Annotated in this window: 52 protein-coding genes and 1 pseudogene (2 of these 53 running past the window's edge); 18 read left to right on the top strand and 35 right to left on the bottom strand. The window is 72.2% G+C overall.

From position 1 onward, the window contains the following. From A6A25_RS11080 to A6A25_RS11055, 6 genes are all read right to left on the bottom strand, one after another. Positions 1 to 1016, bottom strand: the 5' portion of a protein-coding gene (locus tag A6A25_RS11080) for an ABC transporter substrate-binding protein (RefSeq protein ID WP_073888194.1). 292 nt of this gene lie to the left of the window's left edge; 1016 of the gene's 1308 nt are visible here — the first part of the coding sequence; the start codon lies at positions 1014 to 1016; its stop codon lies beyond the left edge, outside the window. Between the two features lie 13 nt (positions 1017 to 1029). Next, the gene (locus A6A25_RS11075; protein ID WP_073888193.1) at positions 1030 to 3144 is read right to left on the bottom strand and encodes a glycoside hydrolase family 36 protein; all 2115 of its coding nucleotides are present in this window, start codon (positions 3142 to 3144) and stop codon (positions 1030 to 1032) included. A 34-nt stretch (positions 3145 to 3178) separates the two neighbouring features. Then, positions 3179 to 5356, bottom strand: a complete 2178-nt coding sequence (locus A6A25_RS11070) for a carbohydrate-binding protein (RefSeq protein WP_073888230.1) — start codon at positions 5354 to 5356, stop codon at positions 3179 to 3181. Positions 5357 to 5486: 130 nt separating this feature from the next. After that, positions 5487 to 6536 carry a LacI family DNA-binding transcriptional regulator gene (locus A6A25_RS11065; protein ID WP_083668245.1) on the bottom strand — a complete coding sequence of 350 codons (1050 nt, stop codon included), beginning with the start codon at positions 6534 to 6536 and terminating at the stop codon, positions 5487 to 5489. A gap of 74 nt (positions 6537 to 6610) precedes the next feature. Then, positions 6611 to 7120, bottom strand: a complete 510-nt coding sequence (locus A6A25_RS46270; RefSeq protein WP_274534304.1) for a TetR/AcrR family transcriptional regulator — start codon at positions 7118 to 7120, stop codon at positions 6611 to 6613. Positions 7121 to 7182: 62 nt separating this feature from the next. Further along, entirely contained in the window at positions 7183 to 7593 is a 411-nt protein-coding gene (locus A6A25_RS11055) for a hypothetical protein (protein WP_073888192.1), read from the bottom strand. Positions 7594 to 7873: 280 nt separating this feature from the next. Here A6A25_RS11055 and A6A25_RS11050 point away from each other — a divergent pair, with 280 nt between their 5' ends. Continuing rightward, positions 7874 to 8242, top strand: a complete 369-nt coding sequence (locus A6A25_RS11050; protein WP_143193074.1) for a hypothetical protein — start codon at positions 7874 to 7876, stop codon at positions 8240 to 8242. A gap of 58 nt (positions 8243 to 8300) precedes the next feature. Here A6A25_RS11050 and A6A25_RS11045 read toward each other — a convergent pair whose 3' ends face one another. Genes A6A25_RS11045 through A6A25_RS11035 form a run of 3 tightly spaced genes read right to left on the bottom strand, consistent with a single transcriptional unit; the run spans position 8301 to position 9540 of the window. Further along, complete coding sequence (locus A6A25_RS11045) at positions 8301 to 8555, bottom strand: hypothetical protein (RefSeq protein ID WP_241828590.1); 255 nt, start codon at positions 8553 to 8555, stop codon at positions 8301 to 8303. Continuing rightward, positions 8552 to 9130, bottom strand: coding sequence for a hypothetical protein (locus tag A6A25_RS11040; protein WP_241828589.1), 579 nt, complete (start codon positions 9128 to 9130; stop codon positions 8552 to 8554). The genes A6A25_RS11045 and A6A25_RS11040 overlap by 4 nt, the downstream gene beginning before the upstream one ends. Positions 9131 to 9162: 32 nt before the next feature. After that, complete coding sequence (locus A6A25_RS11035; RefSeq protein ID WP_073888189.1) at positions 9163 to 9540, bottom strand: winged helix-turn-helix transcriptional regulator; 378 nt, start codon at positions 9538 to 9540, stop codon at positions 9163 to 9165. 158 nt (positions 9541 to 9698) lie between these two features. Here A6A25_RS11035 and A6A25_RS11030 point away from each other — a divergent pair, with 158 nt between their 5' ends. After that, positions 9699 to 10652 carry an NADP-dependent oxidoreductase gene (locus A6A25_RS11030; RefSeq protein WP_198932660.1) on the top strand — a complete coding sequence of 318 codons (954 nt, stop codon included), beginning with the start codon at positions 9699 to 9701 and terminating at the stop codon, positions 10650 to 10652. A gap of 87 nt (positions 10653 to 10739) precedes the next feature. Here the strand turns inward: A6A25_RS11030 and A6A25_RS11025 are convergent, their stop codons facing one another. The 4 genes from A6A25_RS11025 to sigK all read right to left on the bottom strand — a co-directional run bounded on the left by A6A25_RS11025 (position 10740) and on the right by sigK (position 14499). Next, the gene (locus A6A25_RS11025; protein ID WP_073888183.1) at positions 10740 to 11390 is read right to left on the bottom strand and encodes a fasciclin domain-containing protein; all 651 of its coding nucleotides are present in this window, start codon (positions 11388 to 11390) and stop codon (positions 10740 to 10742) included. Positions 11391 to 11520: 130 nt separating this feature from the next. Continuing rightward, complete coding sequence (locus A6A25_RS11020) at positions 11521 to 13098, bottom strand: molybdopterin-dependent oxidoreductase (RefSeq protein WP_073888181.1); 1578 nt, start codon at positions 13096 to 13098, stop codon at positions 11521 to 11523. A 43-nt stretch (positions 13099 to 13141) separates the two neighbouring features. Next, positions 13142 to 13900 carry an anti-sigma factor gene (locus tag A6A25_RS11015; protein ID WP_073888179.1) on the bottom strand — a complete coding sequence of 253 codons (759 nt, stop codon included), beginning with the start codon at positions 13898 to 13900 and terminating at the stop codon, positions 13142 to 13144. Continuing rightward, complete coding sequence (gene sigK, locus A6A25_RS11010) at positions 13897 to 14499, bottom strand: ECF RNA polymerase sigma factor SigK (RefSeq protein WP_083668235.1); 603 nt, start codon at positions 14497 to 14499, stop codon at positions 13897 to 13899. The genes A6A25_RS11015 and sigK overlap by 4 nt, the downstream gene beginning before the upstream one ends. Positions 14500 to 14902: 403 nt before the next feature. Here sigK and A6A25_RS11005 point away from each other — a divergent pair, with 403 nt between their 5' ends. Further along, the gene (locus tag A6A25_RS11005; RefSeq protein WP_073888177.1) at positions 14903 to 15409 is read left to right on the top strand and encodes a (2Fe-2S)-binding protein; all 507 of its coding nucleotides are present in this window, start codon (positions 14903 to 14905) and stop codon (positions 15407 to 15409) included. On the opposite strand, the gene A6A25_RS11000 is transcribed toward A6A25_RS11005, so the two are convergent. Continuing rightward, entirely contained in the window at positions 15400 to 15756 is a 357-nt protein-coding gene (locus tag A6A25_RS11000; RefSeq protein WP_073888175.1) for an ArsR/SmtB family transcription factor, read from the bottom strand. The genes A6A25_RS11005 and A6A25_RS11000 overlap by 10 nt on opposite strands. 57 nt (positions 15757 to 15813) lie before the next feature. On the opposite strand from A6A25_RS11000, the gene A6A25_RS10995 reads away from it, so the two are divergent. Together A6A25_RS10995 and A6A25_RS10990 are read left to right on the top strand one after the other, a co-directional pair. Next, positions 15814 to 17157 carry an MFS transporter gene (locus A6A25_RS10995; RefSeq protein WP_073888173.1) on the top strand — a complete coding sequence of 448 codons (1344 nt, stop codon included), beginning with the start codon at positions 15814 to 15816 and terminating at the stop codon, positions 17155 to 17157. Between the two features lie 96 nt (positions 17158 to 17253). Then, on the top strand, positions 17254 to 17991 hold the full coding sequence (locus A6A25_RS10990; protein WP_073888171.1) for a class I SAM-dependent methyltransferase: 738 nt from the start codon (positions 17254 to 17256) through the stop codon (positions 17989 to 17991). 39 nt (positions 17992 to 18030) lie between these two features. On the opposite strand, the gene A6A25_RS10985 is transcribed toward A6A25_RS10990, so the two are convergent. From A6A25_RS10985 to A6A25_RS10975, 3 genes and pseudogenes are all read right to left on the bottom strand, one after another. After that, positions 18031 to 19248: an ABC transporter substrate-binding protein gene (locus A6A25_RS10985; RefSeq protein WP_073888169.1), complete on the bottom strand. Its 1218-nt coding sequence runs from the start codon at positions 19246 to 19248 to the stop codon at positions 18031 to 18033. 42 nt (positions 19249 to 19290) lie between these two features. Beyond that, a pseudogene (locus A6A25_RS10980) lies at positions 19291 to 20283 on the bottom strand (ABC transporter ATP-binding protein); the annotation flags it as partial. A 71-nt stretch (positions 20284 to 20354) separates the two neighbouring features. Beyond that, positions 20355 to 21464 carry a FecCD family ABC transporter permease gene (locus tag A6A25_RS10975; RefSeq protein WP_206745042.1) on the bottom strand — a complete coding sequence of 370 codons (1110 nt, stop codon included), beginning with the start codon at positions 21462 to 21464 and terminating at the stop codon, positions 20355 to 20357. 294 nt (positions 21465 to 21758) lie between these two features. On the opposite strand from A6A25_RS10975, the gene A6A25_RS10970 reads away from it, so the two are divergent. Together A6A25_RS10970 and A6A25_RS10965 are read left to right on the top strand one after the other, a co-directional pair. Continuing rightward, positions 21759 to 22838, top strand: coding sequence for a cysteine synthase family protein (locus A6A25_RS10970; protein ID WP_073888165.1), 1080 nt, complete (start codon positions 21759 to 21761; stop codon positions 22836 to 22838). Further along, the gene (locus A6A25_RS10965; RefSeq protein ID WP_073888163.1) at positions 22835 to 24040 is read left to right on the top strand and encodes an ATP-grasp domain-containing protein; all 1206 of its coding nucleotides are present in this window, start codon (positions 22835 to 22837) and stop codon (positions 24038 to 24040) included. The genes A6A25_RS10970 and A6A25_RS10965 overlap by 4 nt, the downstream gene beginning before the upstream one ends. A gap of 209 nt (positions 24041 to 24249) precedes the next feature. On the opposite strand, the gene A6A25_RS10960 is transcribed toward A6A25_RS10965, so the two are convergent. Then, complete coding sequence (locus A6A25_RS10960; protein ID WP_073888161.1) at positions 24250 to 24972, bottom strand: zf-HC2 domain-containing protein; 723 nt, start codon at positions 24970 to 24972, stop codon at positions 24250 to 24252. 62 nt (positions 24973 to 25034) lie between these two features. Between A6A25_RS10960 and A6A25_RS10955 the strand changes: the two genes are divergently transcribed. Next, the gene (locus tag A6A25_RS10955) at positions 25035 to 25589 is read left to right on the top strand and encodes a sigma-70 family RNA polymerase sigma factor (protein ID WP_380734986.1); all 555 of its coding nucleotides are present in this window, start codon (positions 25035 to 25037) and stop codon (positions 25587 to 25589) included. Between the two features lie 37 nt (positions 25590 to 25626). Here the strand turns inward: A6A25_RS10955 and A6A25_RS10950 are convergent, their stop codons facing one another. The 3 genes from A6A25_RS10950 to A6A25_RS10940 all read right to left on the bottom strand — a co-directional run bounded on the left by A6A25_RS10950 (position 25627) and on the right by A6A25_RS10940 (position 27664). Then, complete coding sequence (locus A6A25_RS10950; RefSeq protein WP_073888159.1) at positions 25627 to 25878, bottom strand: hypothetical protein; 252 nt, start codon at positions 25876 to 25878, stop codon at positions 25627 to 25629. Between the two features lie 72 nt (positions 25879 to 25950). Continuing rightward, entirely contained in the window at positions 25951 to 26781 is an 831-nt protein-coding gene (locus A6A25_RS10945) for an SAM-dependent methyltransferase (RefSeq protein ID WP_073888157.1), read from the bottom strand. A gap of 58 nt (positions 26782 to 26839) precedes the next feature. Beyond that, positions 26840 to 27664, bottom strand: a complete 825-nt coding sequence (locus A6A25_RS10940; protein ID WP_083668233.1) for a methyltransferase domain-containing protein — start codon at positions 27662 to 27664, stop codon at positions 26840 to 26842. 261 nt (positions 27665 to 27925) lie between these two features. Here A6A25_RS10940 and A6A25_RS10935 point away from each other — a divergent pair, with 261 nt between their 5' ends. From A6A25_RS10935 to A6A25_RS10915, 5 genes are all read left to right on the top strand, one after another. Next, the gene (locus tag A6A25_RS10935) at positions 27926 to 28765 is read left to right on the top strand and encodes a methyltransferase domain-containing protein (protein ID WP_073888155.1); all 840 of its coding nucleotides are present in this window, start codon (positions 27926 to 27928) and stop codon (positions 28763 to 28765) included. Continuing rightward, a complete protein-coding gene (locus tag A6A25_RS10930; protein ID WP_241828588.1) occupies positions 28762 to 29232 on the top strand; it encodes a PPOX class F420-dependent oxidoreductase in 471 nt (156 codons plus the stop codon). Before A6A25_RS10935 ends, A6A25_RS10930 begins: the two co-directional genes overlap by 4 nt. A gap of 150 nt (positions 29233 to 29382) precedes the next feature. Continuing rightward, positions 29383 to 29916 carry an EF-hand domain-containing protein gene (locus A6A25_RS10925; RefSeq protein WP_073888153.1) on the top strand — a complete coding sequence of 178 codons (534 nt, stop codon included), beginning with the start codon at positions 29383 to 29385 and terminating at the stop codon, positions 29914 to 29916. 9 nt (positions 29917 to 29925) lie between these two features. Continuing rightward, positions 29926 to 31446, top strand: a complete 1521-nt coding sequence (locus tag A6A25_RS10920; RefSeq protein ID WP_083668232.1) for a TldD/PmbA family protein — start codon at positions 29926 to 29928, stop codon at positions 31444 to 31446. Beyond that, positions 31446 to 32810, top strand: a complete 1365-nt coding sequence (locus A6A25_RS10915) for a metallopeptidase TldD-related protein (RefSeq protein WP_073888151.1) — start codon at positions 31446 to 31448, stop codon at positions 32808 to 32810. Before A6A25_RS10920 ends, A6A25_RS10915 begins: the two co-directional genes overlap by 1 nt. Here the strand turns inward: A6A25_RS10915 and A6A25_RS10910 are convergent. From A6A25_RS10910 to A6A25_RS10890, 5 genes are read right to left on the bottom strand one after another with little or no spacing between them, the layout of a single operon-like run. Next, positions 32715 to 33683: a homocysteine S-methyltransferase family protein gene (locus A6A25_RS10910; protein ID WP_083668231.1), complete on the bottom strand. Its 969-nt coding sequence runs from the start codon at positions 33681 to 33683 to the stop codon at positions 32715 to 32717. The two genes, A6A25_RS10915 and A6A25_RS10910, sit on opposite strands and share 96 nt — an antisense overlap. Beyond that, on the bottom strand, positions 33680 to 34834 hold the full coding sequence (locus tag A6A25_RS10905) for a trans-sulfuration enzyme family protein (RefSeq protein ID WP_073888222.1): 1155 nt from the start codon (positions 34832 to 34834) through the stop codon (positions 33680 to 33682). Before A6A25_RS10905 ends, A6A25_RS10910 begins: the two co-directional genes overlap by 4 nt. 8 nt (positions 34835 to 34842) lie before the next feature. After that, positions 34843 to 35709, bottom strand: a complete 867-nt coding sequence (locus A6A25_RS10900) for a class I SAM-dependent methyltransferase (protein ID WP_073888147.1) — start codon at positions 35707 to 35709, stop codon at positions 34843 to 34845. Between the two features lie 26 nt (positions 35710 to 35735). Next, positions 35736 to 36998 carry an aminotransferase class V-fold PLP-dependent enzyme gene (locus A6A25_RS10895; RefSeq protein ID WP_073888145.1) on the bottom strand — a complete coding sequence of 421 codons (1263 nt, stop codon included), beginning with the start codon at positions 36996 to 36998 and terminating at the stop codon, positions 35736 to 35738. Then, a complete protein-coding gene (locus A6A25_RS10890; RefSeq protein WP_198932646.1) occupies positions 36995 to 37711 on the bottom strand; it encodes a crotonobetainyl-CoA--carnitine CoA-transferase in 717 nt (238 codons plus the stop codon). The genes A6A25_RS10895 and A6A25_RS10890 overlap by 4 nt, the downstream gene beginning before the upstream one ends. Positions 37712 to 37894: 183 nt before the next feature. On the opposite strand from A6A25_RS10890, the gene A6A25_RS10885 reads away from it, so the two are divergent. Genes A6A25_RS10885 through A6A25_RS10865 form a run of 5 tightly spaced genes read left to right on the top strand, consistent with a single transcriptional unit; the run spans position 37895 to position 43681 of the window. After that, positions 37895 to 39232: a DUF885 family protein gene (locus A6A25_RS10885; RefSeq protein ID WP_073888142.1), complete on the top strand. Its 1338-nt coding sequence runs from the start codon at positions 37895 to 37897 to the stop codon at positions 39230 to 39232. Positions 39233 to 39242: 10 nt separating this feature from the next. Next, on the top strand, positions 39243 to 39965 hold the full coding sequence (locus A6A25_RS10880; protein WP_073888141.1) for a DUF899 family protein: 723 nt from the start codon (positions 39243 to 39245) through the stop codon (positions 39963 to 39965). Positions 39966 to 40017: 52 nt separating this feature from the next. Then, positions 40018 to 41313 (top strand): aminotransferase class V-fold PLP-dependent enzyme, encoded by a 1296-nt coding sequence (locus A6A25_RS10875; RefSeq protein WP_073888140.1) that lies wholly within the window; start codon positions 40018 to 40020, stop codon positions 41311 to 41313. Positions 41314 to 41330: 17 nt separating this feature from the next. Beyond that, entirely contained in the window at positions 41331 to 43043 is a 1713-nt protein-coding gene (locus tag A6A25_RS10870) for an ABC transporter substrate-binding protein (RefSeq protein WP_073888139.1), read from the top strand. Further along, on the top strand, positions 43040 to 43681 hold the full coding sequence (locus A6A25_RS10865; protein WP_073888138.1) for a PQQ-binding-like beta-propeller repeat protein: 642 nt from the start codon (positions 43040 to 43042) through the stop codon (positions 43679 to 43681). Before A6A25_RS10870 ends, A6A25_RS10865 begins: the two co-directional genes overlap by 4 nt. A gap of 24 nt (positions 43682 to 43705) precedes the next feature. Here A6A25_RS10865 and A6A25_RS10860 read toward each other — a convergent pair whose 3' ends face one another. From A6A25_RS10860 to A6A25_RS10820, 9 genes are all read right to left on the bottom strand, one after another. Next, complete coding sequence (locus tag A6A25_RS10860; protein ID WP_241828587.1) at positions 43706 to 45016, bottom strand: ABC1 kinase family protein; 1311 nt, start codon at positions 45014 to 45016, stop codon at positions 43706 to 43708. Then, positions 45000 to 45638, bottom strand: a complete 639-nt coding sequence (locus A6A25_RS10855) for a hypothetical protein (RefSeq protein WP_083668243.1) — start codon at positions 45636 to 45638, stop codon at positions 45000 to 45002. Before A6A25_RS10855 ends, A6A25_RS10860 begins: the two co-directional genes overlap by 17 nt. Continuing rightward, a complete protein-coding gene (locus A6A25_RS10850; protein WP_073888136.1) occupies positions 45638 to 46537 on the bottom strand; it encodes a methyltransferase domain-containing protein in 900 nt (299 codons plus the stop codon). The genes A6A25_RS10855 and A6A25_RS10850 overlap by 1 nt, the downstream gene beginning before the upstream one ends. 83 nt (positions 46538 to 46620) lie before the next feature. After that, positions 46621 to 47823, bottom strand: a complete 1203-nt coding sequence (locus A6A25_RS10845; protein ID WP_073888135.1) for a DUF6004 family protein — start codon at positions 47821 to 47823, stop codon at positions 46621 to 46623. A gap of 389 nt (positions 47824 to 48212) precedes the next feature. Further along, complete coding sequence (locus A6A25_RS10840; RefSeq protein ID WP_073888220.1) at positions 48213 to 48641, bottom strand: acyl-CoA thioesterase; 429 nt, start codon at positions 48639 to 48641, stop codon at positions 48213 to 48215. Further along, positions 48634 to 53979, bottom strand: coding sequence for a type I polyketide synthase (locus A6A25_RS10835; RefSeq protein ID WP_073888134.1), 5346 nt, complete (start codon positions 53977 to 53979; stop codon positions 48634 to 48636). Before A6A25_RS10835 ends, A6A25_RS10840 begins: the two co-directional genes overlap by 8 nt. Beyond that, positions 53976 to 54923 (bottom strand): enediyne biosynthesis protein UnbU, encoded by a 948-nt coding sequence (locus A6A25_RS43950; RefSeq protein WP_158073711.1) that lies wholly within the window; start codon positions 54921 to 54923, stop codon positions 53976 to 53978. The genes A6A25_RS10835 and A6A25_RS43950 overlap by 4 nt, the downstream gene beginning before the upstream one ends. Next, entirely contained in the window at positions 54920 to 56812 is a 1893-nt protein-coding gene (locus A6A25_RS10825; RefSeq protein ID WP_143193073.1) for a CRTAC1 family protein, read from the bottom strand. The genes A6A25_RS43950 and A6A25_RS10825 overlap by 4 nt, the downstream gene beginning before the upstream one ends. Positions 56813 to 56832: 20 nt before the next feature. Then, on the bottom strand, positions 56833 to 57078 hold the end of the coding sequence (locus A6A25_RS10820) for a DUF1702 family protein (protein WP_073888133.1). The gene runs 636 nt beyond the window's last position; 246 of the gene's 882 nt are visible here — the last part of the coding sequence; its start codon lies beyond the right edge, outside the window — the gene reads right to left on this strand; it ends in the stop codon at positions 56833 to 56835.

Genomic DNA, 57078 nt, shown 5'->3' with positions numbered 1-57078 from the left:
AGCTGGCGAGCCGCGCCTTCCCGCTTCGCGTCACCGGTCTTGAACGCGACCAGCGCGTTGGACTGGTCGGGAATGAACGTCCCGACGTTGCCGGACGGCGAGATCGGGAAGAAGCCGATCTTCCGGTCCAGCGTCGCGGTGTCGGCCTTCGCCTGGAGCTGGCCGAAGAAAGAGTTGACCTGCACGACCATCGCGGCGTCGCCGTCGAGCAGGGCGGTGCCTTGGTCGGTGAACTTCGCGGTCTTGATGTCGGCGTTGAACAGGCCCTCGTCGATCAGGGACTTGTACTTCGTGATCGCGTCCAGCACCGGCTTGCCGGAGAACGTCTCACCGCCGGTGTTGATCTTCTCCCAGAGACCGTCCTTCGCCGCGTCGGCGAGCTGGACCTGCACCCACCACTGGGTGGCCCAGCGATCGCCTGCCATCTCGTGGAACGGGGTGACGCCCTTGGCCTTGAGGGTGCGTGCCAGGGCCACCATCTCCTCGAAGTTCTTCGGCGTCGAGGTGATGCCGTTGGCGGCGAAGACTTCCTTGTTGTAGTAGACGCCCTCGACGGCCGGGCTGGTCACCAGCGCGGCATAGCGGGTGTGGTCGAGGATGCCGGTGATGTCGCGCAGCGCGGGTGTGAGCCGGGACAGCCAGGGAGCGCCGTCGAGGGACTGGAGGTTGGCCTTGGCGTTGATGGCGGTGAGCATGGACGCGGTCGGCTGCCAGAACGCGAGGTCCGGCTTGTCGCCGGTGGCGACCTTGGTCTGCACGCCCTGCTCGTACGGGTCGGGGATGGTCACGACGTCGACCGACGCGCCGGTCGCCCGCTCGAAGCCCGCGACGACCGACTCGGGCACGGTGTTGCTGTTCTGCGCGGCCCAGATGGTCAGCTCGACGCCGTCGAGCTTCGCGGTGGGGTCGGCCCAGGTGACGGGGGTGTCGGCGGACGTGTCCGCGCCGGGGTCGCTGCACGCCGTCAGCGCCAGTGCGAGCGCCGCTACGACGACGCCGATGCCGAATTGCTTCATGGTGGTCGGTCCTCTAGGGGAGTAGATCGGTGGCGGTGATGCGGAACAGCCGTGCGGCGGCCGGTTCGCGGTCGGTCGGGGTCACGGTCAGCGCCCCGGTGTCGGCCGACCACGCGCGGGTCCAAGCGGGCAGTCGCCGGGGGTACAGCACCTCGACCTCGACCTGCCGGCCGCGCAGGTGGGAGAGGGGGAGCGTGACGGGCGTCGTCGTGCCGGTCCGGCGCCAGACCGCGAGGTAGGTGACGTCACCCGTCCGCAGGCCCAGGCTGAGCCACGGGTCGTCCCAGCCGGGCAGGCCGAGCGGCCACACCGGCACGGCCCTGGCGAGGTCCGCGCGGATGTCCTGGTGGACCTGGACGGCGTCGCGCACGGCATCGAGTTGTCCGGCGTCCATGCGGTCCAGGTGCCCGGACAGGTAGAGCCGCCCGAGCATCCCGGTGACCAGCGTGAACGCGCCCTCCTCGGCCGACATGCCGGGCTGCGGGTAGGCCCAGCTCGCCGACTGCTCCGGCAGCACCGACAGCGGGGCCGCCACCGCGATCGGCGGGTAGCGCAACGGGTCCTGCTGGTCGCTGGTGGACTGCAGCTGCATCCGGGACAGCAGCGCGTAGTCCATCCGCATGGCCCCGGACGCGCAGTTCTCCAGCACCAGGTCCGGGTGGCGGTCCAGCAGCCGGTCCAGCCACGCCTGGTGGGCACGGTTGTGGCCGAGCAGGCCGTCGCCCGCGCTGTCGGCATCGACGTCGGTACCCACGCCGGGGTCGATGTTGTAGTCCAGCTTGAAGTAGCCGACGCCGAGCTGCTCGACCAGCCGGTCGACCACCTCGTCCAGGTGCGCGACCGCCGCCGGATGGCGCAGGTCCAGGTGGTAGCGGTCGTGCTCGACCACCCGCACCCCGCCGCGCCGCAGGAACGCCTCCTCCGGCAGCTTGTCGGCCATCGGGCTGCGGACCCCGACGACCTCCGGCTCCAACCACAGGCCGGGCACCATGCCGTGGTCACGGATGCGGATGAGTACCTCTTCGATGCCGCGCGGGAAGCGGGTCTGCGACGGCTGCCACTCCCCCACGCTGTCCCACCAGCTCGCGTCGTCGTCGTACCAACCGGCGTCGATGCAGAACACCTCGGCGCCGACAGCCGCGGCGGCGTCGACCAGCGGCAGCAGCCTGGCGGTGGTCGGGTCGCCCATCAGGGTGTTCATGTAGTCGTTGAACACCACAGGGAGCGCGGTGTGGTCGCCGTGCGGTCGCACCAGTGCGCGCCGGTGCCGGGTCAGCTCCGCCGTGGCGCCGTCCAGGCCGTCGTGGGACACCGCCACCGAGACTGGCACGGTGGTGAAGCTCTCCCCCGGTGCCAGCGGCCGCCGCCACTGGTGGTCGACGTCGGTCGGGCCGAGCAGGGCCACGTACGCACCGTCGAGCCGTTCGCCCACCTCCCAGCGCCACGGCCCGTTGTGCTCCACCTGCCACAGCCAGGTCTGCCCGCCGACGCGGTCGACGAGCCCACCGGTCGGCAGGTGCGTGCCGGTGGACCAGGCGCCCGTGCTGACGACCGCCACCCGGCCGCGACCGTGCTGGCCGTGCGAACGCAGGTCGAGGTCGGGCACGCGGTCCCGCAACGGGCGCCGGGTCCACCGGCCTTCGCCGAGCCACTCACTGTCGGCGGCCACCAGGTCGAGGTCGTCCACGAGGTGGCCGCCGAAGCCGGCGGCGAAGGACGTCACGCCGAGCAGCAGCACCGGCTCGGTGCCCCCATTGGTCACCCGCGTGATGACCTGGCAGGCGCCGACGCCGTCGGCCGACCGGAACGTGGTCTCCGCGGTCAGCCCGATGCGTTCGTCGCGCTGGTCGACCCGCAGCTCGTGCCACGGCCCGAACCGGCTGCGCGCGTCGCCGGTGTGGACGAGCCGCCGGCCGAGCGAGGTGTCCGAGAACCGGTGGGACGCGCGGGCCCGTCCCGCACCGGCCACCAGCAACTCCACCAACGGCTGCGCGGCGCGGCCCGGGTGGCGGGTGCCCCGGCCGGACAAGGTGCGCACGGCCACCGGACCGTCCGCTGGCACGTCCAGCACCAGTTCCAGTGCCGAGTGGCCCCAGACCAGGCCCGTGCCGGTTTCCGACGAAGTCAACGCTGCTCCTGTCGTGCGCGTGGGGACGGAACCGCTAGCCGAGGGGTGCGGCGATCCGGATCAGGTCGATGTTCGGGACGTAACCGCTCGACGCGTTGCCGAACGTGATCGTGTTCGCCCCGGCCGCGAGGTCCACGTCGACCACCGTCGTGTGGTAGTTCGACCAGCCGAACGTGTTGCGGAAGTACACCCGCTTCGACGGGCCGCCGTTGACCCTGATGTCCGCGCCCCGGTCCACGATGTTGTTGTTGTAGCTGTGGTCGCCTTGGACTTCGGCGTTGGCGTAGGCGACCACCATCCGGTAGCGCCCGGCGGACGGCACCGTGACACCGGTGAAGCCCAGGGTGTTCGCCGCGCCGGCGCCGATCCAGCCGACGTACCGGCCACCGGAGGCCGCCGCGTCGTCCACCCGCACCGCCGTGCCGCCCAGCGCGTTGCCCGCGGCCTCGGCCTCGTAGGTCGTCACCGTGCCGGTGGTGGGCGTGACGTCGAGGTAGTCGAGGTTGACCGCGTCGCGGTCGTCGCCCGCGTAGGCGTTCACCTCGACCTGGCTGATCCCGGCCGGCAGGAACACCTTGGTGGTGGCGGTGTTCCAGGTGTTCCAGTCGGGGGTGCCCGGCAACGCCCGGTCGGTGAGGTCGGCGCCGTTGAGCCGCAGCCGCACCGAGCGGTCCGCCGGGGCACCGCTGTACGGGCCGGCCGAGTAGCGCAGGCCCAGGTTGTAGTAGCCGTCGGTGGGCACGGTCACCACGAACTTGGTGCTCGCGGTCGTGCTGGCGCCGTAACCCTCGACGAAGTAGGTGCCCGAGTAGCCGGTGTTGCCGCCGTGGGTGATGCGGGCGGAACCGTCGATTCGCGCGTACTCCGCCTGGTACCGCGACGAGGGACCGGCGGCGGTGCGGTCCCTGTTCGGCGTGATGATCACGTGGTAGGCGGAGGTGCCCTTCAGACCGGTCAACGGGATGGTGACCTGCCCGCCGCTGCTCGTGAAGTCGCCCTCGGCCACCACGTACGGCCCGGTCGAAGGGTTGAGGCCCGAGCTGTCCACGCCCCACACCGTCGCGTGCACGGTGGAACCCAGGTAGGGTGCCGATCCCAGGCCCCGCACGACGACGTTCGTGCCGTAGGTGCCCGACGCCGGGTTGTTGCCGCCGAACACCACGCGGGCCTGCTGCTTGGCCGCGTCCAGCGCCGCGACGCCCTGCAGCGAACCGCTCGGCGACGGTGGCGTGACCGCGACGGTATGACCGGTCAGCTCGCCGTACCACTTGTAGAGCCACCACGCGCCGGTCGCCTGGTTGTTGCGGGTGACGAGGTCGTTGAGCCCGCCCGCGGTGCTCCAGTACGCCAGGCAGCCGTCCACCTTGCTCGCCTCGAACTTCGCGACGAACTGCACCAGGTTGCCGGGCACCCCGAGGTCGCCCGAGAACCGCCCGTACTCGTTGATCGAGATCTGCCGGGGGCTGATGCCCAGGCCGCGCTCGATGGCGCGGTAGTCGTCGAAGTGCTGTTGCCAGGACGTGAAGAAGTCGTCGCCCAGCTCGTGCCACGCAGTCACGTCCGGCAGCACACCGTTGTCCCGGGCGAAGGTGAGGAACGCGCGCAGGTCGGCCGACCGGTAGGACGCGAAGTTGGGCCCCGCGATCCGGGCGCCGGGGTCGATGGACCGGATGCGCTGGAACACGGTCTTCCAGTCGGCCAGGAACCGGCCGCGCAGCTCGGTGGAGTACCAGATCGCGTCGGGTTCGTTGAACGGCACGTACACGTAGGACGAGCGGTGCGGGTCCGCGACCACCTTGCGCACCATCACGTCCACTTTGGACAGGTAGTCGGCGAGCCCGAGGTTCTCGTACGGCCAGTTCCGGTAGATGTCCTGCATGTAGACCTGGATCTCGCGGCCACCGGCGCGCTTGAACATCGGCGCGATCTTCAGCGCGTCCCCGTTGGGGTGTTGCAGGCCGTCGGGCGCCTTCTGCGCGGTGACCTGCGGGCGCAGCGCGGCGAGCATCGTCTGGTTGGGGATGCCCTCGTCGCCGAGCCCGTACAGGAACCCGGTCGCGCCGTACCGCAACGCGCCGGTGTTCGCGGCCAGGTCGACCAGGAGTTGGGGCGGTGCGGCGGCGGCCCGTGTCGGCACCGCCGTGACCATCGCCGCGGTCACCGCCAGGACCACGCCCAGGACCCTGCTGCGACCCGCTGTCTTCGGATTCATCTCCGCCATGACCTCCACGTCGAGGTTCGAGCCCGGATCACTGTCATGTGACCGGTCACATCACCGGCCCGAGGGAAGTGTGAGCGCTAACACGTGCCAAGGAGAAGGGGCCGTTACCTTGTTGTTACCGTCACACGTCCGCGCGGGCGGGTGGCGGCGCTGTCGACTCGCGCACCACCAGGCACGGCGGGTCGAGCTGCGCCGGGCGGGCGTCGTCAGCAGACAGCAGAGCCGCCAGGCACGCGCGTCCGAGGGCGGCGAAGTCCATCCGCACGGTGGTGAGCGCGGGCGTCCAGAACTCCGCGCCCGGCACGTCGTCGAAGCCCACGACGCTCACCTCACCCGGGACGTCGCGCCCCGCGTCGTACAGCGCCCGGCGCACCGCGATTGCCGTCGTGTCGTTGCCGCACAGCACGGCCGTGACCAGCGGATCCGCCGCCAGGACACGTCCCGCCTGGTAGGCGGAGCGCGGTTCCCAGCCTCCCGGCACGACGGCGGGCACCGGCGCGCCCGCCTGTTCGAGGGCGTCGCGCCAACCCGCCTGACGCGCGCTGGCGCCCGTCTCCGAGGGGATCGCCACGTGGTGCACGGTGCGGTGCCCCAGCGACAGCAGGTGACGGGTGGCGTCGGTGGCGGCCTGGCGTTCGTCGAGGAAGATCATTTCGCGGGTGACGTCCGGCAGGCCGCCCGCCTCCGTGGCGGCGACGGCGGGCACGTCCACCGGCAGCGCACGCAGCACCGCCGCACCGGCCGCGTCGAACGCGATCACGACCACCCCGCCCGCGCTGGGATCGGTGACGTACTCGACGGCGTGCCGCACGTCGTCGGGCCGTTCCGACTCGACCACCCGGATGCCCACCGACAACCCCAGGGGGCGGGCGGCTTCCTCGATGCCGCGCAGGGTGGACGCGTACCCGTACAACGTCGTGTCCGCGGTCACGACCGTGACCCCGTGCGCACGCCCGAGCCCGAGTGCGCGGGCCGCCCGGTTCGGCCGGTACCCGAGCCGGTCGATGGCTTCCAACACCTGCCGGCGGGTGTCCGGGCGGACCCGGGGCGAGTCGTTGAGCACCCGTGACACGGTCTGGTACGACACCCCGGCCGCGGCCGCGACATCGCGAATGCTCGGCGCGCCCGCCGAGCGCCGCCGTGCTGCTCCGCCGGGAGAAGATCGCGCCACCGGGCCATCTTCGGCCGTCAACGCGTTCAAGGCAAAACGCGGGACTCCACCGGGATTCGCGACGTCCGGGCGGTTCAGGCCGGAGTGCGGTCGGCCAGGGCGGCGACCGCGCGCGTGACACCGTCCTCGGCGCGGACGAGGGCGCCGATCTCGGCGGCTCGACGGCGGAACGCCGGGTCGTGCACAGCTGTGGTGAGGGCGTCGGCAAGGGTGTCGGCGGTGAGCCGTTGTTGTCGTAGTGGTGGTGGGGCGACGCCGATCGCATGCGCACGCTGGGCCCAGTGCGGTTGATCGGCGACGAACGGGCACACGACCTGGGGCACGCCGGCGGCCAGCGCCGCGCCGGTGGTGCCGGCGAGGTCGAGGTCGTCACCGGCACCCATGGCGGCCAGCACGTACTCGTCACACGCCTGCCGCAGCCCTTCCTTCGAGCCGAAGTGGTGCACCACCAGCGCGGGCGACACCCCGGCGTCGGCGGCGATGGCCCGCATGGAGGCACCCGCGACACCGTCGGCACCGAATCGGGCCAGTGCCGCGTCACGGATGCGCGCGCGGGCGGTCAGGTCGGAGGTTGCTGAACGCATGTACAGAGCATTGAACTCCGTTCAGCCCGGTCCAGCCTGAGCCGCCGGTCCTGACGCGATCTTTACGCGGCGGTCGGCCGCACCGCGGTGATCAGCACGGTGTGCTTGCCGACCTGGTAACGGCCGTCGGCGTCGATCTTCGCCTGGAGGAAGTCCCGGGCGGCCGATCGCTGCTCGGGGGTGAGTGGTTCGTGGGCGATGCTGTCCAGGTGGGCGAGGACCGGCTCGGCGGCGGGGATGTCGAGATCGCACGGGTAGCGTTCGACCACGACATCGGAGAAGTAGCGGGCCACGCGCGCGGACGCGGTCTCGGCCGTGAAGTCGTTCTGGTTGCCGGCCAGCGCCACGTCGGGACGGCCGATCGCCGTCCCGATGGCGTCGAGTTCGGCGAGGTGGTCGGTCCCGTTGACGGCGATCACCACCCGACCGCCCGCGCACAGCACCCTGGTGAACTCGCGCATCACCGCGCGCATCGCGCTGCACGCCTACGGCACCAATTCGCAGGACTGGTGAAACCACGTCGACCACGTCGCATGTGGGCTCGCCTTGACGTTGACCGACTTCTCGCCCGCCATGTGCGAACAACTAGATCAGCCGCGTCGCACTGCTGGACATCGGCACCGACGACGACGCGCAGATTGCCGGTCGTGGTCGCGTACTGGGTGATGGCATGGGCTGACGGCGTCGAGGTCACCACCAGATCGTAGAAACGCAGTGCCCCGCTCACACCGAAGCGGCTGGTATGAAGTGACCATGGACGTGAGGCGGCTCGTGGTGCCCGTGGCAGCAGGTGTTGTCGCCGCGGTCGCGTTCGGGGTTTGGTCGTTCACCACGCGGCACAGCGCGACGCCCGATGTGGTCGAGGGTTGGGCGATGCCCAACACGACGGGGACCGCGATCTCGTTGCACGACAGCAACGACACGCGGGAGGGCAACGGCTACGAGATCGCGGGCGCGTGGTGGGCCGACGGCGACAACGCCTGGCATGCCGGAGGCGGTCCCACCTGCGTCGGAACCGACACCGCCGTGAAGACCCGCGTGCGACTGGGCATCGTGGACGTGCAAGCCGGTGGGGAAGGCGTCGACGGGCCGCGCGTGGTGTGGTTGCGTTGCCTCGATTAGCCGGACCGGCGGTCGTCCAAGTGGTCGAGGACGGTGGGGGCGAGACCGAAGGCGGTGGTCATGCCGATGCCCGAGGTGACTGAGACGACGCGGGTGGTCGGGTGTTGTAGAAAGCAGCCTTCGGACCGAAGTAGCGCAGCATGGTCAGGGTGCCGGCACCGACACCCAGCACGTACACCCAGAAGGCGAGGTTGTGCGGCTGGAACAGCCGGAACGGCCGGCCCCAGCCCGACTCCCGGATCGCGGCCAGCTGCGCCGCCTTGCCCGTCGACGGCTCGGCCGTCGTGTTCCCGGGCAGGATCGCGTCGGTCATCGCCGCACCGCCGGTGTGATGCTGCGCAGCAGCGTCGCGACTTCGTCGTGGACGTGCTCGAACTGTCCCGGCGCGGTGCGCACCCGGACGAGCAGTGCGGGTGCCGAGTCGACCGCCTCCGTGCCGACCGCCATCTTGAACGCCACGTCCAGCCCGTCACCGCCGGGCCCCGAGCTGGTCTCCGCCACCCCCACCAGTCCGGAATCGGTGGTCACCGTGGCGCGCGGCCCGCTGAGCGCGGGCGCGTCGTCGCCCTCGGCCCGGCGCACCTGGTCCAGGAATCCCCACGCGCTCCCCCGGTACGAGGTGCCGCGCAGTTCGATCTGCGCGCCGCCCGCGACCAGCAGGACGAACGCGCTGGTCGGCGACGTCCCGGCACCGCCGACCAGGGTGCCGTCCTCCAGTTGCCGGCCCACCGGCGGCACCGCCGTCGCCCCGTCACCCAGGTCCAGCACGTCACCCGCCCGGACCTCGTTGTGCCACGGCATCGCCGCGTTCAGCGCGGGCAATCCGTAGATCAACAGCAGGACGACCGCCAAGACTACCAGCGCGGGCCCGAACGTCCGCCGGTCCAACCCGACGAAGGTGTCGCGGCGCGTCGCCGGTGTCAGGCCCCGGTCGTCGCCTTCGGGTGGATGCGGTCGAGGTTGTCCTCGACCCAGTCGCGCAGCTGCGCCAGTGGTTTGGCCACGCTGTAACCGAGGTCGGTCAGTGCGTACTCGACGTGCAGGGGGACGGCCGGGTAGACGGTCCGGGTGATGAAGCCGGCGTCCTCAAGGCGGCGCAGGGTGGTGGTCAGCACCTTCGGGCTCACGCCCTCCAGGCGCCGTTGGAGCGCGCCGAAGCGTTGCGGGCCGTCTTCGAGCGCGCCGATCGCGAGCGCGGACCACTTGTTGGCCAGCAGGTCGAGCACGTCGCGGCACGGGCACATCGCCGCGTAGACGTCGTGGTGGTCGTGCCGGTCCGTGGTGCAGCTCGTCGCCATCGTGGGCCGATCCCCCTCTGACCTGTGTCGCTTCCCAATGGATAGTAGCTCCCCTTGCGGGTTACCAGTACCTCGTGGGTAGCTTCGGCGGCGTCGACGCGGGCCGCCGGAACCGGGGCCGGACACGATCGAGGAGGAGCACGATGTCCACACCGACCATGAGGGCGATCAGCCAGGACCGATTCGGCGGCCCGGAAGTCCTGCGCCCGGTCACCGTCGAGCGGCCCGTGCCGCTGCCCACCGAGGTCCTGGTGCGGGTCCGCGCCGCGGGGATCAACCCGGTCGACTGGAAGACCCGAGCGGGCAGCGGGGTGGCGGGTTCGCTCGGCGAGCCGCCGTTCGTGCTGGGGTGGGACGTCTCCGGTGTCGTGGAAGAGGTCGGCTTCGGGGTGCACACCCTAGAGGTGGGCGACGAGGTGTACGGGATGCCGTGGTTCCCCCGCCAGGCCGGCGCCTACGCCGAGTACGTCACCGCCCCCGCGCGCCAGTTCACCCGCAAGCCCCGGGCTCTGAGCCACCACGAGGCCGCCGCCGTGCCGCTGGCCGGGCTGACCGCGTGGCAGATGGTGGCCGACGTCGCGCACGTGACCGCCGGCCACCGGGTGCTCGTGCACGCCGCGGCGGGCGGGGTCGGCCACCTCGCCGTGCAGTTCGCCAAGCACCTCGGCGCCCACGTCATCGGCACGGCCCGCGCGGAGAAGCACGACTGGCTCTCCGCGCTCGGTGCCGACGAACTGGTCGACTACACCAAGGCCCGGTTCGAGGACGTGGTCCACGACGTGGACGTGGTCATCGACCTCGTCGGCGACGGCCACGACCACACCAGCACCCGCTCGCTCGACGTCCTGCGGCCCGGTGGCCTGCTCATCGAGGTGCCTTCCGGCGCCTCGCCCGAACTGGTGGCGCGGGCACAGGAACGCGGCGTGCGGGCCGGCTCCTACCTCGTGGAGCCCGACGGCCACTCGCTCACCCGCATCGCGCAGCTCATCGACAGCGGCGCGGTCACCGTCGAGGTCGAAGACGTGTTCGACCTGGAGAAGGCCGCCGAGGCCCACCGCCGCGGCCAGGAAGGACGCACCCGCGGCAAGTTGGTCCTCCACGTCGCGCCCTGACCTGATCACGACGCACGGGGATCATCCCGTCGGGATCGCGGCCGGCTGGAGGTCGGCCGCGATCCCGCGAGGCTGTCGGCGATGAGGTCAGGAGGTGGGCATCATGACCTCGTCGATGACGAAGACGGTGGCGTTGGCGGTGGGGATGTTGCCGCACAGGACCTTGGCGCCGTTGACGGTCACGTTGTCGCCGGAGCCTTCGACCTTGAGCGTGCCGCCCTGGACGGTGGGCAGGGTGGCGGAGGACAGGATGCCGTCCTTGTCCAAGCGCTGCGGCACGACGTGGTAGGTCAGGATGCCGGTCAGCTTGGTCTTGTCGGCGAGCACGGCGTTGAGCGTTTCCGCGCCGAGGGCGTCGAAGGCGGGGTCGTAGGGCGCGAAGACGGTGTATCCGGCGTCGGTCTTGTTCAGGGTGTCGACCAGGCCGGCGGCCTTGACCGCGGTCACCAGTTTGGTGAGCAGCGGGTTGTTGCTCGCGGCGGTGGCGACCGGGTCGTCCACCATGCCGTCGAGCGAGCCCTCGGTGTCCTTGGGCAGGCCGGCACAGGCGGCGCCGAACACGTCGCCGGTCTTGGTGACGCCGTCGCTCATCGCCGCGCTGCTGGTCGTGGTGGTCGTCGTGGCGGCGGCCGAGGTGGTGGTGTCCGAGGCGGCCTGGTCGCCGCTGCCGCACGCGGCGACGGAGAGCAGGGCGGCGGTGAGGACGCCGATCGCGGACGCGAGCCGGGTGCTGCGCATGGGAGTCGCTCCTTTGAGGACGGTGGCCGGAACTGTGTTCCCGGCTTGTCATGAGTGATTCGGTGCCGCTGCGGCTTCGGATTGGTCGAAGCCGGGGGAAAGTCGGGCCGTTTCCACCGCCGCGGGCCGGTCAGGGCCGGGCGGTGAACACGATCGTGTGCCGGCCGGTGGCACCGTCCGGGATCGGTTCGGCGCGTTCGCCGGTCTGGGTGTGGCCGGTTCGGTCGGTGGCCCGGACTTCGAGGGTGTGCGAGCCGGCGGGGAGGTCGAGTTCGGCACGCCACATGCGCCAGGTGTCGACGTTCACCTCGGTGCTGAGCTCCGTGGTCTGCCAGGGGCCGCCGTCAATGCGGACCTCGACCCGGTCGATGCCTTTGTGCTGGGCCCAGGCGACGCCGGCGGCGACGAACGTCCCGGCGGGCACCTGCTCGAAGGGTTTGGGCCGGTCGATGCGGGACATGGTCTTGATCGGGGCGCGTCGTGCCCAGTTCCGCTTGACCCAGTAGGCGTCGAAATCGGCGAACGTGGTGAGTTCGGCGTCGACCAGCCACTTGGTCGCCGACACGAACCCGTACAAGCCGGGGACGACCATCCGCACGGGGAAGCCGTGTTCGGCGGGCAGCGGTTCGCCGTTCATGCCGATGGCCAGCAAGGCGCCGCTGTCGGGTTTCATGATGTCCTCGACGGGCGTGCCACAGGTCCAGCCGTCCGCGCTGCGCGTGGCGAGCTGGTCGGAGCCTGGTCGCACGCCCGCTTCGGTGAGGATGTCGCGGAGGGACACGCCGATGAAGTTCGTGGTGGAGATGTAGGGCCCGCCGACTTCGTTGGACACGCAGCAGAGGCTGGTGCTCCTCTCCACCAGCGGGCGGTCGAGCAGGTCGTCGTAGGTGAGCACGAGTTCGCGGTCGACCAGGCCGTGCACGCGCATCCGCCAGTCCTGGGCACGCAGTCGGGGCACGGACAACGCGGTGTCCACCCGGTAGAAGTCGGCGTTGGACGTGATGAAGGTCGGTGTGCCGTCGCCGGTGAAGTCCGCGCCCGCCGGGATCGGCGGCGCGGCCACGTCGGGCGAGAGCCGGATGAAACGGCGCGAGGCCTCCACGTCGACCCGGCCGCCGATGAGCTGCCCCGCCGCGGCGGTCGTGGCGACGACGGTGGAGGCGATCAGGAAGCGGCGCCGCCCGAGACCGGGCACCGACCAGTCCAGCGAGCGCACCGGTCGCCCGGCACCGTCCACCGTGCCTTCGGGCCGAGCGCCCTTGTGCAGCCACCGGAAGACCAGCACACCCACGACCAGGCTGCTCAACGGTGCCAGCACCGCGATCCGGTCCAGCGTGGGGCGGGCGAGCACCGCCGCGATCCCGATCACGCCCAGTGCCACGGCCGACAGCGTGCCCGGCAGTGGACCGCGGCGGGACAGCAGTCCGGCCAGGACCGCCGCGGCGGCGATCACGAAGGCCATGCCCGCCAGCAGGACGACCTTGTCGTGCTCGCCGAACGTGCGGATCGCGAAGTCCTTCACCGGGTGCGGTGTCAGGTCGATCGCGGTGTTGCCCACGGCCAGGAACGGTGACGCGAACGGGTCGATCAGCGCGGCCACGAGGTGACCTGTGGCCAACCCCGCCGCCACCGCGATCAAGCCCACCGCGACCGCTGCCCACCGCGGCACCTCGGGATCGGACGACTGGCTGGGCTCCGGTGCGTTCATACCCGGTCTTCGCAGCCGCCGACCTCGCGGATTGGCGTGCTCCTCAGACCAGCGGGAGGACCACCACGGTGGGGGTCGTGGGTCGCGGGGACCCGCCTCGCGGCTCCACGGTCAGCCCGACCGCTTCCCGGCCGGTGAAACCGCTCGCCAGCAAGGGACGCGGTTGTTCGTCGGAGGACGTGAGCAGACCGGCCGGACGCGGCCCATCGGCGCCGATCAGCCACAGCTGGTACGTGCGGTCCTCCGGCAACGGCGCCAGCCCGTGGGCGAGGAACACCACCTGTCCCTTGGCCGACGACGCCACGACGGTGCCCGTGCCACCGCCGGCCACGTCAGCCCGCACGAGCTTGGCGTCCGGTGCGGCCAGCAGCTCGGCGACCTGGCTGTTGCGGGTGTTGACCTGCTCCAGGGCACGCAGGTCGCGTTCGAGCCGGTTGTTCGTGTCGACGGCCTGGATGCCCAGCGTCACGGCGACCGCGATGCCCGCCGCGGCCGCCAGTGCCGCCGTCCTGCGCGACCGCCCCGATCGGGTTCCCGTTCGGACGGTCGCGGTCCGCGGTGGCAGCTGTCGGGTGTGGACGACGGCGGCCAGCACCCGGTCGCGCAGGTGGGCGGGCGGCTCGGCGGTGGCCTCGCCGGCCAACCGGACGGTGGTCTCGCGCAGTTCGGCGGTCTCCTGGGCACAGCCCGCGCAGCCCGCGAGGTGCTCCTCGAAGAGGCGCCGCTCGGCGTCGGAGAGGGCGTCGAGCACGTAAGCGCCGATCAGCGTGTGCGCTTCGATGCGCGCGGTGTCGTCGGTCATCGGGTCACCCCCAGGCAGTCTCGGAGTCTGATCAAACCGTCGCGCATCCTGGTCTTGACCGTGCCCAGCGGGATGCCGAGCACCGAAGCCGTCTCCGGATAGGTGTAGCCCTGGAAGTAGCCGAGCAGGATCGACTCCCGCTGCAACTCGGTCAGCATCGACAGGCACCGCCGCACCTGCCGCCGCTCGACGCGTGCCGCGACCTGCTCGCTGACCGCGTCGAACGGCGTCTCCACGTCGAGGCGGGCGGCGAGGTCCTCCCGGCGGGTCGCGGCCTGAGCGGAACGGACCCGGTCCACGGCCCGGCGGTGCGCCATCGTCATCACCCACGCCAGCGCGCTGCCCCGTCCCGGGTCATAACGGCCGGCGGTCCGCCACACCTCCACCAGCACTTCCTGCGTGACCTCCTCCGACTGCGCGTGATCACGCACCACGCGACGAACCAGGCTGAACACCCGGCCCGCCACCACGTCGTACAGCCGCGCGAACGCCTTGTCGTCACCGCGCGCGACGAGGGCCAGCAGCTCGTCGGCCGTGGCGTCGTCCCCCTCTCGGGTGTCGGCGGACACGGCCTGGAGCTTGCGCTCACGCCCTGCCATCGCGCCCCTTGCCGACCAGCCGGTTGACCGACCCGAACATGAACCCCTCCTCGACTGAGCACACCGCCATCCCTTGTTCGTCGCCGGAGGCGGATCGGATTGGTTCGCGTGGCCGGTGTCACCCGGTCGTCTCGGTCCGGGAACCGATCCCAGGTCTTGAACGACCACCTGTACACCCGCCGGTCCACGCCACCACCCACTTCCGGAGGCAATCTGTGAGGCCGTATCCGCACGAACGGGAGGTCGACCAGGCGGCCGTCGACAGCGCCGCGGGAGCCTTGCCCGACACCACGACCTGCCGGATCCCCAGCCCTGTGCTCGGTCCGGTCCTGACCCGCGCCGGGCTGGCCATCGCCGGCCCGGGACCGGCGGACGTCGAGGTCAGGTCGGCGCGAAGTTCGGGATGGCGGAAGCTCGCGCCGCGGCCTCGACCTTGCAGTTCCTCGTCGCGGCGGGGCTGTGGTCGGCGGCCCTCGGCGCGCTGGCCCTCCACGGAGTCGTACCCGACCTGGACCGACTGCGGTACCGCCTCGACGAGCACGCCTCCGTGCGGCTGGCCCTACCCGAGCCCGGCGGCTGGACCACCACCGACGATCCCGCGCCACTGCTGCTGCGCGCCGTGGTCGAGGAACAGTTGAAGCCGTTCCACGCGAGGTTGCGCACCGTCGCCAAGGTCGCGGAGGGTCTGCTGTGGGGCAACGCCGCCGCGGCCCTGCGCAGCGCCCTGCGACCACTGCCCGACCTGCGCAACCTCGGCGACCGCCTGCTGACCACAGCGGAGCTGCGCGGCACCCTGTTCCCCGACGGCATCCGCCGCAGCTGCTGCCTCTTCTACCGCACACCCACCGGCCACACGTGCCGCACCTGCCCGCTGGTCGGCGCCGCGGTCACCCGGCAACGTCAGTCGTGATCCGGGCGACCGGTGAGGTGGTGGTCGGCGGTCTCGACCGCTTCGGCCAGTAGCCGTCGCACGTGGCCGCCTCGCACCCGGTAGACGGCGCGGCGGCCCTCGCGGCGCACGGAGACCAGGCCGGCCAGCTTGAGCTTGGCCAGGTGCTGGGACACCGCGGGCCGGGCGATCCCCACCGCGGCGGCCAGCGTGGTGACGTCGTACTCCGCACCGCACAGCAGCCACATCATCCGCAGCCGGGTCGCGTCGGCCAGCATCCGGAACCCGTCGACGGCCGCCTCGACGTGCGCGCCAGTAGGTAGCTGTTGCCAGTCATGCGTTGTTGCAACGTCGTCGCGTGCGTACATGAGCACGTATGGTGTCACCCGGTTCCGCGGAAGGCCAGCCGTCCGGAGGTGCGCGCCATGCTCGGGGTGTTGTCGAATCGCACGTACCGACGCCTGTTCACCGCCCAGGTCGTCGCCCTGGCCGGCACCGGACTGGCCACCGTCGCCCTGGGCCTGCTGGCCTACGACCTGGCCGGACCGGACGCGGGCGCGGTGCTCGGGACGGCCTTCGCGATCAAGATGGTGGCCTACGTCGGCATCGGCCCCCTCGCGGCGGTCCTGGCCGCCCGCTTCCCGCGCAAGCCCTTGCTGGTGGGCCTGGACCTCGTGCGCGTGGCGGTCGCGGCCGCCCTGCCGTGGGTGGACGAGGTGTGGCAGGTGTACCTGCTGATCTTCCTGCTCCAAGCGGCCTCGGCGGCGTTCACCCCGACCTTCCAGGCCACCATCCCCGACGTCCTCACCGAGGAACGCGACTACACCCGCGCCCTGAGCCTCTCCCGCCTGGCCTACGACCTGGAAAGCCTGCTCAGCCCGCTGCTCGCCGCCGCCGTCCTCCTGGTGGTCAGCCACGATTCGCTGTTCGTCGGCACCGCGACCGGGTTCGCCGCCTCGGCGCTGCTGGTGTCGACGGCGGCACTGCCCCGGTCGCACCGCCCGGCGGCGGGCCGCTCGATCACCGCCACCGCGCGTGGCCTCCGCGTCTACCTGGGCACCCCGCGCCTGCGCGGCCTGCTCGCCGCACACCTGGCCGTCGCCGCCGCCGGGTCCGTGGTCCTGGTCAACACCGTCGTCTACGTCCGCGACCTGCTCGGGCGCGGCGAGACCGCCGTCGCGATCGCCCTGGCCGCCTACGGCTCGGGTTCGCTGGTCGCGGCGCTGGCGCTGCCCCGCGTCCTGGACCGCCGGCCCGACCGCCCGGTCGTGCTGCGCGCGACGGTGACGCTCGCCGCACTGCTGGTCGTCGCCGTCCCGGCCACCGCCTTCCTCGGCGACCTGCGGTGGTACGCCCTCCTGGCGCTGTGGGCCGCACTCGGTGCCGCCGGATCGTTCGTGCTGACCCCCGGCGGACGGCTCCTGCGCCGGTCGGCGCACCGACCCGACCTCTCCGCCGTCTTCGCCGCCGACTTCGCCCTCTCCCACGCCTGCTGGCTGGTCTGCTACCCCCTGGCCGGGTGGCTGGCCACCACCACGTCGATGACCGCGACCCTGCTGGTTCTCGGCCTCGTCGCCACCGTCGCCGCCGCGGCCGCGATCCGCCTGTGGCCGGCCCACGACCCGGAAGTGGTCGAGCACGAGCACCACGGCCTCGACTCCGACCACGACCACCTCCACGGCGCGGTGCCCGTCGGCGCGTGGCACCGACATGCGCACCCCTACCGGATCGACGACCTCCACGCCCGCTGGCCGGCCGTCGTCCGGTAACGGCTTCGGGCCACCGCGGGAACCGAAGGGCACTCACCGACGACCAGTGGGACGGAGCGGTGCCATTCCGCGCGATCACGACCCGGATGGAGCGGCATGGGCTGGTACGAGGACGACGACCTGTGGGTGGGTTTCGCCGAGGTGATGTTCCCGCCGCGCCGTGCGGCGGAGGCGGAGCGGGTGGTGGCCACCTCGCCGCTGTTCAAGGTCGCGCCGGGCGATCGGGTGCTGGACCTGGCGTGCGGCCCGGCGACGCACCTGGTGCCGTTGGCCCGGCGCGGGGCGGTGGTCACGGGGGTGGACCTGAGCGAGGCGATGCTGGCACGAGCCCGTGAGGCGTGCGAGGCGGCGGGAGTCCAGGCGCGGTTGGTGCGTGCGGACATGCGCGAGCACGTCGAGCCCGGCGCCTACGACCTGGTGATCAACATGTACACGTCGTTCGGCTACTTCACCGACCCCGGCGAGAACCTGGCCGTGCTGCGCAACGCCCACGCCGGCCTGGCACCCGGCGGTCGGCTGCTGGTCGACGTGATGGGCAAGGAGGTGTTCGCCGGGTGGGTCGGCCGTCCGCAGGCGGTGGACGTCGCCGGTGGCACGGTGTTCATGCGCGACACCGTGCTGGACGACTGGACGCGCGTGCGCAGCGACTGGACCTGGGTGCGCGGTGACGAGGTGCGGCGCACGTCGCTGTTCTCCACGCTCTACAGCGCCGCCGAGCTGCGCGGGTTGTTCGAGGCGGCGGGGTTCGGCGAAGTCGAGTGCTTCGGCGACTTCGACTGCTCCCCCTACGACAACCGCGCCCGGCGGCTGATCGTGCGGGGTACCCGCGCCTGACGGTCCGCCGGGTGCGCACCCGGCGGACCGGACGGTCGATCAGGACGAGCGGGCGAAGCAGGTGCCCTTGGCGCCCGGGAACAGGTCGGGTGCCAGACCGATGGCGAAGTCCCGGATGAACACGTCGACGTCGAGGTAGGTCTTGGCGCGGCACTCCTCGAAGTTCTCGTCCACACCGGCGATGAAGTTGTTCTCCCGCAACGGCCGGAACTGGTTCGTGCGCGGGTCGGCGGTCAACGTGTCGCGGGTCGTCTTCATCGGGTCGTAGACGATGAAGAAGTCGGCATCGGCCGCCGTGCCCACGGCCTTCTCGAAGTCGTACGGTTGGCCGTTGGGCGCCGGGTTGTCGGGCGCGAAGACGTTGGCCACGCCGAGTTGGGTGAGCAGCCTGCCGACGAGGGTTTCGGCGCCGTGGCCGTGGACGAACTCGCAGCCGCGCTCCGGCACGACGCAGAGGTAGCCCACCTCACGGTCGCCGATCTTGCCTGCGACGGTGGAGACGACCTCGTCGTAACGTGCCTTGATGCGGTCGAACTCGGTGTTGGCGGCGCCTTCGGCGTTGTAGAACGCGGCCACCATCTTGATCCACTCCGCGGAGGCCAGGGCGTGGCGCTCCAACCGGTTGGACACGCTCACCCCCGGCATCCCGGCGGCACGCGCGTTGCTGATGTCGTCGAAGCCCTTGCCGAACCCGGACATCAGGATGACCTGGTTCTTCAGGCCCAGCACGGCTTCCTTGTCCAGGTCGGTGTACTCGCCGATCGACAGCGGCTTGCCCGCGGCCTCGACCACCCCGGCGTACCACTCGTCCTTCTCGGCGTTGCCCAGCAGCTGGCCGCTCAGCCCGGTGATGGTCTTGTTCTTGCCCAGTCGGTCGACCATGGCCAGGGCGTTGAACGAGGTGACCGACACGGTGGTGACCGGTACCTGGACGACCAACGCGCCTTCGAGGTCGCCGGTGGCCTCGGGTGCCGGTGTACCGCACTGGTAGAGCACGTACTTCAGCTCGGGGCCGTCGGCGTTCTCGGTGTCGGTGAGCGTGATGGTCTTGTAGGAGTTGTGGTAGCTGATCCGCCAGAGCTCGGACTCGGTGACCGTGCTCTTGTCCGGGAAGTAGTCGCGTCCCTCGGCGTAGTCGGTGACGCAACCCTCGGCCTCCGCTTGGCTGCCCGACGCGCCGGAACCCGGGCTCGCGCAGCCGGCGAGCGCCAGGGGTAGCGCGAGCAGCGCGACGACCGAGCGGGTGAGTGTGTTCACGGTGGTGCTCTCCTGCGTGCGTGAGGGGTTGGTGGCGGGTGCTCATCCGGTCCGCGCGTCTTCGCGCAGGGGTGTGGCGCAGCCGCGCAGGTGGGTGACGAGGGAGTCGAAGCCGACTCCGTGTGCGCGGGTCGCGTCCGGCACGTGGGTTCCGTCGACCCACCAACGACAGGGTGTGCCGGGTTCGACGGTCAGGACGTGGTCGGCGGTGGCCGGGACGGGTGTCCACCCGGCCCGCCGGGCGGCGTGTTCGGCCCACTGCCGCAGCCGTCCCTCGCCGACCACCCGCACGGTCGCGCCGGGCACCTCGGCGTCGGCGACGACGATCGTGGCGGCCGCGTCGTCGAAGGACATGTTCTCGCCGGTGAAGGCGCGCGTGATCGCGTCGCCGCACGCGAGGTCCTCGGGCGCGCCGGCGGTCACCGTGCCGTCACCGCCGACCAGCCACACCTGGTCCGCGCGGCGCAGCGCGAACGCCAGGTCGTGGGTGGACAGCACGATCGCCGTGCCGGTGGTCGTGCTCAGCCGGGTCAGCATCGCCGCGAACTCGATGCGGCGGGCCACGTCCAGGAACGCGGTGGGCTCGTCCAGCACCAGCACCGCGGGTTCCTGCGCCAGGGCGCGGGCCACCATCACCCGCTGCCGCTCACCGTCGGACAGGTCGGTCAACGGACGGTCGCGCAGGTCGGCGACCCCCGCGTCGAGCAGTGCCCGGTCGACCGCGGCACGGTCCCGCGCGCTCTCCCGGCCGAGCCACGACCGGTAGGGGATCCGGCCCAGCGCCACCACCGCGTCGACGCTCATCTGCCCCACGTCGACGGGTTCGGTCAACGTGACCGCGAGCCTGCGGGCACGCTCACGCGGTGAGAGTGCCGCCAGGTCTCGACCGTCGAGCAGGACGTGACCGCCCAACGGCGGCTGGGCGCCCACCAAAGTGCGCAGCAGGGTCGACTTGCCCGCGCCGTTGGGGCCGATCAACGTGATCAGCTCCCCCGGCCGGGCGGCCAGGTGCACGTCGCGCAACACGGTGACGGCCGGGTGCCGGCGGCGTCGCCGGTAGCCCGCGCTCACCGCGACCGCCTGCAACGCCGGACGGGGTTCGCCGGTCATCGTGCCTGCCTCCTCGCCCGACCCGACAGCAGCACCCACAGGATCACCGGCGCGCCGACGAACGCGGTCACCGAGTTCAACGGCAGCGACGTCCTGGTCAACCCGTTGCCGCCGGCGACGTATTCGGCCACCAGCACGATCACCGCACCGATCAACGCGCTCGCCGGCAGCACCAACCGGTGGTCGCTGGTGCGCACCAGCCCTCGCGCCAGGTGCGGCGCGGCCAAACCGACGAAACCGATGGCACCGCAGTAGGCGGTGATCACGCCCGACAGCACGGCGACACTCGCCAGGGACAGGAAGTGGACGCGGCGGACGTTGATGCCCAGGCTGCCCGCGTACCGCTCGCCCAGCAGCAGGGCGTTGAGCGGCTGGGCCAGGAACACCGACAGCACCAGCACCACCGCGCAGGACACGGCGACGACCTGCAGCTCGTGCCACGTCACGTTGCGCACGGAGCCGCGGGTGAAGGTGGCCAACGCCTGCAACCGGTCGGGGTCGGTGTAGTAGACGAGCATGTCCACCACAGCACCGGCCAGGTAACCTAACATCACGCCCACCACCAGCACCACCACCGGATCGCCGACGCGACGGGCGATGCCCAGGGCGATCAACAGCACCCCGGCGGCCCCGGCGACCGCCGCACCGGTCACCCCCAACTGGCTGACCACGCCCAACCCCGACAACCAGCCGACACCGCCGGTGCCCAGGATGACGATCGCGGCACCGAGGATCGCACCGGAGCTGACGCCCAGCACGAACGGGTCGGCCAGCGGGTTGCGGAACAGCGTCTGCATCTGCGCGCCACCGACCGCCAGCGCCGCACCGGCCAGCAGCCCGGCCACCACCTTCGGCAGCCGCGCGTCCAGCACGATCGTGCGGCTCACCGCGGACTCGGCGTCCTGACCGGTCAGGATCCGCAGCACCTCCCCGACCGGGATGGCGATCGAACCCTGGGCGATCAACACCACGACGACGCCCAGCAGCAACAAGACCAGCAGCCCGAACAGCCCGGCCACGTACCCGAAGCCGTGCCGGCTCCTCGGCGCGGTGGCCGTCATCCCGTCGTCGGTCATCTCCTCGACACCCGTACCACTACCCGACACCGCGAACCCTGCTCCTCCCTCCGGCGTACAACCGGCCACCACCGCAGAAGTCGTGCCGCGCCGCTATCCGGTTCCCGGCCCGTGCGCGGTTCCGCCTCGGCACAGCAGTGGTCGTTCCACCGCGCGGAGAAGTTCCCCGGCGCCCGATTCCACCGCCACGGGAACCGACGACGCCTCGCCAACGACCACTAGGACCGGACACGACCACACCCGAGAGGGCTCGACCATGATCCTGATACGCACGACGACACCGGGCACGTTCCGCTGCCCGGGCTCGATCGGAAGGTGAGGACCGTGCTCGACCACCACGCCGTGGCCCCGCCGGTCCACGAGCACATCACCGACGCCGTCAAGACCCCGGCGCTCGTCCGGCTCACCCCGAACACCGTGCTGGTCCGCTTCGAGACGCTCAAGGTCTACGCCGCGCTCGGCGCGGTGCGCCACCTGATCGAGACCGGGGTGATCAGGCCGGGGCAGACGGTGGTGGACAGCTCCAGCGGCATCTACGCCCTCGCGCTGGCGATGGCCTGCCACCGCTACGGCCTGCGCTGCCACATCGTCGCCTCCACCACGGTCGACGACACCCTGCGCGCCCAGCTGGAGATCCTCGGTGTCAGCGTGGACCAGATGCCGCCGTCGGACGACCTGCGCCTGGACCAGAGCCGACGGGTGGCCCGGGTGCGGGAACTGCTGGCCCGGCGGCCCGACATGCACTGGATGCGCCAGTACCACGACCCCGTGCACCACCTCGGCTACACCGAGCTGGCCGACTTGCTGCTGCGCGCGTTACCCGGCGAACCGCTGACCGTGGTGGGCAGCGTCGGCACCGGCGCCTCCACCGGCGGGCTCACCCGCGCACTGCGCGAGCACGACCCGCTGACCCGGCTGGTGGGCGTGCAGCCGTTCGGCAGCGTCACGTTCGGCAGCGAGCGGTTCACCGACCCGGACGCGATCATCGCGGGCATCGGCAGCGCCATCCACTTCGACAACGTCCACCACGAGCTGTACGACCGCATCCACTGGCTGGACTTCCAGCACGCCATGGCCGCCACCGTCGGCCTCCTGCGCGACCACGCCGTCTTCGCCGGCCTGTCCACCGGCGCCGCCCACCTCGTCGCCACGTGGGAAGTCGCGCGCGATCCCCTGCGCACGCACGTGGTCATCGGCGCCGACACCGGCCACCGCTACACCGGACGCGTCTTCACCCGCCACCGCGAAGCCCTCGACCCCGCGCTGCTGGCCCCCGTGGAGATCGACTCGCTGGACCGGCTGGCCCCGCCGTGGGCGGCGATCGACTGGGCACGACGCACCCACCGCCCGGCCGTCCCCACCCAGGAACGTCCTCACGAACGCAGGAAGGACCCCGTGCCGTGACCATCGTGCTGCTGGAAGCCCTCACCTTGGGCCTCGGCCGCCTCGCCGACGCGGCCCGCGCCCACGGCCACGACCTGGTCCTGCTCACCGGAGATCGCTCGACGTACCGCCACGAACTGTCCCGCCACGGCGACCGGGTCCGGGTGGTGGACGTCGACACCACCGACGTCACCGCGTGCGAGCGGGCGTTGCGTGACGTGCCGGACCTGGTCGGGCTGATCAGCTCCACCGACACCTGGGCCTTGCCCGGCGCGGACCTGGCCGAACGCCTCGGCCTGCCCGGTCCCTCCCCCGACGCCGTCCGGACCCTGCGCGACAAGGCCGCGGTCCGGGCCAGGCTGCACGAGCACGGCCTGAGCCGCAGCGGCCCGCTCGACCCCGCCACGACCGAGGTTTTCCCGTTGGTGCTCAAGGATTCCGCGGGCACTTCGTCGCGCGCGGTGTGGCTGGCACGCACGCCCTCCCAACGTGACGCCGCCATGCTGGAAGCCGCCGCCACGCCGCTCAAGGGCCGCCTGATCGCGGAACCGTACTTCGAAGGCCCTCTCTACAGCGCCGAGACCATCACCTGGCACGGTGAGACGCGGTTGCTCGGCCTGCTCAGCCGGGTGATGTCCCCCGAACCGCTGCGCCGCGAGGAGGCTTCCGGGTTCCCGGTCGCCTTCCCGGACGCCGACCACGCCGCACTCGCCGACTGGATCAGCCGGGTGCTGCACGCCGCGGGCCACGACCGCGGCTTCGCGCACACCGAGTTCGTGCTCACCGCCACCGGTCCCGAGGTCGTCGAGGTCAACGCCCGCATCGGCGGTGCCCTCGTCGGCGAGGCCCTGTGCCGCGCCTTGGGCGTCAACGCCTACGACGCGATGGTCCAAGTCGCCCTCGGCACCCGACCCGCCCTGCTCGACCACCCGGATCACACCGGCACCGCCACCGGGTTCGTGGTCGTCTACCCGCGCGAACCCGGCGTGCTGGAAGGCTGGACCGGCCTCGACCGACTGCCCGAACTGCCCGGCAACCCCGAGTGGTACCCCACCGCGAGCCCCGGCGACGCCCTGGAGCACCTGACCGACCAGCGCTCCGGCACCGGCATCGTCCTCGCCGAGGGCCCCACCGCCGAACTCGCCCTGCACCGCGCCCAAGCCGCCGCCGGCGGCATCATCCCGGTGGTCCGGGTCGGCGAACGCGTCGACGCGGCGGTGTGACCGCGCGTCGCCGGCGTTGTGGGACCCGGCCGGATCGCTGCTCCGGCCGTCTCGTGGTCACGCCCGGGAGGGCTCGCGCCGTCGCGGTCCTGCTGGACTCGCCGGTGACCGTCCCGGGTCACTGGCCGGTCGGCGTCCCCCGGCGCGCTGTTCGCCGCGCGTGCCCACGCCGGGACAGCGGGTCGGGACGGTCCCGGCGTGTCCGTGGTTCAGGCGGCCCGTCGGTGGGCGGTGGGTCGCAGGTGGCCTCCCCGGCCGCGGCGCCCGCCCGGCTGCGGCGTGAGGTCGTCGCCGTCGGAGTCGTCGTGGTGATCGCGGTCGTGGTCGTGCTCGGCCGGGGTTCCCGGTGTCGGCTGTCCCCGGTGGGCGCGGGCGACGAGGTAGAGCAGGGCCAGACCCGCCACCAGGGGCAGGTGCGAGACGACGCGGGTGGCGGTCGCGGTGCCGGCGAGCAGGTCGTTGACCGAGAACGCGACCAGCACCGTGACGAAACCGCCCAAGGTGGGCAGCAGCCCCGCGGCGCGGTGCGCGTGCACCGCGGCGACCATCAAGCCGATGCCCAGCGCGAGGTTCCACGCGGCGCCCTCGTTGAACAGGTGGGTGGTCCCGTGCCCGGACTGCCCGCCGGTGGCACCGGCGAGCAGTTGGGCGAGCCCGAGCCACAGCTGGACGATGGCGACCGCGGCGAGGGCGAGGCGCGGTTTCAGCGCGGTGTGGCGTGGTGGGGCGGCGGCCAGCACGGCGTCGACCAGGTCCGGTTCCGGCTCGACGGGCCGGACGCGGATGGTCCTGGTCAGCGCCTGTGCGCTCGCCTGCCACCGGGTGCAGGCGGGGCACCGTGCCAGATGCGCGTCCGTCTCGGCGGCGGGTACGGGCTCGGTCTCGCCGTCCAGGCGAGCCGAGAGCGCTTCACGGCAGGATTGGCAGTCCACACACCTATAGTCGCTCCATTCGGCTCACCGGTTCCAGACATCGCGTCGTTACCATCCGAATCGTGAAAGCCTTCGACGACGAGGCAACGCGCTGGGCACTCGACGCGCGCTCCGGCGACCGGACCGCCCTTGAGCGGTTCGTCCGCGCCACCCAGCGCGACGTGTGGCGGTTCATCGCCCACTTGTCCGACGTCGGGCTCGCCGACGACCTCGCGCAGGAGACCTACGCCCGCGCCCTCACCAGCCTGCACCGCTTCGCCGGGCGTTCCTCGGCCCGGACCTGGCTGCTGGTCATCGCCCGCCGCGTCGTGGTGGACCACATCCGCATGGCGCAGTCACGACCCAGGCTCTCCTCGGGCGCGGACTGGGCGCAGGAGGCCGACCGCAAGGCCGCCGACACCGGCTTCGAGGACACCGTCGCGCTGAACATGCTGCTCGACGCACTCGACCCGGACCGCCGCGAAGCCCTGGTGCTCACCCAGGTTCTCGGCCTGTCCTACGCCGAGGCCGCCGAGATCGCCGGCTGCCCGGTGGGCACCATCCGCTCCCGCGTCGCACGGGCCCGCGGCGACCTGCTCCGGGCCACCGGCGACGACGAGGCGACCGAGGTCGGCTGACGCGTCGAGCGCGGCCGTCCCGGAACCGCGGTGGTGATCACCTGCCGTGTCCGGCATCGCCTTCGTGGCCGGACTCGGGCACCGCCGGTGAGGGCCGGTCGCCGATCGGACCCACCGCCGAACCGAGGCTCCAGGCGGCGGCCGCCACCAGCACCAGCACACCTCCGAACGCGGCCAGTTTCACCATCGGCGTCATCCGCGCGACCAGGTCACCGACGCCGCCCAGCCCGATCACCAGGCCGCAGCCCGCCACCAGGACCACCGCGAGCACGCCGGCCACGACCACCATCACGAGCGACCCATCACGCCGACAAGCCGGACCATGCACCGAGCGTACCGGCCCGACGTGGCCGCGCCGAGGTCAGCTCCGGTAGGCCGTCATAAGCATGTAGTGGGGTTCTCCGGTGCGGGCGCAGTTGGTGAACACCTCGTCCAGCGCGGCGACCGTTTCGGCACCGTACTCGGCGGTCAGCTCCTCGCGGTGGGCACGCAGGCGTTCCAGCAGCATCGGGTTGTGCCGGTCGGTCTGCTCGCTGATGTCGAGGTACTCGGTCAGGTGCAGGCCCGCGTCCCGCAGCATCGGCGGGTACTCCTCCAGCCGGTGGAACGGCGTGTTCAGCGCGGCCCGGCGGTACTGCTCGATCATCCTCAGCCGCTCACCGGTGAACGGGATCCGCTCGTAGAAGTCCGTCAGCGCCAACCGTCCTCCCGGCCGCAACACCCGGCCGATCTCCCGGAACACGCGCGGCCGGTCGGCCATGTGCACCAGGGACTCGATGGCCCACGCCGCGTCGAACGAGGCGTCCTCGAAGGGCAGTGCCTCGGCGTCGGCGACTTCGAAGCGCACCTGCCCGTCGAGGCCTGCCGCCCGTGCCCGCACGGTCGCCTCGCGGACCATCACCGGACTCGTCGAGATACCCACGACCTCCACGCCGCACGCCCGGGCCAGCCGCCGAGCGGGCGCGCCGAGCCCGCACCCGACGTCGAGCACCCGTTGGCCCGCCGTGACGCCCAGGCGCTGGATCATCACGTCGGTCAGGTTGTCCATGGCCTCGTGCAGCGTGCTGGTGTCCTCGCGGGAGTACCAGTACCCGTAGTGGACGTTGTCACCGGCCAGCCTGACGATGAGCGGCAGGGCGTTGTCGTAGAACGCCACGACCTCGGCGCTGCTGGGAACGTACTCGGTGGTCATCGGGTTGCCTTCCGGGCCGTGCGTCGGCGTGCGACCGTGGGGACGTGGGCGGGATCGGTCAGCCGGGCCTGTGCCCGGCCACCAGCAGGTAACCGAGCTTGGCGCGGCACACCTCGAACACCGGGGCCAGGCTGTCCTCGAACGCCCGCATCCGCTCGGCTCCGTAGGCGTCGGCCAGGGCCGCGCGGCGGTTGTCGAACAGCGACGCCACTTCGTCGTACGTGCGGCGAGCCCGAGCGCCCCAGTCGCGCCGCTGCTCCACCACGAGCCCGGCGCCGGCCACCAGGTCGCACAGCGCCGGCGCGGTGGGCGGGTCGAAGATCCCGTGCGTGGCGATCGCCTCCAGGTCGGCCGGTGTCAGCGGCACCTCGGCGGTGTAGTCGGTGACGGCGAACCGCCCGCCGGGGCGGAGCACCCGGTTCATCTCCCGCAGCCACTGTTCTCTGTCGACGGCGTTGGGCAGCGAGTCGAAGGCGAGCAGGGCGTCGAAGGTGGCGTTCGGGAACGGCAGCGCGCCGGCGTCGGCGTGGCGCGCGGTCACCAGGTCGCCCACACCGGCGGCAGCGGCCCGGCGGGTGGTTTCCGCGACGTGCCAGGCGCTGTTGGAGATCCCGGTGATCCGGACGCCGAACCGCTCCGCGATCCGGATCGCGGGCTCGCCCACGCCGCAGCCCACGTCCACCAGGTGCTGCCCCGGGGTGAGCGCGAGCGTGTCGACCACGAGGTCGGTCATCCGCTCCAGCGCGTCGCGCAAGGGCGTCGGGTCCTCGTCATCGGCCCAGTAGCCGAGGTGGATGTTGCCGTGGTAAACGTCGACCAGGTCGCTCATCCCGTCGTAGATCTCGCCGACCTCGTCGGCCTCCTGCCTGGTGGGGCTGGACACGACCCGATCTCCTCCCGGTTCGCGAGCGCACGAGCCGCTCGCGGCGTCGGACGTCCTCACCTCCGATCTAACTACAACATCATCCAACTTCCTGCGGACAACTGTCGCTTGTAGCCGGACGGGTGAACCGACAACACCTGTCCCTCAAGCGAGTGAAATGCGGTCATCACCCGCCCGCGCACCGCACACGCCGGGCTTGATCAGTTTAAAAACTGATAGCTTGTGGATGTTCGTGTGACCGCCGCCACCGGGAGCCGGGGAATGACTGACACCAGCGCGCTGGGCGCCGAGGTCGCCCAGATGTACGAGCGGACCACCGCGCTCGTCGAGCTGATCTGGGGTCCCAACCTGCACTTCGGCTATTGGACCGACCCGGACGACACCACCGACAAGGACCAGGCGCAGGAACGGCTGACCGACCTGATGATCGAGCGGGTCCCGCTCGCAACGGGACAGCGCCTGCTGGACGTGGGGTGCGGCGTGGGCCACCCGGCCCTCCGGTTCGCGCGCAAGACCGGCGCCGACGTCGTCGGGGTGACGATCGCACCGGGCCAGGTGGCCGCGGCCACCGAGGCCGCGCGCGAGGCGGGGCTGCGCCACCGGGTCACCTTCGAACTGGCCGACGCCGCCGCGCTGCCGTTCCCGGACGAAAGCTTCGACGGCGCGTGGGCCTTGGAGAGCATGCCGCACATGCCGGACCGCGCCGCGGTGCTGGGCGAAACGGCCCGGGTGCTGCGGCCGGGGTCGTGGTTCGCGATGACCGACGTGGCCCGGTGCGGACCGCTCAGCGAGCGGCAGCAACGGGATCTCCGCGAGCGGATGCTGATCACCGCCCTGCCGCGGCCGGAACTGCTGGCCCTCCTCGGTGCGGCGGGGTTCGACGTCCTGGAGGTCGTCGACATCACCGCGAGCACCTCGCGCACCACGGACTTGACCAGGCAGGCCCTGGAGGGCAACGCCGAGGAGTGGTCCCGGCGGTACGGCGCGGACACGGTCGAGCACATGGCGCGTGTGCTGGACGTCTACGACGACGCCGTGGCCACGGGGATGGAGTACCTCCTGATCACCGCTCAACTCGCGCCCAAGGCCGGACGACCATGAGCGCGGCCATGCGCGAGATGTCCGACGCCGAGTGGCGGGCCTTCATCGGCCACGGGACGCGCACCGGCAAGCTGGCCACCGTCCGCGCCGACGGCCGGCCACACGTCGCGCCCGTCTCGTTCGTCGTGGACGGCTCGGAGGTGCTGTTCTTCACGGGTCCGGCCACCGTCAAGGGCAGGGCGCTGCGACACCACCCGCACTTCGCCCTCTGCGTGGACGACGAACGGCCGCCCTTCGCGTTCGTCCTCCTCGAAGGTGAAGCGCGGGTGGAAGGCGAGCGAGAGCAAGTGCGCACCTGGGCCCGGCGCATCGCGGCGCGGTACCTGGGCGAGGCCTACGCCGATGCGATCGCGCTGCGCAGCGAGGAACTCGGCGAGGTGCTGGTGCGCGGCCGGATCACCAAGGTGGTCGCCCGCGCCGGCCTCGCCGTCCCGGACGCGGCGGCGCAGCCGGTGAGCACACCGTGACGGCCACCGGTGAAGCACCTCCGCCCGGCACCACGCGGGCCACGATCGGCCGGTGACCACTGGTGGATCACCCGGCTTGACCGGACTGTGCCGCGCACCGCCCAGGAGCGAACGGGCCACCGGCGGTGTGTCGAGTGAAGGAGACAACAGATGACCAGCGACCTCAAGCAACGCAAGTACGACAAGGTCTTCGAGCGGTTCGACGCCGACCACGACGGTCGGATCGACCAGAGCGACATCACGGCGTTGGCCGACAAGTGGCGCAAGGCGCTCGGGGTGACCGCGGCCTCGCCCGAAGGGACCAGGCTCGCCAAACTGGCCTCCGACATGTGGATGGGGATCCAGCGGCACACCGACAAGGACAGCGACCAGGCGATCAGCAAGGAGGAGTGGGCCGCCGCCGCCGAGGACCCGGGCTTCGTGGACAACGTCGCCGTGCCCTTCTCCCTGGCCGCCTTCGACGCGGCCGACTCCGACAGCGACGGCAAGATCACCCTGGAGGAGATGATCGCGGCGCAGTCCCAGGGCGGCATGTCCGAGAGCGAGTCGCGGTCGGTGTTCGACAAGCTGGACGCCGATGGCGACGGCTTCGTGACCCGGAAGGAGTTCGCCGCCGCCACCAAGGAGTTCTACCTCAGCGACGACCCGAGCTCCGCCGGCACCGAACTGGCGGGCAGCCTGTGAGCCGTCGAAGTGGGTGAGCGGGTTCGCGACGCGGCCGCCGGGTGTGCCCGGCGGCCGCGGTCATCCCCGACCGGGTCCCGCACGACCGCGACCGCCCGCCTGCTCGCCGAGGCCGCGTTGGACGGTGCCCGCCGGCTCGGCGCGAGGCACGCGTCGTTCCGGCTCGACCGCGTGCGGACCGGGCAGCTGGTGCTGTTCGACGGATCCGTCCACACCGCGCACGATTCCGCGGTCACCGGTCTCTCGGTGCAGGTGTGGCACGACGGGGTCTGGGGGTTCGCCGCATCGGGTGAGGTGACGGCGCGGTCGGCGCGTGACACCGCCGGTCGTGCGGTCGACCAGGCGAGGTTCTGCTCGGCGCTCGGCCGGGAGGAGGAACCCGTTCCCGAGCCCGTCCACGACGGCACCTGGTCGTCGGGCTTCCGGATCAACCCGTTCTCCGTGCCCGAAGCCGAACGCGCCGAGCTGCTGGCGGCGTGGAGCGCGCGCCTGCTCGCCGCGCCGGGCGTCGAGCACGTGCGAGCCAAGGTCGTCGCGGTGCAGGAGGACAAGTTCTTCGCCGACCTCGCGGGCACGTCCACCGTGCAGCGACGGGTGCGTGTGCACCCGCAGGTGGTGGTTGCCGGTGGGTCGACCACGCTGCGCACGGTGGGGCCGCCCACCGGACGGGGGTGGGAGTACCTGCTCGGCGAGGGGTGGGACTGGGACGCCGAACTGGCCGCCCTGCCGGGTCTGCTGCGCGCCAAGCAGCACGCGCGGCCGGTGGTCCCCGGCACGTACGACCTGGTGATCGACCCGTCGCAGTTGTGGCTGACCATCCACGAGTCGGTCGGTCATGCCACGGAGCTGGACCGGGTGCTCGGCCACGAGGCCTCCTACGCGGGCACCAGCTTCGTCCGTCCGGGCGATGTGGGCGGGCTGCGCTACGGGACGCCGCTGATGACGGTCACCGCCGACCGGACCACCCCGCACGGCCTGGCCACCGTCGCCTACGACGACCAGGGAGTGGCCGCGCAGTCCTGGGACCTCGTGCGTGACGGCGTGCTGGTCGGCTCGCAGTACGACCGCCGCACCGCCCGCGTCGCCGGTGCGACGCGCTCGGTGGGCTGCGCGTTCGCCGAGTCGGCGTTGAGGCCCGCGATCACGCGGATGCCCAACGTCTCCCTCGCGCCCGCCCCCGGCGGTCCCACCACCGAGGAGCTGATCTCGGCCGTGGACGACGGCATCTACCTCGTCGGGTCCGACAGCTGGTCGATCGACGCGCGGCGGGGCAACTTCCAGTTCACCGCCCAGCAGGCGCACCGCGTCCACCGCGGCGAGCTGGCCGGTCAGCTCAGCGGCGTCGCCTACCAGTCGGACACCCGGGCGTTCTGGGGTGCGCTGTCGGCGATCGGCGGTGCGGGGACCTACCAGGTGTTCGGGGCCGACCTGTGCGGGAAGGGTCAGCCGGTGCAGACGGCCGCGGTGAGCCACGGCTGCCCGACCGCGGTCTTCCAGGGCGTGCGGGTGCGGAACACGGCGGGCTCGTGATGACACCCCAGGAGATCGCGGAGTCGGCGCTGACCGGACCGGGCGACCGAATCGCGATCGTGGACGAGACGTCGACCGCGCACCTGCGGTGGGCGGGGAACGCGGTGACCGGCAACGGTGTCGTGCACAGCCGCACCCTCACCGTGATCGAGTCGGTGCCCGGGGCGGGGATCGGCGTGGTCTCCCGGGAGGGCGCGCTGGACCGGGACGCGGTGCGTGCGGCGGTGGCGGAGGCGAGGGCCACCGCGCGCCGGGCCGCACCCCCACCGGACGCCCATCCCCTGCCCACCGCCGCGGAACGGGACTGGTCGCGGCCCCCGGCCGGGACGTCCTCGGCAGCGTTGGCCGGGGTCGTGGGGCAGCTGGTGGAGGTCTTCGACCAGGCGCGGGCGCGGGGCGAGTCCGCCTCCGGCTACGCCGAGCACCAGCTCCGCACGACCTACCTCGCGTCGTCCTCCGGGCTGCGGCTGCGCCACGCGCAACCGGACGGCGTGCTGGACCTGACCGTGCACCGGGCCGACGACACCGCCTCCGGATGGGTGGGCACGGACCTGGCCGACCCGGCGCAGGCGGACCTGCTCGCGGGCTACACCGGCATCGCCGCCCGGTTGGACCCGTCACGCCACCACGTCGACCTGTCCCCCGGTCGCTACGAGGTCATCCTGGCGCCGTCCTGCGTCGCCGACCTCATGATCCACCTCCACGGAGCCGCCGACCTCCAGGAGTCGCTGGCCGGGGGCACGGTGTTCAGCGGACCGGACGGCGGCACCCGCCTCGGCGAGCGGCTCACCGAGGCGCACCTGACCCTGGCGAGCGACCCCGCCGCGCCCGGTCTGGGCTGCCTGCCCTTCACCGTCGTCCGCGCACCGGGACCGGGTGCGTCCTGCTTCGACAACGGCACGCCGCTGCGGCGCACCGAGTGGATCAGCGACGGGACGTTGGCCAACCTGGTCACCACGCGGCACGCGGCGCGGACGACCGGTCTGCCGTTCACGCCGCGGATCGGGAACCTGGTGCTGTCCGGCCCCGCCACCGATCGCACGCTGGACGAACTGGTGGCGAGCACCGACCACGGCCTGCTGGTGACCTCGCTGTGGTACCTGCGGGAGGTGGACCCGTCACGGCTGCTGCTCACCGGCGTGACGCGGGACGGCGTGCACGTGGTGAAGGGCGGCGAGGTCGTCGGAACGGCGCACGACTTCAGGTTCGACGAGTGCCCGGTCGACCTGCTGGCCCGCGTCACCGAGGTCGGCCGCCCGGAGCCGACGCTACCCAGGGAGTGGGGCGACCGGGAGTACCGGACCGCCATGCCCGCCCTGCGGATCGAGGACTTCACCCTGTCGGCCGTCAGCGGCGCGGTGTGACGGCGGGCGATCCCCGAGCGCCACGCGCAGCGCGTCGATGTGCGCCGGGGTGCTGCCGCAACAGCCACCCAGCACGGCGGCGCCGTAGTCCGTCCGCCACCGGCTAAGCTCGGCCGCGAACTCCTCGGGGCCCACGGCCGTGGGCAGCAGGTCGTCGGAGTGCTCCCCCGAGCGCTGTTCCAGGTTCGGGTAGGCGCCGATCGCGCCGGCGCAGTTCGCCCGCAGCGCTTCCAGGCAGCGCTCGGTCCGCGTGAACGGCGTGCAGTTGACCAGCACGACCTCCGCGCCTTCCTCCTCGACCACGCGGGCCGCCCGGCCCAGGTCCTCCCCCGACAGCAGCGTGGCGCCGTCCACGCACGCGAAGCTCACCCAGGCGCGGGCGCCGACCGACCGGACGGCTTCGAGTGCGATCCGCGCCTCGCGCAGGGTGTTCATGGTTTCGATGAGCACCAGGTCCACCCGTGCCCGCACCAGCTCCGTCGCCAGCCAGGCGTGCTCGCGCCGCAGCTCGTCGTCCGGTGGCACCAGGTCGGGGCGGTAGCAGTCCTCGACCGGCGCCATCGACGCGCCGACCAGTGCGTCCGGCACCTCGGCCGAGCGACGTGCGGCCTGCGCGACGCCGACCGCGGCGTGCACCATCCAGCCCAGCCCGGCCGCCTGCAACCCGTTGGCGCGCAACGCCCGCTCGTTGCAGCGGAACGTGGCTGCCGTGATCACCCGCGCACCCGACCGCAGGTACCGCTCGTGCACCTCGCGCAGCACCGCCCGGTTGGCGTCGGTCAGCAACGCCCTCGTCGTCCACCACGGGCGACGCACCGGCAGTCCGGCGCGCTGCAGCTCCGTCGCCAGCCCGCCGTCCAGCAACACAGTCATCGCGCACCGATCCTCTCCACGCGCGAGGCCACCGCCATCGCGGCGGTCAGGTCCTCCACCAGGTCCACGGGGTCCTCGATGCCGAACGACAGCCGCACGAGGTTGTCCACGATCCCGGCCCGCGCCCGGACCTCGGGTGGCACCGGCCGGTGGCTCATCGAGGCGGGGACCTCGATGAGCGACCGGACACCGCCCAGGCTCACCGCCGGCGCGAACAGCTCCGTGCGGCGCAGCAGTTCCCGCACGTCACCGAGGTACTCGAAGCCGACCATCGACCCGGGCGCCGACATCTGGCGCGCGGCCAGCTCGCACTGCGGGTGGTCCGGCAGCCCCGGGTAGTGCACGGCGCCGGCGAACGGTGACGCGGTCAACGCCTCGACCGCCGCCCGCGCGTTGGCCACCTGCCGCGCGACCCGCAGCGACAGCGTCTTCAATCCCCGGTGCACCAGGTAGCAGTCGAGCGCCCCGGGCACGCCGCCGACGACCGTCCGGTGTTCGACCAGCCGTCGGTGCAGGGCCGGGTCGTCCAGGACCAGCGCGCCGCCGAGCACGTCGGAGTGGCCCGCGATGAACTTGGTGGTGCTGTGCAGGCTCACGTCCGCACCCGCGGCGAGCGGCTGTTGCAGCGCTGGGCTGGCGAAGGTGTTGTCCACCACCACGATGGCACCGGCGCGGTGGGCGGCGGCGCTGATCGCGGCGATGTCCGCGATCTTCATCAGCGGGTTCGTCGGCGTCTCCACCCACACCAGGTCGACCTCGCCGGACAGCGCCGCCGCTGCCGCGCCCACGTCGGACAGGTCGACCTGCCGGACGTCCACCCCGCGGCGGCGGCACAGCTCGAACAGCGCGTAGGTGCCCCCGTAGACGTCGTCCGACGCGATCACGCGGCTACCGGGCTCCAGCAGGGACAGCACCGCCGACGCGGCCGCCTGGCCGGACGAGAACACCGCGGCGAACCGGACGTCCTCCAGCGCCGCCAGGCAGGCTTCCAGGTCTTCCCTGGTCGGGCTCTCCCCGCGCGCGTAGTAGTACCGCGCCGGGTCCTGGGCGAACTGGTCGAAGGTCACCGAGACGTGGATCGGCGGGACCACGTCGCCGGCACCGGGCCGCGTCCGCTGTCCTTCGTGGACCAGTTTCGTGTCGAACCGCATCGGGCGGCTCATCCGGTCGGGGCGGTCGCGCGCAGGCACAGGGCCGTGCTCGGCAACGGGACCGGGCCGTCCGGGCGGCGGCGTTCGGCGGCCGCGGCGGCGACCTCGGCCCACAGGCTCCGCTCGTCGGCACCCAGCCGCTCACGCGCCAGCTCCCGGAGGCGCGCGGGGGTGACGGCCTCGGTGAACCGGGCGTAGGACTCCGGGGAGCCCAGTTCGAACGGCACCTCCACCTCGGTGATCGTCACGTCGGTGAACCCCGCCTCGGCCAACTGCCGCGCCACCGCCTCGGGGTCGGACATGCTGAACGGACCGGGTTCACCGGTCTTCCCCGCCGGCAGGTCCAGCCGCCCCGCGAGCACGCGGAAGCCGAGCGAGAGCATCGGCACGGTCTCGGGCGGTCCCCAGGTCGACGCGGCGAGCACCCCGCCCGGCTTGAGCACCCTGGCGATCGAGCGCAACGCCGCCGGCAGATCGGGTACGAACATCAGGCTCCACCGGGCGAGCACCACGTCGAAGCCGCCCGCAGGCAGGTCCAGCGACTCCACGTCGCCGACCAGGAACTCCACGTTGCCGATCCCGCCGCTGCGCCGTCGTGCCAGGTCGACCATGGCGGGCGAGAGGTCCACGCCGACCACCCGACCGGCCGGGCCCGCGGCGACGGCGGCGGCGAGCGCGGGCTCACCCACACCGGTGCCGACGTCGAGGACGGAGCTGCCCGGCCCCACCCCGCCCAGCTCCAGCAGCCGTGCGGTCACCACCGCGGCGCCGCGCTCGAACGTGTCGAGCACGGACAGCCAGCCGGTGCTGATGGCGTCCCAGTGGACCCGCTGGCCCTCTTTGAACCGGATGTGGTCGAGCTGTGTGGTGACCATGGGCCCTCTCGCGGGTGTCGGTGCGGTCAGAGGAAGCGCTCGGTGGGGTGCTCGGCGGTCCACGTGCCGGGCCGCACGGTCTTCAGCACGGACCGGAGGTACTCGATCTCCTCCAGCGTGTTGTAGACCGCGAACGACAGCCGCACGGTGCCCACCAGGCCGAGGCTGTCGAGGAAGGTGCTCGCGCAGTGCACGCCGCAGCGCACGGCGATGCCGTTGGCGTCCAGGTGGCCGCCGACGTCGTAGGGGTGGACGCCGCGCACGGACAGCGACACGATGCCGCACGGCACGGCACCCGGGTCGCCGACCACGTCCACGTCCTCCAGGTCCGCGACGGCCTCGAGCACCGCCGCGACCAGGCTCTCGTGGTGGGCGCGGACGGCGGGTCCGCCGAGGCCGAGCAGGTACTCCAGCCCGGCCGCCATCCCGACCGCGCCCGCCACGTTGGGCGTGCCCGCCTCGAACCGCGCCGGTGCCGGGACGTAGCGCACCGGCTCGTCGTGGCGGACGCCCTTGACCGTGCCACCGCCCACCCGGAACGGCGGCAGGTCCGCCAGCAGCTCGTGCTTGCCGTACAGCACGCCGATGCCCATCGGCCCGTACACCTTGTGGCCGGAGAAGCAGTAGAAGTCCGCGTCCAGCTCACCGACGTCCACGGCCAGGTGCGCGACGGCCTGCGCGCCGTCCACGGCCACCAGGGCACCGTGCCGGTGCGCCACGTCGGCCATCTCCCGGACGGGGTTGACGGTGCCCAGCACGTTGGACACGTGGGCCACCGCGACGATGCGCACCCGCGGCCCCATCAGCGCGGTGAAGGCGGGCAGGTCGACCCGTCCGGCCGGATCGGTGGGAGCCACCACCAGCCGCGCACCGACCTGGTCGCACAGCCGCCGCCACGGCAGCAGGTTGCTGTTGTGCTCCATGCCGCTGACGACCACCTGGTCACCGCGGCCGACGACCCGCCTGCCGACCACTTCCGCGAGGAGGTTGGTGGAGTCGGTGGTGTTGGCGGTGAACACGACCTCCTCGGGGTGCCGCGCGCCGAGGAAGCACCCGACCACGGCCCTCGCGTTCTCGTAGCGGTCGGTCGCGGCGAGCGCGAGCCGGTGGTGGCCGCGGCCGACGTTGCTGTTCGCCGTGCGGTAGTAGTCCACCACGGCGTCGAGCACCACCTGGGGTTTCTGGGTGGTGGCGGCGTTGTCGAGGTAGACCGGCGCGTCCTCGCCGCGCAGCATCGGGAAGTCGGCCCGCACGGTCGCGGGCAGCACGCCCGGGTGCAGCTGGCTCATCGCGTCTCCTCCGTGGTGAACAGCGAGCCGAACCGGTCCAGGTAGCGCCGGTCGAAGGCGAACACCTTCTGCTGCGGGTACGGCCGGTTCCGGGCGGGCACGTACCCCTCGTCACCGGGCGAGCGCGGCACGCCGGAGCGGTCCCTGAGGTGTGGGCCGAAGAAGAACCAGCAGACCTGCCCGATCTGCTCGGTGAACAGCGCCGGCCGCGCGGACACCGGGTACATCCGCGCGTGCAGGTAGGTCGCGGTGAACTCGCCGCGCGGGCCGAAGCCCTGGTCGAACGCCGCGTGCCCGAACACGTCGTGCACCACGCGGAACACGTCGTTGTGGCACAACGGCACACCGTCGACCTCGACGCCCGAGTCGGCGCGCATCGGGTGGTCCTCCGGTCCGGGAACGGAGCCGTGCCCGTCGGCGGTCAGGTGCAGCTTCAGCACCCGCGTCCGGCGCACCTGCCCGCGCAGTTCGGCGGAATCGCGGTACGGGAGGCCGGCGCCGCGCCACGGCTCGACGCGGATACCGCCGGCCACGACGAGCTCGAACTGCCGCAGGCTCACCCGTTGCAGCGCCTGGTAGCTGCGGGCGAGTTCGCGGTCCAGTGCCCACGTCGGCGCGCGGTCGTAGACGTCGGCGACCTCGAGGCAGAAGCCCTTGTCCCAGCGGAGGGCCGGCACGTCGGCGCGTATCCGGTCCACAATAGACTCGAACAACAGGACAACCTCCCGAGGGGCCGGGTTGCCGAACGCCTTCGACTGTATCAGCTGCTATATGTTCCTAAAGGCACCTGATCGAGTGGACGGTCGCTCACCGGCGGTGTGAGTCCGGACCGCTTCCGGATTGCCGACACCGCACCCACCGGTTACGTTCCGGTCATCGCCGGTCCGGGAGGATTCATGTACGAGCCGGAAGTTCGCGCGTACCTGAGGATCGGCCTGCTCCTGGGCAGGATGGTCGACGGCTTCGTGGACTGCTGGTTCGGCGACCCGGTGTTGGCCGGGCAGGTGCGCGACGAACCCCTGCCGACGGCCGCGGAGCTGGCCGCGCAGGCCACCGAGGTCATGGCCCTGGTGGCGGACAGCGCCCTGCCCGACCGGCGCAAGCGCTTCCTGGACGCGCACCTGGCCGCGATGCGGTGCTCCGCCCTGCGGCTGTCCGGCGGGCCGGTGCCGTTCCGCGCCGAGGTCCTGGACTGCTTCGGCGTCGAGATCGAGACGGGTGACCAGGACCGCTACCGCGAAGCCCACGACGAGATCAGCGCCCTGCTGCCGGGCACGGACGACCTGCGTGCCCGGCTGGAGCGGTTCCACGACGCCAACTCCGTCGGCCCCGAGCACCTCCAGCGCGCCGTGCAGTCGGTCTCCGACGCGCTGCGCCCGCTCGTGCGCGCCCGGTACGGGCTGCCGGAGGGCGAGCACGTCCGGTACGAAGTGGTGCGGGACAAGCCCTGGAACGCCTTCAACCGCTACCTCGGCGGCTACCGCTCGCTGGTCATGCTCGACTCGGGAGCGGGCCGCAACCTCGCCGCCCTGCCGCTGCTGGCCACGCACGAGTCCTACCCGGGCCACCACAGCGAGCACTGCCTGAAGGAAGCGGGGCTGGTCGAGCGGCGTGGCGAGGGCGAACACACCCTCGTCGTGGTCAACACCCCGCAGTGCCTGCTCGCCGAGGGCGTGGCCGAGATGGCACTGGCCGGGTCCATCGGCGACGGCTGGGGCGCGTGGACGGCCGCGATCCTGGCCGAGCAGGGCCTGCGGGTCGACGGCGAGCGGCTGGAGGCGGTGATGCGCTCGTGGTGGAGGTTGATGGGCGTGCGCCAGGACGCCGCGATCATGCTGCACGACCGCGGCGCGTCGGCCGAGGACGTCGTGGACCACCTGGTGCGGTGGCTCCTGCTGCCCGAGCCGCGAGCGCGGCACATGGTGCGCTTCCTGACCGATCCCCTCTGGCGCGCCTACACGACCACCTACGTGGAGGGCAGGCGTCTGGTCTCCGAATGGCTCGACGCCCGTAGCGAGGGAGAAACCGCCGCGGACCGGTTCCACCACCTGTTGGACGAGCCCGTGCTGCCCGACGAGCTGCGCGGTGCGGCGGTGCCGAATCACCCCATCGGGCAAGGCTCGGTGGTTGTGCCGCGCACCGCCGATGGGCAACGCTTTGTTCGCGGTGCTCGGATTCCGGTGCGCGAGGCCACCACCGTGACGTCCACTGCGGACGGATCACCGCCGATGTGAGAGGGGCGAGATGAGCGACACCCGGGATCAACCCGTCCTGCCGATCTGGCCGACGGGCGCGAGCCCGGAGTACCAGGCCGCCCGCATGGAACTGGCCAGGGCCGAACGTGCGCTGCGCGACCAGGTCGAGGCCGTCGCCGCGGCGCGTCGGGCGATGCCACCCGGACCGGTGCTGCGCGATTACGAGCTGGCCGAGGACGGTCCCGGGGGTCCGGTCCGCACGCCGCTGCGCGACCTGTTCGACGGGCACGACACCCTGTTCATCTACCACCTGATGTTCCACCCCGACCACGACGCGGCGTGCCCGATGTGCTCGATGTGGGTGGACGGCCTGCGCGGTGTGACCGCGCACCTCGCCCAGCACACGGCGTTCGCGGTGATCGCCAAGGCACCGCTGGACAAGCTCCGGGACTGGGCCGGTCGACGGGGCTGGACCGGGTTGCGCCTGCTGTCCAGCCACGGCACCACCTTCAACGCCGACCTGAACGCCGAGCGGCCCAACGGTGAGCAGCGGCCGATGGTGAGCGTGCTGCGGGACGAAGGTGGCGTGGTGCGCCACTTCTACTCGCTGCCCGCGAACCACTACGACGGCACCGAACGCGGCATCGACCTGCTCAGCCCGGTCTGGAACGTGCTCGACCTGCTCCCGTCCGGCCGCGGCGAGTGGTACGCGAGCAACGACTACATCCCCGCGGAGGCGGGCAACCGGATGGCCGAGTCGTCCTCCGCGTGACGCCCGGGCAGTCCGCGCTGGTGTCCGAACGGTCGCACGAAGGGGACGGACCGTGGCCTTGAGCATCGACTTCGACGTCGACACCGACCTCGCCACCGCGTCGTGGGAGAGGATCCGGGACATCTTCGCGCTCGACCCGGCGACGACGCACCTGAACACGGGCACCGTCGGCGCGATCCCGCACGAGGTCGCCGAGACCTACGAGCGGGTCACCAGACAGTGGGCGGGCGGCCTGGCCAACATCTACCCGCCCAGCCTCTACCCCGACTACCGGGCGCGGATCGCCCCGGACTTCGGTGTCGACCAGGACGAGTTGGTCATCTGCCACAACGCCACCGAGGGCATCTCGCGGATCATCGCGGGCCTCGACCTCGGCCCGGACGACGCCGTGCTGACCACCTCGCACGAGTGCTTCTCGGTGCTGTCGAACTTCAACCTCGCGCACCACCGCTTCGGGGTGCGGGTCGACCTGGTCACCCTGCCGTCCGGCCCGGACATCACCGCCGAGCAGGTCGTCGCCACCTTCGAGGCCGCGCTCACCCCGCGCACGAAGGTGATGGCCTTCGCGGCGACCACGCTGTTCACCGGCACCCGCATGCCGATCCGGGCGCTGTGCGACCTCGCCCAACGGCACGGCGTGATCACCATCGCCGACGGTGCGCTGCTGCCGGGCGTGCTGGACGTGAACCTGCGCGAACTCGGCCTGGACTTCCTGGCGGGCTCGGGCTCGAAGTTCCAGTGCGGCCCGCTCGGGACCGGCCTGCTGTACGTGCGCAACAAGGTGTTCCCCGAGCACAACCCGCTGCCGCTGCCCCGGTTCTGGCCGGTGATCTCCACCTGGTACCCGCTGATGGGCGACATGCCCAAGCGCACCACCACGTCCGTCGAGACGTGCAACATGGGCGACTACCTCCAGAGCGCGGGCAGCGCGAGCATCGGCCGCGCCGCCGCGCTGGCCAAGGCGTGCGAGATCTGGAACCGGATCGGCAGGCGGCGCATCGAGGAACGCGCCCTGGAACTCGGCTGGTACGCCAAGCGGCGGGTGGTGGAGCTGTTCGGGGAGCCCGCGCTGTACTCCCCGCTGCACGACCAGCGGCTGCACGCGCCGCTGGTCGCGTTCAAGCCGTTCCGCGCTCCCGAGGACGCCTGGAACATCAACAAGATCATGAGGTTCGTCGACCGACTGGAGTCCGAGCACCGGATCTGGATCAGGTGGGTCGAGTTCGAGGTGCCCGGTTCACCGCACATGCACTACGCGGCGCGCGTCTGCACCCACCTGTTCAACAACCACGACGAGATCGACCGGGCGCTCAAGGTCATGGCCCGGCTCGCGGACGAGATGTCCTGACCCGGAGGTCACCAGCAATGAGCAGCAGCGAACCGCGGCGCGGGGGCACCCTCCGGCTCTACGGGCCGGGGAGCATGGACCACCTGGACCCGGCGTCGGCCTACTACGCGCTCGGCCACCAGATCACCCGGCTGTTCGCCCGGCAGCTGTTCACCTACCCGGCGGTCGCGGACCTGCGGGACTGGCGCGCGATCACCCCGGTGCCCGACGTCGCGGCGGAGGTGCCGACGACGTACAACGCCGGGCTGAGCGTGAACCACCTGACCTACACCGTCCGCCTGCGCCGCGGCGTGCAGTGGGACACCGCGCCGCCGCGCGAGGTCACGGCGCACGACTTCGTCCGCGGCTTCAAGCGGATGTGCAACCCGGTGTGCGGCGCCGGTGCGATCGGCTACTTCACCAGCACCATCCGGGGCATGGCCGAGTTCGCCGCGGCGTACGCGGCCACCGTGCCGCACGCCGACGCGTCCGCGGCCGAACTCGCGGACTTCCAGAACAGCCACGAGATCAGCGGTATCCGTGTGCTGGACGACTGGACGCTGGTGTTCGAGCTGGCCCGCCCGGCCGCGGACTTCCTGCACGTCCTGGCGATGCCGTTCGCCTCCGCCGCGCCGGTCGAGTACGACGCGCTCGTCCCCGACAGCGACCGGTTCCGGCGCGAGGTCCGCTCCAACGGCCCCTACCGGGTGATCGACTACGACCACGGCCGGTACCTGCGGCTGCAGCGCAACCCCGTGTGGGACAAGGGCACCGACGACGTGCGCAACCAGCACGTCGACGCCGTCGAGGTGGTCATGGAGCGGGCCGACCCGGTGGAGGTGGGCCGGAAGATCAACTCCGGTGCGGCGGACCTGTCGTGGGCCTCGCCGGTCACCGAGCCGTACGAGGCCAACCCCACCGACCCCGGCAACGAGCTGGGCTACGCGCTCAACCCGTACCTGGTGTTCAACGCGGTGAGCCCGAACAACGGCGGCGCGCTGGGCAAGCCGGAGGTGCGCCGGGCGCTGGCGTGGGCGTTCGACAAGATGGCGGTGCTCGACATCTACGACCGGCTCGCCGCGGGGACGGTGATGAGGCCGGCCCGCTCGGCGATCCCGGCGGGCAACGCGGGGTACGAGCCGTTCGACCTGTACCCGACGCCGGGCGACCGGGGCGATCCGGACCGGTGCCGTGCGCTGCTGGCCGAGGCCGGGTACCCGGACGGGTTGACCCTGACGTACCTGCACCGCGACGTGGACGCCAATCCTGAGGTGGCCAAGTCCTGCGCCGCGGACCTGGAACGGGCCGGGATCACCGTCGACCTGCTGCCGATGGGGCACGCCGACTACTACGCCTACCTCCAGGACCCGGCCAACGCCGAGGCGGGCGCGTGGGACCTGACCTCGCCGTCGTGGACCCCCGACTGGTTCGGCACCAACGGCCGCGCGTTCCTGCAGCCGATGTTCCAGACCAACCGCGCCAGGGGCACCAGCAACTACGGCTGCTACAGCAACCCCGAGGTGGACCGGCTGATCGACCAGGCGCTCGCCACCGTGGACGAGGACCGGGCGCACGCGATCTGGCACCGGGTGGACGAGCTCGTGATGCGGGACGCGGCGATCGTGCCGATCCTGGAGCACGCGCCGACCATCCCGCACCTCAAGGGCAAGCGGGTGCGCAACGCCATCGCGATGCCGACCATCGACCGCTGGTTCGACCTGTCCAACCTGTGGCTGGAGCCGGCGCGGTGACCGCGCCGACGACCATCCCGGTGGTGCGCTCGCTGCCGTCACCGGGAAGCTACCTGTGCGGGCTCACCTGGTTGGACGGCCTGCTGTGGCAGTCGGACCAGGACGCCGGGCGGATCTGGGCGATCGAGCCGGGTTTCGGCGAGGTGGTGCGCGAGCTGCGGTGCGACCGCGTCCGCGCCGACCTCACCGACCACGACGGGGTGCTGTGGCAGGTGGGCGACCGGCCCAAGCGGATCGTGCGGGTCGACCCGCGGACGGGTGAGGTCGTCGGCACGACGGCCGTGAACCCGCCCAGCGGCCGGTTGTGCGGCACGGAGACGTCCGCGGACGGCCTGTGGATGTGCTTGCGCGAGCCCGCGGTGGTGCAGTTGCGGGACTTCGAGACGATGGGCGTGCAGCGGGAGATCCCGGTGGAAGGTTCGCCGTCCGGGCTGACCGTGGTCAACCACACGGTGGTGTACGCGGACTTCGAGACCGGGCTGGTGCGGGCCGTGGACACCCGGGCCGGGCGGATCGTGGGCACGGCCCGGGTCGAGGGCGCGCCGACCGGGATGGCCTGGGACGGCTACAGCCTGTGGTACTGCGACTTCCGGGCCCGCCGGCTCAAGGCGATCAGGCTCGACGACGTGCTGCACTGACCGACGTGCTCTCGCCGGCCCCGGTCAGCGGGAGCTGAACCGGCCTTTCATCAGCACGGGACGGGCGAGTTCCTGGAAGTCCGCCCGGGGGTCGAGCTCGCGGATGGTCGGCTCGATGACGAGCAGCGAGAGCAGGGGGAAGATCAGCTCCGGTGCGGCGTGGATGCCGTGTCTGCGCTGGAGGTCGAACATCTCCGTGGCGAACGCCATGAGGCTGAACTCGCGGGCGGACAGCTTGTGGCTGCGCCGCACCAGGTCGGCCATCCGGTCGAGGAAGCCGGGCAGGTCGGCGTCCGGGCGCACCTCGGCGGAGCTCTCCACGACGATCGCGGCGCACTTGTCGCCGTCACCGATGGCCATGTTGAGGAAGAAGTCGGCGAACAGCAGCCGCAGCCGCTCGCTCAACTGGACGCTGAACCCCGCGTCGAGCACGACCACCTGGGCGGACTCGGTGAAGTACAGGTTTCCGGGGTGCAGGTCGCAGTGCACGAAGCCGTTCACGAACAGCATCTCGTAGATGGCGGTGAGCCCGGACGCGGCGAACTTGCGGCGGGCGGCGGGCGAGCAGCGCGCCGCCGCGTCGATGTCGAGGTCGGGGATGAACTCCATGGCGATGCACCGCGGTCGGCACGCCTCGGGCACCACTCGCGGCACCCACACCCTGGGCACCGCGGCCAGCTCCGCGCGCAGCCGGGCCAGGCTCGCCGCCTCGCGTTCGAAGTCCAGCTGGCCGAGCACCGCGGCGCACATGGCGTCCACGACCTCGATCACCGGGACACCGCGCAACGGTGGCTGCCCGGCCACCAGTCCGGCCACGCGACGCACCAGGTGCAGGTCGAGCCGCATCACCCGGTCGACGTCGGGCCTGCGCAGCTTCAGCGCCACCTCGCGGCCGGACGCCAACCGCGCGCGGTGCACGCCCGCGATGCTGCCGCTGGCGACCGCCGCGTAGTCCACCTCGGCGAAGAGGGTGTCGAACTCGTCGCCGTAGACCTCGACCAACGCCGCCCGGGCCCGCCACGCGGGCAGCGGCGCGACCGCGTCCCGCAACGTCGCCAGCTCGTCGCACAGCGCGGGCGGGAGCACGTCGCGCCGGGTGCCCAGGACCTGCCCGGCCTTGACGAACGCGGGACCCAGCCGCGTCAGCAGGGTGGTCAGCCGCGACCACGCGTGCCGCCGGGCCGCCTCTCCCCCGCGCGCCAGCGCCACGACCGGGGCCGTGACCAGGACGGGGACCAGCGTCACCGCGGCGACGAGGAGGATCCCGCCCAGTCGCCGCGCGAGCGCGAGCGCCCCGGGCGGCTCGTCCCCGTCCCGCTCACCCCTTGTCGACACCCGGTACCTCGATGGCCCGCAGCTGCAAGGTCGTGTAGTCGCAGTACCAGATGCGGGTGCCGTCCCAGGTGAGCCCGGTCGGGTTGCCCGCCACCGAGAACGACGCCACCTCCCGCCGCTCGTCGATGTCCACCATGGTGATGGTCGACGCGGCGTGGTCGGCGTAGGCGAGGTAGTTGTCCGACACGGTCACGCCCGCGGGCCTCCCGGAGACCGCGAAGGTGTCCAGCAGCTCCAGGTCGCCGTAGCCGCGCAGGTCGATGCGCCGCAGGTCCTCGTAGCCCAGCCAGATGCCGTGGCGGGTGGCCTCCAGGCCGCACAGCACGTTGCCCGGCCTCGGGTTGGGTATCTCCCCGACCTCGTCGCCCGTGGCGGGGTCCATCACCCGCAGGGCCCGCCGGTCACCGACGACCTGCACGAGGTTGCCGCCCACGGTGGTCAGGTCGGTGCGCACCTCGGGGCACGGGATGCGGCGCTCCACCTCGCCGCTGTACGGGTCCAGCGCCATGATCTGGTTGGACACCGCCTCGGAGAACATCAGGAACTCCCCGGTCCACGTCAGGCCGCACAGCTTCAAGCCGTGCACCGGGATGTCGCGGACGGTGCCCGCCGCGAACGGCATCACCGCCTCCCCGCCCGGACGATGCGGCAGTCCAGCCTCCAGGCCGTGGCGTCGCGCTCCTGCCCGCGCCCGCGCGGCGGCACCACGGTCACGTGGACCTCGTCGCCCGCGCACACGTCGGTGTGCCGCAGGGGCCACACCCAGACCGCCCAGTTGCAGCCCGGGTAGGACGGGTAGTTCGACAGCAGCTCTCCGTCGGCCAGCTCGGCGGTGAAGTACCCCATGACGGCGTGGAGGCGGCCGTCGCGGTGCACCGGCAGGCGCAGGGCGCGCGGCGGCCTGCCCGTCGTGCCCTGCCCGATCACGTCGTCACCGAGCCGGGCGGGCGCGCTGAGGAACCGCGGCTCGCGCTGAAAGAAGTGCAGTTGGGCGTGCGGCTCGACGAACTCCTGCACGGCGTGGAAGCGGTAGCCGGGCAGGACGTCGCCCCAGGTGCCCCAGCCCTCGCCGTCGAACTCGATGGCGACCAGCTCGGTGGTGAGGCGACGCGGCACGACCGAACCGCCGGGGCGCAGGTTGCGCCTGGCCACCGCGTCGAGGATCTCGACCATCTGCTCCTCCGGGCCGAGGTTGCCCATCATCTCGGAGACGATCACGTCGGCGCGGCGCGGCAACCTGACCGCTCGCGCGTCCCCTTGGACGAGGGTCACCCGGTCGCCGAGGTCGTTGTCCGCGATGATCCGCTCGGCCACCGCGGCCATGGTCGGGTCGGCCTCGATGGCGTAGACGTGCCCGGCTCCGTGCCGCAGGGCCAGCATCGACAGCACCAGCGTGCCCGCGCCGACGTCGGCGACCACGTCACCTGCCGTGATCGCCGACGCCAGGGCCCGGTCGTAGGCGCTCAATCGAGGACGGTCCGCGAGCATCACCTGGTGCATGACTAGGAGCCGCTGGTCCATGGGCGCCTTCCTGGGAGGGCGTTGCGCCGGACGGCCGTCCGGCGCAACGACGAGTGTGTCCGGGAAAACCTGTCGGTGCGCGGTCAGACGTTGACCGCGGCGTGCTCGCCGACGAACGCGTCGCGCATGACCAGTTGCACGCCCGTGAGCCGCGCCCTCACCTCGTCGTCGGTGGTGACCAGCGGTGCGTCCACGCCGCTCATCGACAGCTCGGTGCCGGTCGCACCCATGTCGGTGAGGTTACCGCTGACGTGCACCGAGTTCGCCGCATAAAGGGTGGCCTCCGGCGTCACGAGTTCGAACTCGGCGTCGAGGTGCAGCGCGCCCGGGAACTTGACGCGGCTGAGGCTCTCCTCGGAACCCTCGCCCAGCGTGCCGCCCGACACCCGCGGCCAGCTCGCCCGCAGCATGACCCGACCACCCAGCTCGGGGCAGTGGCCCACGACGGCCAGCCGCGCCATCTGCGCCAGCACGCCGACGCCTTCGGCGTGCTTCTCCGGGCCGAACAGCAGGATCTCCGTGCCGGCGGCCTTGCGGTGGTCGCCCGCCAGGTCGACCTGCACGGTCTTGCCGTTGACCTCGACCTCGACCCGGCCCTCCAGCGACACCTGCATGATCATCGACGGGTCGACCAGCATCGACATGCAGGGGCCCGCGCTCGGGGCGAAGAACACCGTCGGCGTGATGCCGATCGGCTGGTTCTCGTCGTCGGCCGGGTACCACGCCTCGGGCAACGTCGTGCCGCGGGCCACATTCGGCGCCTGCACGACCTCGAACGGGCCGTCACCGCGCGGGTTGCCCAGGTACGGGCCGGTGAGCGGCTTCTTGAACGGCGGCACGTGGTCGACCACGCCGTAGATGTCGATGACGTTGCGGTGCGCGAGACGCAGCGTGCTGGTCTCGAGGATGCCGAAGCGGCGGATGTAGAACTCGGCCGGGAAGTTCTTACCCGGCACGATCTGCCGCACGTGGCCCGTGTTGGGCAGGAACGGGTTGGACAGGACCTGGATGCGGTCGTCGAGCTCGTAGCTGAAGCCCTTGATGCCGACCTCGGGCGCGCTGATGAGCTCAGTCTCGAACTCCGCGTACCCCTTCTCGTCCACCCGGTGCTCGAACCCCGGCATGGGCCACTTGTTCAGCTGGACGAAGCCGGACAGGTTGATGGTCTCCCGCCGGCCCGCGTAGTAGTCCTCGCCGAACACGACGGTCGCCGCGGCGAGGATGTGCGGTCGGATGGGTTTCGGTTCGAGGTTCAGCGACTCGTAGGTCTCCCGGGTGCTGCTCACTGCACTACCTCCAGCGTCTGTCCCGTCCGCGAACGCGAACGAGGCGGGTCTACAAGCTACGAAAAGCTATACTTCCGCTGGTGATGGTCCCCGACCAGCGCGGTGGCCGCCCCCGGCTTCACAACACAGGCGTGTGTCGGGTAATCCGGTGGCGTTAAGCGGATACACAACGTCGATCCCACGATCGCTCCGGAGTGTCCGAAGTCGACCCGATCGTGGCGGCACACCACGGCGTCGTCGCGCTACCGTCGTTGATGGTTGATTTTCCGATAGCAACCCGGGAGGGTGACATGGCGCCGCTGCACGACGAGGTGTCGTACCTGGCGGCGCTGGCCGCGGCCGGGCGCCCGCTCCCCGAGACCGGGCAGGAGCACCGGGACGACGCGCCTTCACGGGGTCCTGCGCGCGAGTTCGTACGGCGCCAGGGCAATGACCAGCTCGTCGGGGACGGCGACGGGCTCGACGCCTGATCCGACCCGGCGCAACGAGGCGACGGTCTGCTCGCCGCGCGCCACCAGCCGGTCGTCGCGACGGAAGTCGAAGGCCATCCGCAGCCCGCTGTCCCACCGCTCGCGCAGGGTCATCGCGATGTCGATCTCGTCGAAGGCGAAGCACTCCCCGAAGTACTCCATCGAGCACGACGTGGTGGCGAGCACGAGAGCACCCGTGCTCAGCTCCTTGAGCACCCCGGGCGCGTGCCGGGCCAGGAACATCTCGCGGCAGTGCCCCTGCCAGTGCAGGAACTGCGCGAAGTAAACGTTGCCGACGAGGTTGGTCTCGTCGAAGGTCACCACGTGCCGCCAGTGGTACTCACGCACCTCGTTCACACCTCCGGGGCAGGGCGACCGCGACGGACCGCGCACCGGTGAAGGTGACGACCCGCGCCGCGGCGGTCCCGCCGACCACGATCCCGTCGTCGGTGGTCCGCTCGACCTCGGCCTCACCGGGCAGTCCCAGGTCCAGCAGTGCCTGCGCGGCAGCCGTCCGGCGGTCACCAGCCCAGCCGACGCCCACGGGCGCGTCACCGCGGGCGACCACGCCGTCCTCGGTGCTCACCAGTTCCAGGCGGTCGGCGAGGCCCAGTTCGGACAGCCGCCGGCTCAGCAGCGGACCGATCAGTCGGGCGGGTACGGGTTCGGCCCACGGTCGATCGCCGAACGCGCGCAGCCGCAGGCCGTCCCACCGCGCGACCGGCGCACCGTCCTCATCGGACAGACACAGGTCGTAGACGTAGTCGTCGCCGTCGTGCGACCGCTCCTCGGCGGTGACCAGCACCAGGCCGGTGGGGTGCCGCCACACCACCAGCCGCTCGGCCGCGACGGGCAGCGCCCGGCGGTGCGGCAGGCACGCCAGCAGCACGTGGATCCCGGCGTCGTGCACGCCCGGGTCACCCAACAACAACCGTGACGCGTGGTGCTCGGAGAACCAGCGCTCCGGTCCAGACTGGACCCACGCCCGGACCCGGTAGGCCGACAGGTGCTCGTAGTCGACCAGGCGGCGCATCCGTCCGGTGTGGAACAGCAGTGGCCCGTAGAACTCGTGCGGCCCGTCACGTCGTGGCGGTGCGGTCGTCGCGGCGGTGCCGTGCGGCGCGGGCGGTGCGCACCGGACCACGGCGCGGAGGCGATCGGTGGCGAAGCCGTCGGAACCGTCGCGCAGCACCACGTCCACCCCGGACCCGACCTCGTCGCGGGCGAGCGCCGCCACGCGCAGCGCCCGCGGCTCGTGCGGGTTCACCATCACGGGCGCGGACAGTTCGACGTCGGTGAACTCCCAGCTCTTCCGCTCGCCCACCACCGCCGCCGCGGCCTGCGCCATCGCTTCCAGCCCGACGACGGCGGGCAGCACCGGGACACCGTCCACGCGGTGGTCGTCCAGGTAGGGGTCGCTGCCGGTGGAGACCACCGGTGCGAGGACCGCCTCCACCCCCGCGACGCGCACGAGAGGGGCGGCGGAGAAGCGCAACGGTGCGAGCGGCGGCCCCGCCACCGACAGCGTCGGACCGTCCGGGAACCTCCCGGCGACCAGCTGGGTCACCGGGGCGCCCTCGTCGGCGAGCGCGGCCAGCATCACGGCCACTCCCGCGTCCGGGTCGATCGGCGTGATACCCCGGTCGCGCAACGAATCCAGCACGCCCATGCGCGCGCCCATGCCGACGTCGGACCAGACCGACCACTCCAGCACCCTGGTGCGGCACGCCGGGTTCGCGGCGGCCCACCGCTCCAGGTCCGCGCGCAGCCAGTCGTTGGCGACGCAGTACTCCGCCTGCCCCGGCAAGCCTCGCCGTCCGATGATCGACCCGAAGCCGACCAGCAGCACGGGCGGTTCCGCCAGGGCGGCCAGCAGGTTGCGCAGCCCGGTCACCTTCGGGGCGAGGGTCGCGGCGAGCGTCGTCCCGGTGACCGAGGCCAGCGGGCGCGGCTCGTTGACGCCGGCGCCGTGCAGGACGGCGCGCACCGGCCCATGCGCCTCGGCCGCCGCGACCGCCGTCCGCAGCGGCTCCGGATCGGTGATGTCGCACTCGACGTAGTGGGCGGTGATCCGCCGGTCGAGCGAGGCCAGGCCGGCCGCCACCCGCGGCGCCTCCCGAGGTGACCGCCCGAGGAAGACCAGCGTGCAACCCGTGACCAGGGCCAGCGCTTCCGCGCAGCGCGCCGTGATGCCGTCGACACCGCCAGAGACCAGACAGACGTCGCCGGGGCCCACAGGCAGCGGCCCGCCCGGTGCCGCCGGACGCACCGTCGTGACCTCACGCCGCACACCGCCCGCCGCGTCCACCCGCAGCCGTCCGCCGATCCCTGCCAGGCGGAGGTCGACGTCGCAGGTGCCCACAGGCAGCTCGATCGAGGTCGCTGTGCACGAGGCGAGTTCGACCGCGGCGCTGTTCGCCACGGCAGCGGCGGCGGGGTGGCCGTGGTGCGGCACGGCGAGCACGTCGGGCCGGTGCGCGCTGATGGTCCGCAACACGTCCGCGACCGCCGTGACGCCCGTGTCGTCACCGAGCCACACGACCAGTCCGTTGCGGTCCGCGCCCTCGGTCCCGGACCTCCGCGCGGCATCGTGCAGCCATCGGGGCGCTGCGGCCGACACGGTCCACCGCACGTCGCCATCGGGCGCCGTCGGAGTCCACGGCTCCCACCGGTGCTCGAACGAACGCACCCACGGGCGCACGCCGTCCACCGCGTCGGTGGTCTCCTCCACGGGTGGCCTGCTCGCGACCAGCTCGGCCAGCTCGCCCACGGTCATCGTGTCCAGCGAAGGCGGCAGCACCGGCACGCGCCTGCCCATCAGGTCCGCGGCCTCGGCGACGAGCTGGACGACCTGCAACGAGTTCAGGTGCAGGTCGGCGAGCAGCCTGCGGTCGGGCCGGATGCCGTCGAGCGGCAGCTCCAGCGTGCGGCTGAGGTGGGCCCGCAGCATTCGCACCGGGTCCGTGCTCACGGTCGGTGCGTGCTCCGGCAACCGTACGGCGGGTGCCGCTTCGGTCTCGGTGGGGTTCGCCAGCAGCGTGATCGGGGTGTCCAGGTCGAGGTGGCGGTGGGCCCGGTCGCCGAACCACCGGTCGAGGTCGCACGCGGACACCGCGGTCAGCGCGGCGAGCGCGATAGCGTGCTCGCGCCCGGAGCCGCCCGGGTCCAGCGAGACCGCCGGGAGCCCGGTCACCAGCGAGGTCAGCGTGGTGCCCGGCCCGGTCTCGACCAGCAGGTCGCACTCCGCGGTCAGGGCGGCGAGGGCGTCGGCGAACCGGACCGGTGCCGTGAGCTGGTCGACCAGCAGCGAGCGCAGGTCGGTGCCCGGGTCGAGCCGGTGGCCGGTGACGGTGGAGAACACCGTCCGGCGCGGTGGGCGCAGCCGCACCAGGGGCAGTTCCTCGGCGAACGGCGCCGCGGCCGGGCGCATCGCCTCGGTGTGGAACGCGTGCGACACCGCGAGCACCTTCGCCCGTGCCTTGGCCCGCACCGCGCGTTCGGCCACCTGGCGCACGTCGGCCGCTTGGCCGGCGATCGTCACGTGGTCGGGTGCGTTGACCCCGGCCACGACGAACGGCGTGCTGCCGGCCAGTTCCTCGATCGCGGCCAGCGGCAGGCCGATGCTCGCCATGGCGGTGCCCGCGCGTCCGTGCTCACCCATCACCCGGCCGCGGGCGGCGGCCAGCCGCAGGCCCTCTTCGGCGGTCAGGGCGCCCGCCCACACGAGCGCGGTGATCTCGCCGAGGCTGTGCCCGACCGCGGCCACCGCGTCGCACCCCAGTTCGGCGAGCAGGGCCAGGGCCGCGAGGGACTGCCGGACGATCGCGGGCTGCGCGACGGCGGTGGCCGTCGCGCCGTCGTGCAGCCGCACGCCGTCGGGGATCCCCGGCACGGCCAGGTCGCGCGCCCAGCCGTCGAGGTGGGCGCGCACCGGCGCCGCCTGGCCGGGGAACAGCAGCCCGACCCGGTGCGCGGCCCCGCCGGCGAGCACGAACCCCTCCTCGCGGTCGACCAGCAGGGTCTTGTCCCAGTCCCGCACGCGGCGCGACGCGCGCTCCGCGACCCGGGCCAGCCGCTCGGGGGAATCGCTCACGAGCAGGCAGCGCGGCGCGTCGTCGCGGGCCGCCGCCCGGTACCGGGTGGCGGCGAGGTCGTGCAGTTCGGCCGCGCTCAGCGAGCCCGCCTTGGCCGCCAGGACGTCGAGCCGCGCGGCCAGCTCGTCGCGGTCCGGAGCGGTCAGCAGCACGATCTCGTGCGCCGGCAACGGCCTGCTCCACCGCAGCATCGGCTCCGGGACGACGCCGGAGCCACCGTTCCCGGAGAGCACGACGTGCGCGTTGATGCCGCCGAACCCCATCGAGGACACGCCGGCGACGGGTGCGCGGTCCGGCCAGGGCTCGGGCTCGGCGAGCACGCGCACGGTGCTGTTCGCGCCCGTCACCAGCGGGTGCGGGTCCTCGCACCCGGTGGTGGGCGGCAGCACCCGGTGGTGCAGGGCGAGTGCCGCCTTGATCAACCCGGCGACACCGGCCGCGGCTTTGGTGTGCCCCACGTTGGCCTTGACGGAGCCGAGCGCGGCACGCTTGGCCGCACCGGCTCGGAAGCGGTTGAGCGCCGACAGCTCGACCCGGTCGCCGACCGCGGTGCCGGTGCCGTGCCCTTCCACGAGGTCGACCGACGCGGGGTCGGCACTCGCCATCACGTACGCCCGGTCCATCGCGCGCACCAGGCCTGACGTCTCCGGGCGCGTCAGGCCGCCCGAGCCGTCACTGGACGTGCCCCACCCGGACACCTCGGCGTACACCAGCAGCCCCGCCCGGCGGGCGTCGTCGGCGCGCATCAACGCGACCACGCCGCAGCCCTCGCCCGGCAGGAAACCCGTGGGCTCGGCGTCGTACACCCTCATCCGGCGGCCTTCGGCCAACGCGCCCAGCCGCGCGAACCCGACCAGCTCGAACGGGTCCAGGCTGAGGTCGACGCCGCCGGCGAGGGCGAAGTCCAGCTCGCGGGACACCAGGGCGCGGCAGGCCGTGATCACCGCCAGCAGGCTCGACGAGCACGCGCCGTCCACGGTGTAGCCGGTGCCGTGCAGGTCGAAGTGGTTGCAGACGCGACCGGCGATCGTGTTGGACAGCGCTCCCGCCAGCGTCTCGTCGCCCGGCTCCGGGAACGGGCCGCGGACCAGGTCGCGCAGCAGTTCCAAGGTGTGCTCGGCCTGCTCGTCGGGCACGCCCGCACCCGACAGCGCGGTGACCGCCGCGCGCCGGACGAACGGCCAGCGCAATCGCAGCTGGGCGGCGCGGGAGAACTCACCGGTGAGCGAGTTGCCCAGGACGACACCGGCACGGTCGCGGTCGAGCCCGTCGGCGTCGGGGAACCCGGCGTCCACCAGCGCCTCCGCACACGTCTGCAACGCCAGCCAGTGCGTCTGGTCGACGGTGCGGAACAGCGGACCGGGCACCTCGAACCGGTGCCGGTCGAACTCCCAGCCGCGCAGCAGCCCCGCGTGGGTCACGTACGTCTGGTCGGCCTCGGTCCCCCGGTACCCGGCGCCGAGCCGCCGGTCGGGCAGCAGCCGGAACGCGCGGCGCCGGCCGAGCACCGTTTCCCACAGCCTGGCGGGGTTGTCGGCGTCCGGGTAGCGGCAGGCGATGCCGACCACCGCGACCGACTGCCCGCTGCTCACGGGGTGGCCCCGACCGCGCCCCGCCGACCGGCGCCGAGCAGCCGCACCAGGCAGCGCAGCACGCAGGTGATCACCAAGGCGAAGAACAGCCCGAACGAGATGCCCGACACCACCAGCACGCCGTAGACCGCCGCCGCCGTGACGCCGAAGACCACCTGGTTCCGCGTGGCGTTCGGGGTCGTGGCGGGATCGGTGATCATGTAGTTGGTGAACAGGATGAACGCCAACCCCGTCATGGGCGCCAGCGCGGCGAGCAGGTCGTGGTCCAGCAGCAGCCGGCGCAGTAGCGCCTGCGCCACGAAACCGCCGACCCACCCGGCGATCAGCGGCATCCGGCCGGTCAGCTTGACGTTGATCACGGTGCCCGCCGCGAGCACGGCCAGCGGCAGCAGCCAGTCGATCGCGCCCGCCGTGGTGCTGGTGAAGTGGTAGGGCGGTGCGATGCCCACCCACGGGAACAGCACCAGGACCACCGCGATGCCGGTGTTGGACGGGTTGAGGACGTGCCGCAGCCTGCCGTTGACGCGCAGCCGCACCACGTACTTCGACCCGTTGCCCACCAGGATGGCGAAGATGTAGGGCCACAGGGAAGCGTTGCCCCACAACAGCATCCCGGTCGCCAGGCCGGTGATGTGGGCCGGCAGCAGGAAGACCACGAGCGCCCGACCGCCCTTGGCGAACTCGGCCCGCCTGCCGAACGCCCAGGCGTCGAGCGCTTCGAAGCACAACGCGGACGCGTAGCTGACGAGGACGGCGACCACCGGCGTGATGGGTGCCTGCTCGAACCCGAGGAACGCGTGACCGACGATGTTGAACACCGTGATCGAGACGGCGAACCGGGTCAGCGCCTTGACCCGGCGCTGGTCCGGGGTCAGGCCGGGTTTACCCGGTGCGACGAGTGCCGGCTCCTCCAGGCCGGCGCCGTCCAGGCGGGTCGCGGTCATCGCGCCACCGCCGTCGCGCCGGGCCCGAGCTCGACCGTGCGGTGCCCCGGCGTGACCAGGACGTCCGCTCGGTGCGTGCCGGAGGCGTCCCGCCAGGTGACGGTGGCGCGCACCGCACCGCCGCCGGGCAGCGCGAAGTGCAGTTCGGCCGCGGACACCCCGCTGTGCCCGTTCGCCGGGTACAGCTGGGCCTTCTGCGGCCGGTCGGGGTGGTGCAGCTCCACCTGCGCGCCGATGGCGTCCACGAACCTGCCTTCGACCGCGCCGGGGCGCACCAGGCGCAGGTCCGCCGACGGGCCGCCCTTACCGCCGAGCAGCAGCACGGAGTCCTCCCACTGGTTGGCCACCAGCACGTCGAGCAGGCCGTCACCGTCGACGTCGCCGACGGCCAGCCCGCGGGTGTTGTCGGGGAAGGCGGCGCCCACCCGCTCCGCCAGGTCGTAGTACCGGCCGTCACCGTCGCGGACCCAGAACCGGTTCGGGTCGTGGCCGGACAGGTCGTCGTCGGGACCGAAGTGCGGCCACGCGGCCGGGTGGCGCAGCAGCTCGTCGTTGGCGATCGCCAGCTCCTGCAGGACGGGCCAGCGGTTGACCTCGCCCTTGAGGAACCCGTTCGCCTGGACCAGCTCGTCCACGCCGTCGTTGTCGAAGTCGCCCGCCTTGACGTCCCAGCACCAGCCGGCGCGGGCCAGGCCCAGTGCCTCGCTGCGCTCGGTGAAGGGCACCTCCCCCGCCATCAGGTCGTGCGGGCTGCCCACGGGGACGAACGCGAAGTTGCTCTCGTGCAGGCCGTAGGGGACGGTGATGTTGCTGACGACCATCATCGGCAGACCCGCGCCGCCCGGGTAGGTGAACGCGACGCCCATGCCCTTGAACGAGTCGCGCCCCAGCACCTCGGACTTCGGCGTCACCAGGTCGCGGGCACCGGTGACCTCCTGCAAGCGCACCGCGCCGGGCACCGAGTGGTTGACCATCAGCTGGTCCGGCCCGAAGTCGTTGGCCTGGTAGACCTCCGGGAGGCCGTCACCGGTCAGGTCCTGCAGGCCGGTGGCCAGCGTCCACGACTGGGCCGCGTGACCGGTCAGCGCGACGCTCGCGTCCACGACGGCGGGACTGCGGTCGGCGACTCCCGTGGGCCGCGTCAGCAGGATGCGGTTGGTGCCGCCGTTGCGGCCCAACGACATCGAGTCCTGCATCTGGATCCGGGTCTCGTCGGACGCGGTCGGGTCGAGGATGCGGGCGCCGTCGGGGAAGTAGTTGCCCACCAGGAGGTCGAGGTGCCCGTCGCCGTCGATGTCGCCGACGTTGAGCGTGCCGGAGTTCCACACCGCCATCGGCTCGATCAGCTCGTCGGCCCGGAACCGGGTGGGCACGCCGACGCCGCCGGTGTTGACGAAGAGGACCGGCGAGCGACCCCAGTAGTGCACGACGAAGTCCACGTCGCCGTCCTCGTCCAGATCGGCCGGGACGCAACCCATCGGCGCCATCGTGGAGTCGTAGCGCAGGCCGTCCGGGCGCAGGTCGAACGGCGCGTAGTTCGCGCCGCCGCCGACCGGCACCGGGCGCAACGTCACCGAATCGTCGCGCGGGTCGACCAGGCAGACGTCGGCCGCGCGGCCGGTGCCGCGCAGGTCCGCCAGCGCGACGGCGGCACCGACCGAGGAGATCCAGGCGCGGATGCCGTGCAGTTCCGGCGCGACGGCGCGTTCGGTCCGCGCGCCGACCGGCGTCTCGTTGAGCTTCAGCGCGGTGAACGCGAACCGGGCGGCGACGGAGTCCTCGTCGCCGAGGCTGGGCCGCACCACCATCAGGCCTGCGGCGGCGCAGACGGCCACCACGGCGATCACGGACAAGGTCTTGCGCGCGGCAGCGTTCACCGTCGCACCCATCGGTCCTCCCTGACGAACGGTCAGCTCAGGTCTCGGGCAATCCCCTCGCGCAGCCGCGCCTTCCACTCCAGGTACGCCTGCACGTCGGGGGAATCGAGCAGATCGGCGCAGGCATCGTCGGCCCAGCGCGCGGCTTCTTCGGCGGTCAGGCCGAGCACCTGGGCGCACGCGTCGCGCGTGTGCCGCGGCACGATCCCCGAGCGGACCCGGGCGCCCGCCGCGAAGACGACGCCCTGCGCGAAGTGCGCGCGGTGCCGTCCGACCAG

This window comes from Saccharothrix sp. CB00851 (genome assembly GCF_001905065.1).
Taxonomy (GTDB): Bacteria; Actinomycetota; Actinomycetes; order Mycobacteriales; family Pseudonocardiaceae; genus Actinosynnema.
This window is presented reverse-complemented; position numbering and strand designations above follow the sequence as displayed.

Coding starts and splice junctions, on each gene's coding strand:
- A6A25_RS11070 (WP_073888230.1), bottom strand. CDS start 5,356: ATGAATCCGAAGACAGCGGGTCGCAGCAGGGTCCTGGGCGTGGTCCTG.
- A6A25_RS46270 (WP_274534304.1), bottom strand. CDS start 7,120: ATGCGTTCAGCAACCTCCGACCTGACCGCCCGCGCGCGCATCCGTGAC.
- A6A25_RS11055 (WP_073888192.1), bottom strand. CDS start 7,593: ATGCGCGCGGTGATGCGCGAGTTCACCAGGGTGCTGTGCGCGGGCGGT.
- A6A25_RS11050 (WP_143193074.1), top strand. CDS start 7,874: ATGGACGTGAGGCGGCTCGTGGTGCCCGTGGCAGCAGGTGTTGTCGCC.
- A6A25_RS11045 (WP_241828590.1), bottom strand. CDS start 8,555: ATGACCGACGCGATCCTGCCCGGGAACACGACGGCCGAGCCGTCGACG.
- A6A25_RS11035 (WP_073888189.1), bottom strand. CDS start 9,540: ATGGCGACGAGCTGCACCACGGACCGGCACGACCACCACGACGTCTAC.
- A6A25_RS11030 (WP_198932660.1), top strand. CDS start 9,699: ATGAGGGCGATCAGCCAGGACCGATTCGGCGGCCCGGAAGTCCTGCGC.
- A6A25_RS11025 (WP_073888183.1), bottom strand. CDS start 11,390: ATGCGCAGCACCCGGCTCGCGTCCGCGATCGGCGTCCTCACCGCCGCC.
- A6A25_RS11020 (WP_073888181.1), bottom strand. CDS start 13,098: ATGAACGCACCGGAGCCCAGCCAGTCGTCCGATCCCGAGGTGCCGCGG.
- A6A25_RS11015 (WP_073888179.1), bottom strand. CDS start 13,900: ATGACCGACGACACCGCGCGCATCGAAGCGCACACGCTGATCGGCGCT.
- sigK (WP_083668235.1), bottom strand. CDS start 14,499: ATGGCAGGGCGTGAGCGCAAGCTCCAGGCCGTGTCCGCCGACACCCGA.
- A6A25_RS11005 (WP_073888177.1), top strand. CDS start 14,903: ATGGCGGAAGCTCGCGCCGCGGCCTCGACCTTGCAGTTCCTCGTCGCG.
- A6A25_RS11000 (WP_073888175.1), bottom strand. CDS start 15,756: ATGTACGCACGCGACGACGTTGCAACAACGCATGACTGGCAACAGCTA.
- A6A25_RS10995 (WP_073888173.1), top strand. CDS start 15,814: ATGCTCGGGGTGTTGTCGAATCGCACGTACCGACGCCTGTTCACCGCC.
- A6A25_RS10990 (WP_073888171.1), top strand. CDS start 17,254: ATGGGCTGGTACGAGGACGACGACCTGTGGGTGGGTTTCGCCGAGGTG.
- A6A25_RS10950 (WP_073888159.1), bottom strand. CDS start 25,878: ATGGTGGTCGTGGCCGGCGTGCTCGCGGTGGTCCTGGTGGCGGGCTGC.
- A6A25_RS10945 (WP_073888157.1), bottom strand. CDS start 26,781: ATGACCACCGAGTACGTTCCCAGCAGCGCCGAGGTCGTGGCGTTCTAC.
- A6A25_RS10935 (WP_073888155.1), top strand. CDS start 27,926: ATGACTGACACCAGCGCGCTGGGCGCCGAGGTCGCCCAGATGTACGAG.
- A6A25_RS10930 (WP_241828588.1), top strand. CDS start 28,762: ATGAGCGCGGCCATGCGCGAGATGTCCGACGCCGAGTGGCGGGCCTTC.
- A6A25_RS10925 (WP_073888153.1), top strand. CDS start 29,383: ATGACCAGCGACCTCAAGCAACGCAAGTACGACAAGGTCTTCGAGCGG.
- A6A25_RS10915 (WP_073888151.1), top strand. CDS start 31,446: ATGACACCCCAGGAGATCGCGGAGTCGGCGCTGACCGGACCGGGCGAC.
- A6A25_RS10910 (WP_083668231.1), bottom strand. CDS start 33,683: ATGACTGTGTTGCTGGACGGCGGGCTGGCGACGGAGCTGCAGCGCGCC.
- A6A25_RS10905 (WP_073888222.1), bottom strand. CDS start 34,834: ATGCGGTTCGACACGAAACTGGTCCACGAAGGACAGCGGACGCGGCCC.
- A6A25_RS10900 (WP_073888147.1), bottom strand. CDS start 35,709: ATGGTCACCACACAGCTCGACCACATCCGGTTCAAAGAGGGCCAGCGG.
- A6A25_RS10895 (WP_073888145.1), bottom strand. CDS start 36,998: ATGAGCCAGCTGCACCCGGGCGTGCTGCCCGCGACCGTGCGGGCCGAC.
- A6A25_RS10885 (WP_073888142.1), top strand. CDS start 37,895: ATGTACGAGCCGGAAGTTCGCGCGTACCTGAGGATCGGCCTGCTCCTG.
- A6A25_RS10880 (WP_073888141.1), top strand. CDS start 39,243: ATGAGCGACACCCGGGATCAACCCGTCCTGCCGATCTGGCCGACGGGC.
- A6A25_RS10870 (WP_073888139.1), top strand. CDS start 41,331: ATGAGCAGCAGCGAACCGCGGCGCGGGGGCACCCTCCGGCTCTACGGG.
- A6A25_RS10855 (WP_083668243.1), bottom strand. CDS start 45,638: ATGCCGTTCGCGGCGGGCACCGTCCGCGACATCCCGGTGCACGGCTTG.
- A6A25_RS10850 (WP_073888136.1), bottom strand. CDS start 46,537: ATGGACCAGCGGCTCCTAGTCATGCACCAGGTGATGCTCGCGGACCGT.
- A6A25_RS43950 (WP_158073711.1), bottom strand. CDS start 54,923: ATGACCGCGACCCGCCTGGACGGCGCCGGCCTGGAGGAGCCGGCACTC.
- A6A25_RS10825 (WP_143193073.1), bottom strand. CDS start 56,812: ATGGGTGCGACGGTGAACGCTGCCGCGCGCAAGACCTTGTCCGTGATC.